Source organism: Pollutimonas subterranea, from assembly GCF_002849655.1.
Taxonomy (GTDB): Bacteria; Pseudomonadota; Gammaproteobacteria; order Burkholderiales; family Burkholderiaceae_B; genus Pollutimonas; species Pollutimonas subterranea.
The window spans coordinates 1-57282 of sequence record NZ_PDNW01000001.1 but is presented as its reverse complement, the minus strand read 5'-3'; the positions used below and the strand labels follow the sequence as shown (position 1 = coordinate 57282).

Annotated in this window: 55 protein-coding genes (1 of these 55 only partly in view); 31 read left to right on the top strand and 24 right to left on the bottom strand. The window is 59.2% G+C overall.

Going from position 1 to position 57282, the window contains the following annotated elements:
- The 9 genes from CR159_RS00270 to CR159_RS00230 form a co-directional block, all read left to right on the top strand.
- A protein-coding gene (locus CR159_RS00270; protein ID WP_102072004.1) for a polysaccharide biosynthesis protein crosses the window boundary here: on the top strand, window positions 1–352 show its 3' end. The gene continues 1688 nt to the left of window position 1, outside the view; the window shows 352 of its 2040 coding nt (coding positions 1689–2040); its start codon lies beyond the left edge, outside the window; it ends in the stop codon at window positions 350–352.
- A 1116-nt stretch (window positions 353–1468) separates the two neighbouring features.
- Window positions 1469–2527, top strand: coding sequence for a methionine ABC transporter ATP-binding protein (locus CR159_RS00265; RefSeq protein ID WP_102072003.1), 1059 nt, complete (start codon window positions 1469–1471; stop codon window positions 2525–2527).
- On the top strand, window positions 2508–3161 hold the full coding sequence (locus tag CR159_RS00260) for a methionine ABC transporter permease (protein ID WP_102072002.1): 654 nt from the start codon (window positions 2508–2510) through the stop codon (window positions 3159–3161). The genes CR159_RS00265 and CR159_RS00260 overlap by 20 nt, the downstream gene beginning before the upstream one ends.
- A gap of 48 nt (window positions 3162–3209) precedes the next feature.
- Window positions 3210–4010, top strand: a complete 801-nt coding sequence (locus tag CR159_RS00255; protein WP_102072001.1) for a MetQ/NlpA family ABC transporter substrate-binding protein — start codon at window positions 3210–3212, stop codon at window positions 4008–4010.
- A 161-nt stretch (window positions 4011–4171) separates the two neighbouring features.
- Window positions 4172–4840 carry a DUF2946 family protein gene (locus CR159_RS00250; RefSeq protein ID WP_102072000.1) on the top strand — a complete coding sequence of 223 codons (669 nt, stop codon included), beginning with the start codon at window positions 4172–4174 and terminating at the stop codon, window positions 4838–4840.
- Window positions 4841–4880: 40 nt separating this feature from the next.
- A complete protein-coding gene (locus tag CR159_RS00245) occupies window positions 4881–5504 on the top strand; it encodes an NUDIX hydrolase (RefSeq protein ID WP_102071999.1) in 624 nt (207 codons plus the stop codon).
- On the top strand, window positions 5482–6222 hold the full coding sequence (gene aat, locus CR159_RS00240) for a leucyl/phenylalanyl-tRNA--protein transferase (RefSeq protein WP_102071998.1): 741 nt from the start codon (window positions 5482–5484) through the stop codon (window positions 6220–6222). Before CR159_RS00245 ends, aat begins: the two co-directional genes overlap by 23 nt.
- A gap of 40 nt (window positions 6223–6262) precedes the next feature.
- Entirely contained in the window at window positions 6263–6991 is a 729-nt protein-coding gene (locus CR159_RS00235; protein ID WP_102071997.1) for an arginyltransferase, read from the top strand.
- Window positions 6992–6997: 6 nt separating this feature from the next.
- Window positions 6998–8065 (top strand): quinone-dependent dihydroorotate dehydrogenase, encoded by a 1068-nt coding sequence (locus CR159_RS00230; RefSeq protein ID WP_102071996.1) that lies wholly within the window; start codon window positions 6998–7000, stop codon window positions 8063–8065.
- 114 nt (window positions 8066–8179) lie between these two features.
- Here CR159_RS00230 and phaP read toward each other — a convergent pair whose 3' ends face one another.
- Window positions 8180–8767 (bottom strand): TIGR01841 family phasin, encoded by a 588-nt coding sequence (gene phaP, locus CR159_RS00225; protein WP_102071995.1) that lies wholly within the window; start codon window positions 8765–8767, stop codon window positions 8180–8182.
- Window positions 8768–9134: 367 nt separating this feature from the next.
- Here phaP and CR159_RS00220 point away from each other — a divergent pair, with 367 nt between their 5' ends.
- A complete protein-coding gene (locus tag CR159_RS00220; RefSeq protein WP_199173185.1) occupies window positions 9135–10115 on the top strand; it encodes a tripartite tricarboxylate transporter substrate binding protein BugD in 981 nt (326 codons plus the stop codon).
- Window positions 10116–10174: 59 nt separating this feature from the next.
- Here CR159_RS00220 and CR159_RS00215 read toward each other — a convergent pair whose 3' ends face one another.
- The 3 genes from CR159_RS00215 to CR159_RS00205 all read right to left on the bottom strand — a co-directional run bounded on the left by CR159_RS00215 (window position 10175) and on the right by CR159_RS00205 (window position 12671).
- Window positions 10175–10981 (bottom strand): IclR family transcriptional regulator, encoded by an 807-nt coding sequence (locus CR159_RS00215; RefSeq protein WP_102071994.1) that lies wholly within the window; start codon window positions 10979–10981, stop codon window positions 10175–10177.
- Window positions 10982–11043: 62 nt separating this feature from the next.
- Window positions 11044–11856: a competence/damage-inducible protein A gene (locus CR159_RS00210; protein WP_439650477.1), complete on the bottom strand. Its 813-nt coding sequence runs from the start codon at window positions 11854–11856 to the stop codon at window positions 11044–11046.
- Window positions 11853–12671, bottom strand: coding sequence for an EI24 domain-containing protein (locus tag CR159_RS00205; RefSeq protein ID WP_102071993.1), 819 nt, complete (start codon window positions 12669–12671; stop codon window positions 11853–11855). Before CR159_RS00205 ends, CR159_RS00210 begins: the two co-directional genes overlap by 4 nt.
- Before the next feature lie 60 nt (window positions 12672–12731).
- On the opposite strand from CR159_RS00205, the gene CR159_RS00200 reads away from it, so the two are divergent.
- Window positions 12732–13127 carry a thioredoxin family protein gene (locus CR159_RS00200; protein ID WP_102071992.1) on the top strand — a complete coding sequence of 132 codons (396 nt, stop codon included), beginning with the start codon at window positions 12732–12734 and terminating at the stop codon, window positions 13125–13127.
- On the opposite strand, the gene CR159_RS00195 is transcribed toward CR159_RS00200, so the two are convergent.
- From CR159_RS00195 to CR159_RS00185, 3 genes are all read right to left on the bottom strand, one after another.
- Entirely contained in the window at window positions 13107–14480 is a 1374-nt protein-coding gene (locus CR159_RS00195; RefSeq protein WP_102071991.1) for a DEAD/DEAH box helicase, read from the bottom strand. The two genes, CR159_RS00200 and CR159_RS00195, sit on opposite strands and share 21 nt — an antisense overlap.
- Before the next feature lie 167 nt (window positions 14481–14647).
- Window positions 14648–14995 (bottom strand): AzlD domain-containing protein, encoded by a 348-nt coding sequence (locus CR159_RS00190; protein ID WP_102071990.1) that lies wholly within the window; start codon window positions 14993–14995, stop codon window positions 14648–14650.
- On the bottom strand, window positions 14992–15702 hold the full coding sequence (locus tag CR159_RS00185) for an AzlC family ABC transporter permease (protein WP_102072407.1): 711 nt from the start codon (window positions 15700–15702) through the stop codon (window positions 14992–14994). Before CR159_RS00185 ends, CR159_RS00190 begins: the two co-directional genes overlap by 4 nt.
- A gap of 118 nt (window positions 15703–15820) precedes the next feature.
- Between CR159_RS00185 and CR159_RS00180 the strand changes: the two genes are divergently transcribed.
- From CR159_RS00180 to CR159_RS00165, 4 genes are all read left to right on the top strand, one after another.
- Window positions 15821–16741, top strand: a complete 921-nt coding sequence (locus CR159_RS00180; RefSeq protein WP_102071989.1) for a branched-chain amino acid transaminase — start codon at window positions 15821–15823, stop codon at window positions 16739–16741.
- 43 nt (window positions 16742–16784) lie between these two features.
- Window positions 16785–16997, top strand: a complete 213-nt coding sequence (locus CR159_RS00175) for a zinc-finger domain-containing protein (RefSeq protein ID WP_102071988.1) — start codon at window positions 16785–16787, stop codon at window positions 16995–16997.
- Window positions 16998–17068: 71 nt separating this feature from the next.
- The gene (locus CR159_RS00170; RefSeq protein ID WP_102072406.1) at window positions 17069–17491 is read left to right on the top strand and encodes a YybH family protein; all 423 of its coding nucleotides are present in this window, start codon (window positions 17069–17071) and stop codon (window positions 17489–17491) included.
- Window positions 17492–17500: 9 nt separating this feature from the next.
- Window positions 17501–18592 (top strand): YheT family hydrolase, encoded by a 1092-nt coding sequence (locus CR159_RS00165; RefSeq protein WP_102071987.1) that lies wholly within the window; start codon window positions 17501–17503, stop codon window positions 18590–18592.
- Window positions 18593–18613: 21 nt separating this feature from the next.
- On the opposite strand, the gene CR159_RS00160 is transcribed toward CR159_RS00165, so the two are convergent.
- The 4 genes from CR159_RS00160 to CR159_RS00145 all read right to left on the bottom strand — a co-directional run bounded on the left by CR159_RS00160 (window position 18614) and on the right by CR159_RS00145 (window position 22156).
- Window positions 18614–20122 (bottom strand): beta-barrel assembly-enhancing protease, encoded by a 1509-nt coding sequence (locus CR159_RS00160; RefSeq protein ID WP_233208110.1) that lies wholly within the window; start codon window positions 20120–20122, stop codon window positions 18614–18616.
- Between the two features lie 16 nt (window positions 20123–20138).
- Window positions 20139–21002 (bottom strand): cytochrome c oxidase assembly protein, encoded by an 864-nt coding sequence (locus CR159_RS00155; protein ID WP_102071986.1) that lies wholly within the window; start codon window positions 21000–21002, stop codon window positions 20139–20141.
- A gap of 28 nt (window positions 21003–21030) precedes the next feature.
- A complete protein-coding gene (locus tag CR159_RS00150; RefSeq protein ID WP_102071985.1) occupies window positions 21031–21366 on the bottom strand; it encodes a hypothetical protein in 336 nt (111 codons plus the stop codon).
- Window positions 21367–21718: 352 nt separating this feature from the next.
- On the bottom strand, window positions 21719–22156 hold the full coding sequence (locus tag CR159_RS00145; RefSeq protein ID WP_102071984.1) for an NINE protein: 438 nt from the start codon (window positions 22154–22156) through the stop codon (window positions 21719–21721).
- 64 nt (window positions 22157–22220) lie between these two features.
- Between CR159_RS00145 and CR159_RS00140 the strand changes: the two genes are divergently transcribed.
- From CR159_RS00140 to ruvA, 6 genes are read left to right on the top strand one after another with little or no spacing between them, the layout of a single operon-like run.
- A complete protein-coding gene (locus CR159_RS00140) occupies window positions 22221–23390 on the top strand; it encodes an FAD-dependent monooxygenase (RefSeq protein ID WP_102071983.1) in 1170 nt (389 codons plus the stop codon).
- A 40-nt stretch (window positions 23391–23430) separates the two neighbouring features.
- Entirely contained in the window at window positions 23431–24447 is a 1017-nt protein-coding gene (dusB, locus tag CR159_RS00135; RefSeq protein ID WP_102071982.1) for a tRNA dihydrouridine synthase DusB, read from the top strand.
- 31 nt (window positions 24448–24478) lie between these two features.
- Complete coding sequence (locus CR159_RS00130; RefSeq protein WP_102071981.1) at window positions 24479–24718, top strand: helix-turn-helix domain-containing protein; 240 nt, start codon at window positions 24479–24481, stop codon at window positions 24716–24718.
- A gap of 25 nt (window positions 24719–24743) precedes the next feature.
- Window positions 24744–26336, top strand: a complete 1593-nt coding sequence (gene purH, locus CR159_RS00125; protein WP_102071980.1) for a bifunctional phosphoribosylaminoimidazolecarboxamide formyltransferase/IMP cyclohydrolase — start codon at window positions 24744–24746, stop codon at window positions 26334–26336.
- Window positions 26336–26881 carry a crossover junction endodeoxyribonuclease RuvC gene (gene ruvC, locus CR159_RS00120; protein WP_102071979.1) on the top strand — a complete coding sequence of 182 codons (546 nt, stop codon included), beginning with the start codon at window positions 26336–26338 and terminating at the stop codon, window positions 26879–26881. The genes purH and ruvC overlap by 1 nt, the downstream gene beginning before the upstream one ends.
- Window positions 26882–26910: 29 nt before the next feature.
- On the top strand, window positions 26911–27486 hold the full coding sequence (gene ruvA, locus CR159_RS00115) for a Holliday junction branch migration protein RuvA (protein ID WP_102071978.1): 576 nt from the start codon (window positions 26911–26913) through the stop codon (window positions 27484–27486).
- A 46-nt stretch (window positions 27487–27532) separates the two neighbouring features.
- On the opposite strand, the gene CR159_RS00110 is transcribed toward ruvA, so the two are convergent.
- Window positions 27533–28501 (bottom strand): threo-3-hydroxy-L-aspartate ammonia-lyase, encoded by a 969-nt coding sequence (locus CR159_RS00110; protein WP_102071977.1) that lies wholly within the window; start codon window positions 28499–28501, stop codon window positions 27533–27535.
- A gap of 130 nt (window positions 28502–28631) precedes the next feature.
- On the opposite strand from CR159_RS00110, the gene ruvB reads away from it, so the two are divergent.
- Window positions 28632–29696: a Holliday junction branch migration DNA helicase RuvB gene (gene ruvB / locus CR159_RS00105; protein WP_102071976.1), complete on the top strand. Its 1065-nt coding sequence runs from the start codon at window positions 28632–28634 to the stop codon at window positions 29694–29696.
- 283 nt (window positions 29697–29979) lie between these two features.
- On the opposite strand, the gene recQ is transcribed toward ruvB, so the two are convergent.
- The 3 genes from recQ to CR159_RS00090 all read right to left on the bottom strand — a co-directional run bounded on the left by recQ (window position 29980) and on the right by CR159_RS00090 (window position 34797).
- Window positions 29980–31797, bottom strand: coding sequence for a DNA helicase RecQ (recQ, locus tag CR159_RS00100; RefSeq protein WP_102071975.1), 1818 nt, complete (start codon window positions 31795–31797; stop codon window positions 29980–29982).
- 1 nt (window position 31798) lies between these two features.
- Window positions 31799–32911 (bottom strand): fimbria/pilus outer membrane usher protein, encoded by a 1113-nt coding sequence (locus CR159_RS00095; RefSeq protein WP_102071974.1) that lies wholly within the window; start codon window positions 32909–32911, stop codon window positions 31799–31801.
- A gap of 95 nt (window positions 32912–33006) precedes the next feature.
- A complete protein-coding gene (locus tag CR159_RS00090) occupies window positions 33007–34797 on the bottom strand; it encodes a ClcB-like voltage-gated chloride channel protein (protein WP_102071973.1) in 1791 nt (596 codons plus the stop codon).
- Between the two features lie 106 nt (window positions 34798–34903).
- Between CR159_RS00090 and CR159_RS00085 the strand changes: the two genes are divergently transcribed.
- Together CR159_RS00085 and CR159_RS00080 are read left to right on the top strand one after the other, a co-directional pair.
- Complete coding sequence (locus CR159_RS00085) at window positions 34904–35605, top strand: response regulator (protein WP_102071972.1); 702 nt, start codon at window positions 34904–34906, stop codon at window positions 35603–35605.
- Between the two features lie 8 nt (window positions 35606–35613).
- Window positions 35614–37005, top strand: coding sequence for an ATP-binding protein (locus CR159_RS00080; RefSeq protein ID WP_233208141.1), 1392 nt, complete (start codon window positions 35614–35616; stop codon window positions 37003–37005).
- A gap of 4 nt (window positions 37006–37009) precedes the next feature.
- On the opposite strand, the gene CR159_RS00075 is transcribed toward CR159_RS00080, so the two are convergent.
- Both CR159_RS00075 and CR159_RS00070 read right to left on the bottom strand, forming a co-directional pair.
- Window positions 37010–38089 carry a cytochrome d ubiquinol oxidase subunit II gene (locus CR159_RS00075; protein ID WP_102071971.1) on the bottom strand — a complete coding sequence of 360 codons (1080 nt, stop codon included), beginning with the start codon at window positions 38087–38089 and terminating at the stop codon, window positions 37010–37012.
- A complete protein-coding gene (locus tag CR159_RS00070; RefSeq protein WP_102071970.1) occupies window positions 38086–39426 on the bottom strand; it encodes a cytochrome ubiquinol oxidase subunit I in 1341 nt (446 codons plus the stop codon). Before CR159_RS00070 ends, CR159_RS00075 begins: the two co-directional genes overlap by 4 nt.
- A gap of 110 nt (window positions 39427–39536) precedes the next feature.
- On the opposite strand from CR159_RS00070, the gene CR159_RS00065 reads away from it, so the two are divergent.
- The 4 genes from CR159_RS00065 (at window position 39537) to minE (ending at window position 43314) form a co-directional block, all read left to right on the top strand.
- Window positions 39537–41303 carry a glutamine--tRNA ligase/YqeY domain fusion protein gene (locus CR159_RS00065; protein ID WP_102071969.1) on the top strand — a complete coding sequence of 589 codons (1767 nt, stop codon included), beginning with the start codon at window positions 39537–39539 and terminating at the stop codon, window positions 41301–41303.
- Window positions 41304–41347: 44 nt separating this feature from the next.
- Complete coding sequence (gene minC / locus CR159_RS00060) at window positions 41348–42127, top strand: septum site-determining protein MinC (RefSeq protein ID WP_102071968.1); 780 nt, start codon at window positions 41348–41350, stop codon at window positions 42125–42127.
- Between the two features lie 109 nt (window positions 42128–42236).
- On the top strand, window positions 42237–43052 hold the full coding sequence (gene minD / locus CR159_RS00055; protein ID WP_102071967.1) for a septum site-determining protein MinD: 816 nt from the start codon (window positions 42237–42239) through the stop codon (window positions 43050–43052).
- A gap of 1 nt (window position 43053) precedes the next feature.
- The gene (minE, locus tag CR159_RS00050) at window positions 43054–43314 is read left to right on the top strand and encodes a cell division topological specificity factor MinE (protein ID WP_073103520.1); all 261 of its coding nucleotides are present in this window, start codon (window positions 43054–43056) and stop codon (window positions 43312–43314) included.
- A gap of 65 nt (window positions 43315–43379) precedes the next feature.
- Here the strand turns inward: minE and CR159_RS00045 are convergent, their stop codons facing one another.
- The 3 genes from CR159_RS00045 to ettA all read right to left on the bottom strand — a co-directional run bounded on the left by CR159_RS00045 (window position 43380) and on the right by ettA (window position 45953).
- A complete protein-coding gene (locus CR159_RS00045) occupies window positions 43380–43607 on the bottom strand; it encodes a YMGG-like glycine zipper-containing protein (protein WP_102071966.1) in 228 nt (75 codons plus the stop codon).
- Between the two features lie 112 nt (window positions 43608–43719).
- Complete coding sequence (locus CR159_RS00040; protein ID WP_233208109.1) at window positions 43720–44256, bottom strand: isochorismatase family protein; 537 nt, start codon at window positions 44254–44256, stop codon at window positions 43720–43722.
- Window positions 44257–44279: 23 nt separating this feature from the next.
- The gene (gene ettA, locus CR159_RS00035) at window positions 44280–45953 is read right to left on the bottom strand and encodes an energy-dependent translational throttle protein EttA (RefSeq protein WP_102072403.1); all 1674 of its coding nucleotides are present in this window, start codon (window positions 45951–45953) and stop codon (window positions 44280–44282) included.
- A 139-nt stretch (window positions 45954–46092) separates the two neighbouring features.
- Here ettA and CR159_RS00030 point away from each other — a divergent pair, with 139 nt between their 5' ends.
- The gene (locus CR159_RS00030; protein ID WP_102071964.1) at window positions 46093–46602 is read left to right on the top strand and encodes a hypothetical protein; all 510 of its coding nucleotides are present in this window, start codon (window positions 46093–46095) and stop codon (window positions 46600–46602) included.
- A 14-nt stretch (window positions 46603–46616) separates the two neighbouring features.
- Here the strand turns inward: CR159_RS00030 and CR159_RS00025 are convergent, their stop codons facing one another.
- A complete protein-coding gene (locus CR159_RS00025; RefSeq protein WP_102071963.1) occupies window positions 46617–47543 on the bottom strand; it encodes a glycosyltransferase family 2 protein in 927 nt (308 codons plus the stop codon).
- Window positions 47544–47716: 173 nt separating this feature from the next.
- Window positions 47717–47845 carry a hypothetical protein gene (locus CR159_RS22070; protein ID WP_255398710.1) on the bottom strand — a complete coding sequence of 43 codons (129 nt, stop codon included), beginning with the start codon at window positions 47843–47845 and terminating at the stop codon, window positions 47717–47719.
- A 219-nt stretch (window positions 47846–48064) separates the two neighbouring features.
- Between CR159_RS22070 and uvrA the strand changes: the two genes are divergently transcribed.
- Both uvrA and CR159_RS00015 read left to right on the top strand, forming a co-directional pair.
- Entirely contained in the window at window positions 48065–53788 is a 5724-nt protein-coding gene (gene uvrA / locus CR159_RS00020) for an excinuclease ABC subunit UvrA (RefSeq protein WP_102072402.1), read from the top strand.
- 11 nt (window positions 53789–53799) lie between these two features.
- Complete coding sequence (locus CR159_RS00015) at window positions 53800–54951, top strand: aminodeoxychorismate synthase component I (RefSeq protein ID WP_102071962.1); 1152 nt, start codon at window positions 53800–53802, stop codon at window positions 54949–54951.
- Between the two features lie 429 nt (window positions 54952–55380).
- Here CR159_RS00015 and CR159_RS00010 read toward each other — a convergent pair whose 3' ends face one another.
- Window positions 55381–56019, bottom strand: a complete 639-nt coding sequence (locus CR159_RS00010; protein ID WP_102071961.1) for an aminotransferase class IV — start codon at window positions 56017–56019, stop codon at window positions 55381–55383.
- Between the two features lie 15 nt (window positions 56020–56034).
- Window positions 56035–57111: a YkvI family membrane protein gene (locus tag CR159_RS00005; protein ID WP_102071960.1), complete on the bottom strand. Its 1077-nt coding sequence runs from the start codon at window positions 57109–57111 to the stop codon at window positions 56035–56037.
- Between the last annotated feature and the right edge of the window lie 171 nt (window positions 57112–57282).

The following is a 57282-nucleotide window of genomic DNA, read 5'->3' as shown; positions in this document are numbered from 1 at the left end:
CGAAAAGATGGTGCAGCTGTCAGGCCTGAGCGTACGCTCAGCCCGCAACCTGGATGGCGATATCGCGATCGAGTTTACGGGGCTGCGACCTGGCGAGAAATTGTATGAAGAATTGCTGATCGGTGACAATGTGACGCAGACTGAGCACCCGATGATTATGCGTGCGCAAGAGAAGCAGCTGGGCTGGGGTGTGCTGAAGATATCGCTCGCGGAGTTGTCGGCGGCAATCAAGAACGACAATTACTCGGAAGTACGGGAGTTGTTTTTTCGGCTGGTGGATGGGTATAAGCCGGAGGGCGGGATTGTGGATCTGATTCACGAGCGGCGCAGGCAGCCGGCGGAACGGGTCTGATACGTCATGCCGACAGCGATGTGGGACGTTGCCGGCCTTTAGTCTTTTAGATGTCGCGGGTCATTAATCTTTTAGACGTCGCGGGTGCGGCGCTGGGCCGAACCGGTCCCGCGGAGCCCGGTTCGGCGCCCTGCGCGCCGAACCAGCATCGCCCCGCTCGTCCGTCCCCTTCGGGACTCCCTTCGCGTGCGGCTTGCTGGAGGCTCCAAAGGACCGGATCGGCCCAGCGCCGCGCCCTCGACTGCATCAAGCTTGACTGTCCGGGTGTCTGTGACGAACTGGGTGCTTGGCATTCTTGCCATCGTTTAATCGAGTTGAAACAGCTGACACGCTCGCACTGTGCCGCCCGCCACCCGGGCGGCACAGTGCATTGGACCTGTGAAATTGGATCAAGTACCAAATCACTCGCAAGACCACATACCGGACCGCTCGCCAAATAACCATGCTCCGGTTTACCGAGGAGCGCGATTCGCAAACACCGGACGCGACCTAGCTGGAGCCGATTGAGCGTAGCGCTGAGGTGATAGCGAGATGGCACTAAGACAATACTGACATAGCACTGAAATAGCACGAAAATAGCGCAGGAGCCAGTGGCAATATCAGTCGCGAATGTCGAGAGCAGGTCCAACGGGACCGGCGCTCGACGGCCCCCAAACCTCTTCGGCCAGCCACCGCCGTGTCAGAAGAATGTCAAGCACACATCGCCCCAGCGCCGTCACGCGCATTCATTATGCAGTCGTTGGAACGATGGGGGAGGATGTTCGCGACTTTCGGGGCGCCCCAGCGGGCTGTCGGCGAAAGGAGCCCGAACGGGCGGATGAGCCAAGCCACGCTGGTTCGGCGCGGCGGCGCCGGATAGCGCCACGAGGAGCGGACATCCTTCCCATCGTGCCAGCGACGTCAGAAGCATGACCCATGACGACTATTAGCGATCCCCCTAACCCGTACACATCGTCGTCCGACGATATCCGCGTTCTATATAACCAATACATATATAAATGTATTAATAAATTCCTTAGATATAATAACGCCCGCCCTTACAATTCCTTAACTTTTACAGCATCCACGGCAGCAGAACCGTCTTTGCAACGGACTGCTGCCCTTTTGTTTTCCCCCATGATAGAAATAAAAGCAGTATCCCAGCGCTTCGGTGGACCCTCCGGGCCCGTCGACGCCATACGCGACGTCACCCTGACGATACGCAAGGGCGAAGTGTTCGGCATTATCGGGCGCAGCGGCGCCGGCAAAAGCACACTGGTGCGAACGCTGAACCTGTTGAACCGCCCTACTTCCGGCCATATCGTCCTGGACGGCCAGGACATGACTTCCCTGAAACCGGAAGCCTTGCGCAATGCACGCCGTCAGATCGGCATGATTTTCCAGCACTTCAACCTGCTTTCGTCACGAACCGTGTATGGCAATATTGCATTGCCTCTCGAGCTGGCCGGCGTCGCCAAGACAGAGATTGATCGCAAAGTGCGCGAACTGCTGGAGCTCGTCGACCTCAGTGCCTTGTCTGACCGCTATCCGGCGCAGATCAGCGGTGGACAGAAGCAGCGTGTCGGCATTGCACGGGCCTTGGCCAACGATCCAAAAGTCCTGCTCTCGGACGAAGCGACGTCGGCACTGGATCCTGAAACGACCAAGTCCATTCTTGAACTGTTGAAGAAGATCAACCGGGAACTGGGTTTGACCATCGTGCTCATCACGCACCAGATGGAAGTGATCAAGCTGATCTGCGATCGCATGGCGGTCATGGAAGCGGGTGAACTCATCGAACACGGATCCGTGCTGGATATCTTTCGCGCGCCCCAGCACCCTGTAACGCGGGCGATGATAGGCGATGTCATTTCGCAGGATTTACCCAAAGGCGTCTTGCAGCGCGTGCGTGCGCGCCTGGCACAGACTCGCGACGGCGACGGTCAGGATCACTTGCTGCGCCTGGCCTTTACCGGTACCGGCGTCGAGGACCCCTTGCTGTCGGATGTCGTGCGCCGCTTCGGCCTGGACTTCAACATCCTGCACGGCCAGATCGACGAGATCCAGGAGCAGGCGTTCGGCTCTCTGGCAATACTGGCCAGGGGTACCGACGATCAAATTGAACAGGCGAAGGCATTCATGCGTTCGCGCGGAGTAACGGTAGAGGAGCTGAATCATGTCATCACAGCTGATTGACCTGTTTATAAAGTCATTTCTTGAAACGGTGCTGATGGTGGGGGTGTCAGGGGTCGTGGGGTCGCTGGTGGGCGTGCCACTGGGCATCCTGCTGCATTTGACAGATCGGAACGGTGTACTGCCGGCACTTAGCCTGAACCGGACCGTGGGTATTGTGGTCAATGCCGTGCGCTCGACACCGTTCATCATTTTGCTGGTGGCCATTATTCCGCTGACCCGCTTTTTCGTCGGCACATCCATCGGCACAGCGGCTGCCATCGTGCCGCTGACGATAGCAGCCGCCCCATTTGTCGCACGGCTGGTGGAGACCGCCCTGCGCGAAGTGGACCGCGGCCTGGTCGAAGCGGCGCAAGCGATGGGCGCAAGCACTTGGCAGATCGTCTACAAAGTGCTGGTACCGGAAGCCTTCCCCGGCATTATCGCCGGCCTCACCATCACGCTGGTCAGCCTGGTCGGCTACTCCGCCATGGCGGGCGCCGTCGGCGGCGGCGGCTTGGGCGACCTGGGCATCCGTTATGGCTATCAACGCTTCCTGCCCGAGGTAATGCTGTTGGTTGTGTTCATCCTGATCGTTTTTGTTCAATTAGTGCAGACCCTGGGCGATATCCTGGTCCGCCGTTTAAGTCATCGCTAGGCCTATGGCGCCTTTGCGCATCCACAACTGTTTCTCAAGAGGAAAAAAATGAAACGTCGTCAATTACTGCAGTTGGTCGCCGGACTGGGGATCGTAATGAGCCTGACCGCCACCCCGGCGATGTCACAGGACAAGACCTACAAGGTCGGCGTCACAGCGGGCCCGCACGCACAGATCATGGAGTTCGTGAAAGGCCTGGCCGCTAAAGACGGCCTGAAGATCGAAGTGATCGAATTCAGCGACTATGTGCAGCCCAACGCGGCCCTGGCCGCGGGCGACCTGGACGCCAACAGCTTCCAGCACGAACCTTACCTGGATGCGCAGATCAAGGATCGCGGATATAAGATGGCCAATGTAGGCTATACCATCACCTTTCCCATGGGCATCTATTCCAAAAAGGTCAAGACCCTGGACGAGTTGAAGAACGGCGCACGCGTAGGTGTACCGAACGACCCGACCAATGGAGGGCGTGCCCTGCTCGTCTTGCAGTCGCAAGGTCTTCTGAAGTTGAAAGCTGACGCAGGCTTGAAGGCGACCCCCCTGGACATCGCCGAGAACCCCAAAAAGCTGGATATTATTGAACTTGATGCCGCACAACTGCCCCGGTCGCTGTCAGACCTCGACGCCGCAGCCGTCAACGGCAACTACGCGGCATCGGCGGGCTTGAATCCCGTGACGGACGCCATCGCCATGGAAGATGCAAAAGGTCCTTACGCCAACCTCATCGCCGTACGCGTCGAAGACAAGGACCAGGCCTGGGTCGCCAAGCTGGTAAAGGCGTACCACTCTCCGGAAACCAAGGAATTCGTAACTTCCACGTTCAAGAACTCAGTCATCACCGCCTGGTAAGCTGAACGGCTATCACACCGCCCTGCTGCGCCATAACCTGCCTTGCATGCGATGCCGGGCAGGTTTTTTTATTGGAGCCGCCTATACCATGCCCGGCATCTATTTGAGTCCGTCCAGTAGTACTATCTTTGGCACGTATGATGCTTGGGTAAAATTTGATCATGGACGATAACGTAATTGCCGCAATGGCACGCTGGCCCAATGTACCGGACGTGTACGGCTGGCTTTCGCTCACAGCCGGGGGGCTGTGGCGCCTGCACCCGCGAGGCGATGCCTGCCAGTCCTCGCGTGGCTCCGCTGACACAGCCCCGCAGGCCGACGATAAGGCCGCAGCCGGTGAGTCCATTACCAGCCCCCAGATCATTCGATTCATCGACCGCAACTATAACCACGACGATCAGGGTCGATGGTTTTTCCAGAACGGTCCACAGAGAGTCTACGTTAGGCTGGATGCCGCCCCCTATATCCTGCGCACCCACGTAAAGACCAGCAGCGATGCCGTTTTCCTCGTTACCCATACAGGGCTGGAAGTGGCGATCCAGGAGTGGTGGCTGGATGACGGCGGCAGGCTTTATGCCCGCACCGAGCACGGGCCTGGCCTGGTTGCAGGCCGCGACCTGCCGGCTGTGCTCGATGCCTTGTACACGACTGAAGGCGTGAGCCTCCTGAACGCCCTGGAGGCTGATACAGGTTCGGCAAAGGCCCTGTCATTGCGCGCCCTGGGCGAATCGAATGCCGCAGCAGCACCGGCGGTTCCGTTTCAAACTTGCCCGGCGGCGGACATCCCGACAAGGCTTGGGTTCGCGGCTAATCCTCGCCCCGAACAATGAAGGCGCCACGTCCCGACCACGCTTTGGGTAGAATCAAACCATGACATCGCAAGCTTCCAGTTTTTACTTCCCGGCCCCTCGTGCGCAAAAATTCTGCAGCCAGTGTGGCACTGTCCTCAACCAGCTCATCCCACCCGACGACAACCGACTTCGAGATGTCTGCCAGCACTGCGGTGCAGTGCATTACCAGAACCCGCGCAATGTGGTCGGAGTATTGCCGGTTTGGCAAGACAAGATCCTGCTTTGCCGCCGCGCCATCGAACCGCGTTACGACAAATGGACGCTACCCGCCGGGTTTATGGAGCTTGGCGAAACAACTGCGCAGGGCGCCATGCGCGAAACACAGGAAGAAGCCGGCGCGCAAATCGAGCTGGGTCCCCTGTATACGGTGATCGATGTTCCGCATGCGGAACAAGTGCATTTCTTTTACCTGGCCAAAGTCTTGAGCGAAGACCTTTTCCCCGGCCCTGAGAGTCTGGAGGCCGCATTCTTTGCCCTGGACGATATCCCGTGGGGCGAGCTGGCTTTCCGCACCATCATCACTACGCTGGAACACTATCTTGTCGACGTGAAGACAGGCATATTTCCGATGCACCACTACGATATACCCCTGCCCGCTCCAGGCAGTACCACTTCGCGACATGGCAAGATTAATCTGGATTGACGAGCAAACGCCACTGCCGTCGCCGGACCATGCCCCTGCGGACGGACTGCTGGCGGCCGGCGGAAGCCTCACCCTGGCACGACTGACAGAAGCTTATGGCAAAGGCATCTTTCCATGGTTCAACGAGGGCGAGCCGGTCTTGTGGTGGAGCCCGGATCCTCGCATGGTGTTGGCCTGCGAGAACTTCAAGGTGTCCCATTCCCTGGCCAAGAAATTGCGGCAGATAGCCGGGAATGAGCGCACGCCTAGCGCCCGAATACGGATAACCACCGACACTGCCTTCGCGCGTGTCATTGCGGCCTGCGCTGCACCGAGAGCCACACAGCCGGGAACCTGGATCTCACCCGCCATGCAGTCGGCCTATCTGGCCTGGCATTACGCCGGCACCGCGCACAGCATTGAAACGTGGATAGATGGACAGCTTGCGGGCGGAGCCTATGGCATCAACCTGGGAGGCTTCTTCTTTGGCGAGTCCATGTTCAGCCGAGCCTCCGACGCCAGCAAACTGGCATTGGCTTACCTGGTCAGGTTTCTGCAGGCTCGCGGCATTCGCCATATCGACTGCCAGCAGCAAACCAGCCATCTGGCAAGCCTGGGCGCCATGCCGATGAGCCGGCGGAATTTTTTGGCTTTGCTGGACAGCGTCGTACACGATGCAGCGCCGCCGTGGAGCCCCGGTGAAATACTGCAGTCGGGCGCGCTTGCAAGCATCGGATAAATGACGCCATAATGACTGTATAGCCTTACCGAGTCCAGTTATGAGCCATCCGACCGAACTGACATTCAAAGCCCTGCAATTCTACTCCACGGCTATTTATCCCTGCAGCTATCTCCCCGGACTCGATGCCCGTTCCCAAGTTGCCGCGCCCACGCACCTCATCGACGCCTCCACTTATTCGGGGCTGGTCGAACAAGGCTTCCGCCGTAGTGGCCTGTTCACGTATCGTCCGCATTGCGACAGCTGCCGTGCATGCCTGCCCATACGGATAGACACCCACCGTTTCCGGCCCAACCGCAGTCAGCGTAAAGCCTGGAAAAGGCACGACAGCCTGCAGACCCGCATCATGCCTCTGCAGTGGGACACCGAGCATTTCCAACTGTATGACCGCTATCAGCACGGTCGTCACCCTGGCGCCGGCATGGACGAAGACAGCCAGACCCAATACAAGCAGTTTTTGCTGACAAGCCGTGTGGATTCGCGTCTGGTCGAATTCCGGCTGCCCGATGGCACGCTGCAAATGGTGTCGGTCGTGGACACCCTGGAAACCGGGTTGTCGTCGGTATATACCTTCTACGATCCCGAGGTTCAAGGCAGCCTTGGCACTTATGGCATATTGTGGCAAATCGACCAATGCCGCGCCATGGGGCTGCCGTGGCTGTATCTGGGATACTGGATCCAGGAAAGCCGTAAAATGGCGTACAAGTCACAGTACACTCCCTACCAGATCCTGCAGAATGGAGCCTGGACCGAGCCTCCCACGCCATAAGCCCTAATGTCATTTTTATTCAATACTTACCCTTTGGCGCGCGCCGCACTTTTCTCCCTGGATGCCGAAGCCGCGCACGACGTCACCCTAACGTCATTGCAGAAAGCCTACGACTGCAGGTTCACCCGCAACCTGCTCGGCACCCGTCCACTCCGGCCCTGTACGCTCATGGGCATGTCCTTGCGTAATCCAGTCGGCCTGGCAGCGGGCCTGGACAAGAATGGCGCGCATATCGACGCACTGGGTCATCTCGGTTTCGGGTTCGTGGAAGTGGGTACGGTTACGCCGAAGCCGCAAGACGGCAATCCCACGCCTCGCATGTTCCGCTTGCCCCGGGCCCAAGCACTGATCAACAGGCTCGGGTTCAACAATCAGGGCCTCGGCACGTTCATCACCAATGTGCAAAACAGCCAATGGCGCAGTACAGGCGGCATCCTGGGGCTGAACATCGGCAAGAATGCGACAACACCGATCGAACACGCCGTGGATGATTACCTGCTGGGCCTGGAAGGCGTGTACCCGCACGCCGATTACGTCACGGTCAATATTTCGTCGCCCAATACACAGAACCTGCGTGCCTTGCAGGGCCAGGATGAACTTGCCGGTTTGCTCCTGCCATTGCAGGAGAAGCGCAAGGCGCTGGCCGACCAGCACGGGCGCCGCGTTCCCATGGTGGTAAAAATCGCACCCGACCTCAGCATCCAGCAAATAGACGTCATTGCCGACTTGCTTCCCCGCTACGATATCGACGGCGTAATTGCCACCAATACCACCTTGTCGCGCGCGGCTGTTTTGGGCCTGCCCCATGCCGCCGAGGCCGGCGGCCTGTCGGGCCCACCGGTGCATGAGTTGTCGCTACGGGTTATTTCCCGGCTTCGGCAGCAACTCGGCACGTCCTTTGCCATTATCGGCGTCGGCGGTATTTTGTCGGGCCAGCAGGCAAGGGAAAAAATCCTCGCAGGAGCCAATGCCGTACAGTTGTACACCGGCCTGATATACCGGGGTCCGGCCCTGATCGCGGAATGCGTGCAAGCCGCGGGCGAACTCGTCGACACGGCGCGGAATACCGCTTAGACGTCAATACAGGCATCAAAAAGAAGAGCCCCGAAGAATTGCTTCTTCGGGGCTCTTCTACTGGCCCAGCCAGGCTAGACCAGGCTAGACCAGGCTTAGCGAGCTCGCCTTTACTTAGGCAGCGGAGCGACGGGCACGGGCAGCACCCGACTTGGCGGCGTCAGCGGCCTCTGCGGCGTCCGCGGCAGCCTTGAAGGTTGCGTTGGTTGCTGCGGTGATGTTCGATTCTGCAGCGTCAGCGGCTTGGCGAGTGGCCTTGGCAACCGAATCATAAGCACTGTTCACTGTGTTCAGCGAAGACTTGAGCAGTGCCACGGCGCCTTCGGAACCCGTAGGAGCGTTCTTGGCGATCTGGTCGATTGCTGCGGAAACCTGTTGTTGTCCTTGGGCAATCTGCTCTTCGGTCAACTTGGACAGATCAACTTGCACGCCTGAGAAGATGTCATACACATGCTTGCTGTAGGCCAACGCCTTTTCAGCATTCGGCTGGAAAGCCGACGTGAAGCTCAATGCTTCCTGAGCATCTTTAACTTCGACCGCTTGCTGCGATTTTTGCGCAACTTCGTCCATGGTTGCCTTGATGACCTTGAGGTTCAAGTCGACCAGCTTTTCAAAGCCGCTGAAGAAAGTGCCCTGGATAGCCAGAAAATTGTCGAGAGTGGCTTTTTGATTGGCCAAAACTTGTTGAGGGATCGCGCTCATTGTGTTTCCTTTATAAGTAAGCCGCCGGTTATGCCGCGCGGTTTGAATGGTTGAACTGAAGTTCAAGCGTAAGAATAAAGAAGGTTAAGCAAATCACCTGCAACTGTGAAAACCTTCCATGCTGCAATGCACAAAACAAATTCTACCTGATTCAACCGTGATGTCAACAATTAAATGTTGCGTTGCAACATTGCGGAAAATCAAGAATTCACGCATTTCGGACCGAATGGATTAGGATATAAGGGCTATACCTAAGCGACAAACCAGACGATTTCCCATAGCATTCAGGCAGCGTAATGACACTGTTAGCAGCTAACTGTATTAAAAATCTACACTTTTACTTTGCCGAATGGCAAAGGGAGACTAAATGACGTATCGCACCATGAAGTTAAGCTCCGCATTGATTGTGGGTACCATGCTTGCCGCCGGAGCCGCCCACGCGGCCGACTATCCCGACCACAGCATCAATATGGTCGTCCCTTTCTCGGCTGGCGGACCTACTGACAACGTAGCGCGTTCGCTGGCCGAGGCCATGCGGCCTACGCTGGGCCAGACCATTGTGGTCGAAAACAAAGCGGGAGCAGGCGGAACGATTGGTACTTCGCAGATAGCGCGTGCCAAACCCGATGGCTATAGCATTTTGCTGATGCACATCGGCTTCTCGACAGCTCCGTCGCTGTATAAAAATCCCAACTACGACGCTAAAACCAGCTTCCAGCCCATAGGCCTCGTTGTCGACGTTCCGATGACGATCATCGCGCGCTCAGACTTCCCTGCCAATAACATCAAGGAACTGATCGAATACATCAAGGCCAATAAAGACAAAGTGTCATTGGCCAACGCCGGCATCGGCGCTGCCAGCCATCTTTGCGGCACCATGTTCTCGCAAGCCATCGGCGTCGATCTGCTGACCGTCCCTTACAAGGGCACTGGGCCGGCCATGAACGACCTGCTCGGCAAGCAAGTCGATCTCCTGTGCGATCAAACCACCAATACCACTCAGCACATCAAGGCCGGCACAGTCAAAGCCTACGCCGTCACCAGCAAAGAGCGCGTTTCCACACTTCCCAACCTGCCAACCATGCAGGAATCAGGCTTCAAGGATTTTGAAGTGGGCATCTGGCACGGCATGTGGGCTCCCGCAGGGACACCAAAACCCGTTACCGACAAGCTCATCAGCGCGCTGCAGGCCGGCATGGCAACTCCCGACTTCCAGAAACGCATGGCTGCCCTCGGCGCAACCGTCCTGACCTCGGAAGCCAATCCCGAAGCCCTGACCAAGAAAGTCGAACAGCAAGTTCCCCAATGGGCTGACTTGTTCAAGAAAGTCGGCGTACAAGCACAATAAGCAACATATATCAGGCCCGCAACGCGGCTGCGGGCCTGTATACCGCCAGGCCTGGGCCGCTACGAAACTTCGTAGCCCAGGGCCTCGGATATCTTGGCCGCAGTACTCAGCAATATGGGTATCCACTCATCGCGCATGCGTTCCGCCGGGGCGGAAATTGACAAGCCGGCCTGCAATTTTCCAGTATCGTCATACACACCCGCGGCGATGCACCGAACACCCAGCTCAAGCTCTTCATTATCGCGCGAATAGCCATGACGGCGCACCAACGCCAGATCCCGTTCAAGCAAATCAGTTTGTGTAATGCTGTTGCGCGTCGTGCCGGCCAGCCCTGTACGCATCGCATAGGCCTTTACCTGCCTGGGGTCGCTTACCGACAGGAACAATTTTCCCGTAGACGTCAGATGCAACGGTGCACGGCCACCTATGGCGCGCACCACCTGCATGCCGGAGCGCTCGCTCCATGCACGTTCGATGTACACGATTTCATCGCCCTGCTGCAAAGACAGATTTACAGTCTGACCAGTGATCTTGTGCAACTCGCGCATGGGCTCGACGGCCACTTCACGCACGTTCAACCGACCCTTGACCAAAGAACCAAGCTCCAGCAAGCGCATGCCGAGCTGATACAGGCCGCTGTCTACCCGCTCGACATAACGCCCAACCACCAAGTCGTTCAGGATTCGATGCGTGGTGGAAGTATGCAGGCCCGTCGTGGCGGCAAGGTCTTTCAGGGGCATGGGATGAGCATGTCCGGCGAGTACATCAAGCAGACGCATGGCTCGCTCCAACACCTGTATGGTTATGGGCGAATCACTCATGGACGATGCGCTGTGCGAAGAAATGGGAAGCATGGTTCGAGTCATAGTCACGTTATGCCGCAATGCAACAATTCCATAATATGAAACAAAGAGCCGATCCGCAAGTTTTATTTTTCTGGCGGAGTAAGCTGACCACCTTGCCGTACGACCTCCGCCCGCAGGAACGCAAGTGCCTCGGCAGCGGCTTCCGGCTCGCCTTTGACGCCAAGATCGATATGAGGATGACCGGTATCGCCCATGCTGGGCAAGCTGAACGCCTTGACCCCCGGCCACTTCAGTTCGAGCTCTTCCAGTGCCGGCGTTATGCGGGACTCGGGTAAGCGAAAGGCCAGAAAAGAGTGCTCCACGCGCGTCGTGGCGTGGTGAAACGATGCGTACCGGGTATCGAGCGTCCACTCCATCATGGGCCATGCCATGACGGGAAAGCCAGGCATGAAGGTGTGATTGGCAATGAAGAAACCCGGGATCTTGTTGTACGGGTTGGGCACGATTTCGGCCCCTGTGGGAAATACACCCATCTGCAGGCGCTGTTGGTTCTCGGGCAAGGACATATCGCCGCTGCCCTGGCCACGCCGTTCGTTCTCGGCGCAACGCTCGGCAATCAGGCGCGCAGCTTCGGGATGCAGGACCAGTTCCAGGCCAAGAGCCTGTGCTGCAGCCTGACGGGTTTGGTCATCCGGCGTGGCCCCTATGCCTCCACAACAAAAGACAATGTCCGGCGTAGCAAAGCTGCGCGCCAGCGTGGTCGCAATCACGTCACGCTCGTCCGAGATGAATTCCGCCCCCGACAGCTGCATGCCGCGTTGAGACAATAGTTCGACAAGCTTGGAAAAGTGCTTGTCCTGGCGCCTTCCGGAAAGTATTTCGTCGCCGATAATGATCAGGCGCACCTTGGGTATTGCCGTTATAAGCATGGTCATGGTCGTGTCCGTTTAAGCTCTACTTGATCGATGATGGTCTGGTCACGCAACTGCCGCAACGACTCCAGACTGAAATGTGCGAACACCAATGCCGAGAATACCGGCAGGATGAGCCAGGCGGGAGGAAACAGATTGATCAGCGCAAGGCCCAACCCGATCAGCCATAGCTGGCGGTTATGCCGCTTCCAGATCAGCCGGCGCTCTTGATGGCTTGCATGTTCGACAATGGCATCCACGCGCAACATGCGGGTGAAGGCAAACGCCCATAATATTACCGGCAGAACAAGAGGCAAGGGAGGGATCAGCCACAAGGGCATGGTTACCAGCCATGCCAGGACGAACAGTGTTCCCACCCATATTGCATTCCAGGCGCCTACCGCCGTGCTGTATTTTCCCTGTCGCGATATCCCTTGATATTCGCGCTTTTCAAGATGGCGCAAGACAATAGGCATGACGAAGACCGCGGCAATGACCAAGCCCAGTATCCCGGACATCGGCAAGAGTATGGCCACGGCAAGCAGAGGGACCAGGTATAGCTTCAGGGAGAACAGGCCCAGTGCCAACATCCATTCATCGACTTGATTGATGATTTCCCAATTGGCGGCTTCGGCGTTGAGCCAGGCGGTCAGTGGAGCCCAGAAAGCCCAAAGCAATATAATGGCACCTAACAGGGCGATAATGAAAGGCAGGAACAATGCCGCGAGCATCTTCGGGTGGCATTGTGAAACCAGCGCCCGCTTGAACGCCACACCCACGGCCGCCAAGCCTGTTACGGCCGGTCGTGAGCCACGAACTGCCAAATTAGTATTATTCATTGAAGAAATCTTGAATTGATGACACGACTATCATAGTCAAACCGGATGCCATTTGTCTCTATGTCAGTGCTCGACCCTAAATTTGATGCGCTTGCGCTGAACGCCCGCCTGCAACTGGACCAGGGGCTGACCGTTGCCTGTTATTGCGCCGGATGGTGCGACACCTGCACCCAATACCGGCCTGGCTTCGACGAGCTGGCCGCACTATGGCCGCAACACACGTTTGTATGGGTCGATATTGAAGAGAGCCCGGAACTGCTGGATGATGACGACGTCGAAAACTTTCCGACCATCCTCATTCAGGATCCCCAAAAAGGAAACCTTTTCTACGGCACGATGTTGCCGCATATTGCCCATCTCGAGCGCCTGATCAGTCATCTGGACGAGGCCTCGCCGGCTATTGAAGGTGGGCCGGCCTCGCTGCGCACCTTGTTATTACCGCCCGCCGCCCAGTAGCACGCCTACCGACCGCTTGCTTGTGCTGACTTGTGGTGGCTTGCCCGCGTCTGTAGCGACGCTGGATGGGGAAGGCACGTAAGGCTTGCTGAAGAAGTCATCTACCGGCTTGTGCGATGTAGAACCCGACGAATAAGACCGACGCTCGCGGCTACTTGCCGGCGCCGGCCTGGCGGCAACGGGCACACTGAGCTGGCCGCGCGGTATCTTGAACTTGATGAGCTTTTCAATATCGAGCAGGAAACGCTCTTCGTCGGGCGCATAGAAGGCGATAGCTTCACCGGATGCCCCTGCCCGGCCGGTACGGCCGATACGATGCACGTAATCTTCGGCATTGTAGGGAAGATCGTAGTTGATCACGCAGGGCACGCCCGCCACGTCGAGTCCACGAGCCGCGACATCGGTGGCGACCAGGACTTCCAGTTCGCCGGCCTTGAACGCCTCGAGCGCTTTCATGCGGTCGATCTGGCTTTTGTCGCCGTGTATGGACTCGGCCTTGACGCCGTCACGAACGAGTTCGCGAGCCAGGCGGCCAGTGCCGATTTTAGTATTGGAGAATACGATGACTTGGTTGAACCCGCGCGATTTGACCAAATGCACCACCGCCGCGCGCTTCTCGCTGCCAGGCATTGCATAGGCGATCTGCGTAACGTTTTCAGCCGTGGCGTTTCTTGCGGCCACTTCGATCTCGGCGGGATTCTTCAGGTAGGTGCGGCCCAGTTTTCGTATTTCATTACTGAACGTCGCCGAGAACAACAGCCCTTGGCGATTGGCCGGAAGCAAGCGCATGATACGGTCGAGATCGGGCAGGAAGCCCATGTCGAGCATGCGATCGGCTTCGTCCAGCACCAGGATTCCGACCTGGCTCAGATTGACCGTTTTCTGTTCCACGTGGTCAAGCAGTCGACCCGGCGTGGCGATAAGCACTTCACACCCACGTCGCAGCGCGTCGCGCTGGGGGCCGATATCGACGCCGCCGAACACTACCGTAGAGCGCAGCGGTGTTGACTTGCTGTACTCGATAACACTGTCGGAAACCTGGTCGGCCAGCTCACGCGTCGGGGTAAGGATAAGCGCGCGCACAGGGTGGCGCGCTGGAGACGCGCTGGTATTGGCAAATTGCATCAGTCGATGCAAGATGGGCAATGTGAACGCTGCAGTCTTTCCCGTGCCGGTTTGAGCGGCGCCCATGACGTCTCGCCCATCCATGACTATGGGTATCGCTTGCGCCTGAATAGGCGTAGGAATGGTATATCCGGTTGCGGCGACCGCCAAGAGTATGCTGGGATGCAGGCCGAAATCGGAAAAAGTGACGGCAGGAGTATCGACGTGAGTGTTTGTAGTGTCTGTCATTGAAAGTGGTTGCGCCCCACGCAGGAATAGCCCACGTAAAGCATTTATAACGCGGTAATTTTAACTCAGCCGGGCTGCGGATCAGTGTTTAGGGCTGGGCGGCGACCATGCAATGCCATAAAAAGGGGATAGTGTCGCTAAAAGCATACGCTTTGTTACGATAAGGTTTAAAGCGGAAGATCAGACAGCAAGCGCAATATCCAGTACGCGATCATGCCTCCAACGATCACCAGCAGCGTGCTGCGCGTGCGCCAATACAAGGCCACCGCCGCCACTGCGGCCAGTACCTTGATGTCGAATACATAACCGGTGTCGGCATGCCAGGGAAGCAATTCCGGCACAACGATACCGATCAGCGCCGCGGTGGGCGCGTAACGCAAAGCCCGCCGCACGCCATCAGAGAGAGGAAAATAGTCGCCAAACAGGAAGTATCCGGCTCGGGTCACGAAACTGCAGACCGCCAGAAGCGCAATTGCGCCCAGCACATACAAGTCAAAATGCAGATCGCCGATCATGACGCTTTTGCCTTTTCGGTCAAGCGCTCGGTGACAACACCGGCCACCACCCCGCCTATGACCGCCGCCGCCAAACCCAACCGCAAAGGCAGGGGTTGGCCTATCCAGGCAATCAGCCCGGCGGCCAAGAGGCACATCACCATGGGCCGTGTCTGAATCAGGGGCACAACGATTGCCATCAGCGCCAGCACCGCCGCGAACTCCAGCGACCATGACGCCGGCACCATCGCACCGAGGTATATGCCAAGCAGTGAACAAGCATTCCAGGCAAACCAGCCCGGAACAATGAGGCCGAGGAAATACCACAATTGCTCGGCACTGCCGCGCTCCCTGCTCTCTCCATAGCGTCCCATGAAAAGTACAAAGGACACATCGGTCGAGAAAAATCCCAGGCCCATCCGTTTGCGCCAGGGCAAGTGCCGAAAGAATGGCTGAAGCGCTGCGCCAAAAATGATAAAACGGATGTTGACCACCAGTCCGGCGGCAAATATCAGCCACAGCGGCGCGGCGGACTCCATTAGCGGTAGTGAGGTCAGCTGGGCTGATCCGGCATACACCACCAAGGTCATGAGTGTTGCCATGCCTTCCGTGAGGCCCGACTTGACCAAGGCAATGCCGGTCACGAAACCCCAGGTGCCGGTGGCGATAAGGGCGGGAACGGCGTCGCGTGTCCCGGCTTTGAAGTTACGCCATTTAGGGGAATTCAGCCATCCCGGAACCACTCGGATCTGTGCCACCACGCTTACCTTATGCAACCTTTCGGAAAGTCGGTATTGTAAGGCTGCAGCCCTTGGTACAATCAAGCCTCATCTTTGGGAGAGCCTAATGTCCATGTCTGATCGCGACGGTTTCATCTGGTATGACGGCAAGCTCGTGCCCTGGCGCGACGCTACAACCCACGTGCTTACGCATTCCCTGCATTACGGACTGGCTGTTTTCGAAGGTGTGCGCGCCTACAACACTGACATAGGCACGGCCATCTTCCGGCTGCAGGATCACACCCGGCGACTATTCAATTCGGCCCATATCTACCAGATGGAGATGCCTTACGACCAGGACGCCATCAACGCGGCGCAGCTGGAAGTCGTTCGCAGCAATAAGCTCGAATCCTGCTATATACGTCCGTTGGTGTTCTACGGCTCCGAAAAAATGGGCGTTTCGCCCAAAGGCGCCAAGGTCCATATCGCCATTGCGGCGTGGCCATGGGGCGCCTATCTGGGCGATGAGGCCCTGAAACACGGCATACGGGTAAAGATCTCGTCTTATGCGCGCCAGCACGTCAATGTCACCATGCCCCGCGCCAAGGTGGCCAGCACATACGCCAACTCCATCATTGCCAACGCCGAGGCACTCGATCATGGTTACGACGAGGCCATACTTCTTGATACCGATGGTTTTGTCGCCGAAGGCTCGGGCGAAAACATTTTCATCGTCAAGGACGGTGTGCTGTGCGAGCCCGAAATCGCTTCTGCACTGACGGGCATAACGCGTTCAACCATCCATGCGCTGGCCTCCGACCTGGGCATCCCCATACAAACCAAGCGCCTTACGCGCGACGACCTGTATATTGCCGACGAAGCCTTTTTCACGGGAACTGCGGCCGAAGTCACACCCATACGCGAGGTCGACCGGCGAGTCATCGGCTCGGGTGTCCGTGGCCCTATCACTGAAAAGTTGCAGCATGCGTTTTTCGAGCTGGTCAATGGCAAGAATCCCAACTATCACCACTGGCTCAGTAAAGTATAAAACCCGCCTGGCTGTACCAGGCCCCATCACTCTAGGACACACCATGAGCAGCGCCCCCTCCCACGTCATTCCGCACAACGAAACCATATTCGTCGAAGCCAAAGACCTGCCGGTCTATTGTCCGCGCCCGGATGCTCCCCTATGGAGCATGCATCCACGGGTCTTCATCGAGGTGGTCAAGACGGGCAAGGCAATCTGCCCTTACTGCGGCACGGCATACGAACTGAAAGAAGGCGAAAAGGCCCACGCACACTAGGGTGCTGTCTGGCACTACTCCATGGGCTCATGCCATTGCCGGCCGCCCGCCACATTACGGTTCGCATTTTTATGTTTACTACCCCGCAAGAAGCTGAACACGCCTTCTACGAGGCGCTTCAGAAAGCCGACCTGGCATTGATGATGCGCGTCTGGGCCGACGACGAAGAGATCGTCTGCGTACATCCGGGCGGCATGCGTGTCATTGGCCTGGACGCAATCCAGAGCGCGTGGCAACAAATATTCAGCAGCGGCGCCATGACCATAACTCCCTTGCGGCCCATGGTCCTCACGACGGTCATGAGTTCCGTCCATGTGCTGGTGGAGCAGGTCTCGGTCAAGACATCCGAAGGCGACAAGACAGCCAATTGCTACACGACCAACGTTTTCCACAAAGGCCGCACCGGATGGAAAATGGTACTTCATCACGCATCGCATGCTCCGCAGAATATCGACATGTTCGGCCTGCAGGACCATCCGGACACCTTGCACTGAAGGCGGTACGTGACAGCACAGATCGATACCTCTCCCTGTCCGACTCCCGGCTGGCTGCCCGGCGGTCACCTGCAGACGCTTTATGGCGCCCTCGTGGCCCGCTATCACCATATTTCGTTTGTGCGCGAACGCCTCACCACGCCGGATGGCGATTTTCTGGACCTGGATTGGACGGGACCGGGGCTTTTTACCGACAAGCTGGCTAATGGCACGGTGTCCAAGCCAGATGTTCGGCTGGCGAAGACCGCGGCCAGGCGCTGGATGCAGGACGAAGACTGGCTCAGTTTACCCAGCGCAGTCGACACACCTGCACTGGTACTTTTCCACGGCCTGGAAGGAAGCAGTCACAGCCATTACGCCCAAGCCATCACCCAGCATTTCCGCGCTCGCGGATGGATAGTCGTTATCGCCCATTTTCGCGGCTGCTCGGGCTTTCCGAATCGAATGGCGCGTTCCTATTTTTCCGGCGATTCCGAAGATATCCGATTCATCCTTGACACGCTGCGGCAGCGCCTGCCCAACGCCCGGTGGCATGCGGCGGGTGTCTCGCTTGGCGGTAATGCCATGCTAAAATATATCGGTGAGCAAGGCGAAGCCTTATCGTGGCTCGCCGCAAGTGTTGCCATCTCGGTACCCCTGGATCTGGTTGCCTGCGGCAACTGCCTTTCCGAGACGCGCTTGGGCAGGCATTTGTATTCGCGGCATTTCCTGATCACCATGAGAACCAAGATCATGGAAAAAGCCAAGCGGTTTCCCGGGAATATCGATGCGTTGCGCCTAAGCCAGGTCAAAACCCTGCGCGAATTCGACGACCTGTATACCGCGCCCATGCACGGCTACAAGAATGCGCTCGATTACTGGACCAGGGCCTCCAGCAAGCCGCACCTGAAAACCATCGGCGTACCGACACTGATCGTGAATGCGCGCAACGACCCCTTCATTCCTGAGCCTTCGCTACCCGGTTCGCATGATTGCTCATCAAGCGTGGTGTTGCAGCAGCCCGCCGAAGGCGGTCATGTGGGATTCGTTACAGGCAGTTTTCCGGGACATCTCGGATGGCTACCCGGACGAATGGCGCGCTTCTTCGAAAGCGGCACATAAGTACCGCCCCTGATCTCGCCCCTACGACTTGAATCGTTCGAGCAGTGCTCGGTCTGCTTTCAATCGTTCTTTAAGGGTTCGGATCTGCACATCGAGTTCCGACTGGACATAGAAGTCCGTGGTCATGCTGCGCGCCTGCTGCAGCTGCTCCACGGCAGTCGGCAGCGCCCCGGTAAGATCGTAATAGGCTGCCATTGTGCGCCGGGCGGCAACCTTTTCCCCTAGGCGCTCCTGGCTTTGCGCCAGCAACTGGTGCAGGCGGGGAACATCGGGCCATTGCTTGATTCTTTGCTGAAGAAACGACACGGCGACGGAGTCTTGACCCGTCTTCTGTAATGCTTCGATCCGGCTCAGGGCAATGCCCTGACTATCGGGCCAGCGCCGCCATGCATCATCGGCAAGGGTCAACGCCCCGGCTGTATTCCTCTGCGCCACGGCAAGGGAAACGGCAAGCCCCGCAACTTCAGGTGAGTTTCCGCCGTCTTTCTGGGCATTGCGCAAGGCTTGTTCAGCCCGGGCGAGGTCCTTTTTCTGGAGCGCGACATACGCCAGGCCATACCATGCGGCGGACTGTTCCAGTCCGGTTGCCCGCTGTGCATCAAGTTGCAATTTCTCGACAGCCATACGCTGTGCCTGGCTGTTTCGTGCCTGCACAACACGCAGCTTGGCGCGGATGTACCAGAATGAGTCGCTGCTCGTTGGGTTGGCCAGCGGCATGTCGCTGACACGATTCTCGATATCGGACATGCGCTGGATGGATAGCGGGTGCGTACTGGCATAGTCGCCGCCGCCCTTGCCTTCGTTAAGCCGTGCCGAGTTCGACAATAAATTGAACATGCTCACCATGCCGCGCGGATCGTAGCCCCCCTTGCGCATCATTTCGAACCCCGCGCGGTCAGCTTCCTGTTCTGCTTGTCGCGAAAAGCCAAGCTGCCTGTCGACGGCCGCCGCCTGCCCGAACGCGGCGATACCCATGGCCAGGTCGCCGCTGCCCGAAAGCGCGGCCAAAAGCGCGGCCGCCACGGCTGCCATCATGACGCCACTGCTTTGCGATTGTTGCGTCATGCCGCGCGCAATATGGCGTTGTGCAACGTGGCCGATCTCGTGCGCAATGACCGAGGCGACTTCAGACTCATTTTGCGCCGATACCAGCAGTCCGCTATTGATGCCGATGTATCCCCCTGGCAAGGCGAACGCATTGATTTGCGGGTCTCGTACCCCGAAGACCGTAATAGGCTGCCCCGGGCTGACCGGCGCATGCGCCGCCAGGTTCCGGCCCATTGCAGTAAGGTACTGGCTGATGTCGGGGTCCCCGATGTAGTCGGGATCGCGACGCCCCTGCTCCATGATGGCGTCGCCCAGCGTACGCTCCAGCGAAGGCGGCAATTCGGCGGACGACGCAGACCCCATGCTGGGCAACCCCATCGGCTGGGCATGTACGGGAACCGACCAGCACAGCAGCGAAAGCAGGCCCGCGCACAGAAACGTGGCGCATGGAGTAGTTCGCAGGGCGGGTCGGGAAACAGTCATGGCATGGAAACTGCTATCACGATGCCGGCGACACGGCAGACTGCCGCGCTCGCAAGACATCTTGTTTGTTGGGTAAGCGATTCCTGCCGGAAAGCCGCATAAGCGTGGCAAGGGCAAACAACAGGCCGAACACCTCGACAAATCCCGCCAGCACCCACATGGTAAGACCGCCTATAGCCTGATCGGTCAGGGCCGTCATACCCGGTATGGCCCGTCCGCACAGGTCGAAAATGGGGTAAAGATCGTATTCGGTGAATGTGATGATGGCGCCCACGACCATCTGGGGAACCATGGTCAGGACGGGAGAAATGATTCGCCCGCCCGGCGACAACACCGCCGGAGGGCTTGGCCGCCGATCGAGAATGAGGTTCCAGTACATGAACCCGCTTATGACGACCGACCAATTCATGAATCGATACAGGCGCCAGTCGAGCATGGAGTAGAACTGTACGGTAGGGATCAGGAACCCGAGCACCAGGACCACAAACAGCACCGGCACGAAGATTTTGTTGGTAAGGACGGCAATAAGCATGCGCCCCGGCCTGCTGACACGGAAGTCGCGCAGGCGCAGGCGCCATGACTTGGGCAGGCCCGCGCGCATCACTTGGCCGGGATAAGCGCCCATGATGAATAGCGGCCCAAGGTGATGCAATACCAGATGCTGGAGCCGGTGTATGAAGAACATGCGCTCGGCGTAGTAGTCGACGCGCGTGTGCATCGACAGATAGAGCAGCACCATGCCGATCCAGAAGAAGGCCTGGCGAGTCGCCGTGACTTTATGGACGCGCGTTCCGCGTATGAATGCCCAGCTTCCCACGAAAAACATCAGCAACAACGCGGGAGAGAGCTCCCAGGGTGTAAGCCAATCGATAACAGTCATGGGTAAGAATCCGGTAAGCGCGACCCTGCTAGTTTAATGCAATGTGACGACGATCGCCCCACTGCACGCGTTGCACGCCCGGGTAGGCACTGATCTGGCGTGCTTGCGACATGAGCACGGAACGCAGTTCCGGCGGGCAATTTACCGTAACGCACGCCGTAGCCATACCCTGCTGCGGCGCATGATCGACCAGCAAGTTGGCAACGCTCAGGCCGGCTGCCTCGAAGTCTTGATAGATCTGCTTGCGTACATCGGCCAGAATATGGCGCGGGCACACTACGGTCAAACGCGAGACTGAGCTGGGGACGCGAACTGGCGCAGTCTGGACGCCTGCACGGCGTAGAAATAAATTGAAAAGGCGCATAGACCCTCCGCAGTCAGTGTGCTGCAAGACAGCACATAAACCTGCCGCGACGCGCGCAACAGGTTGTTTTTTGAATTGACGGGAGTTCGAATACGCGAAGTATCTTCAAACCACCACGCCCATGGAAAACCAGGGCGTGGCTAAAGCTGTGCTGAATTTAAGCTGCTTCTGCCTGGACGCGCCTGGAAATGAAATAGCCGATACTAGATCGACTGCTACTATCGCCGGGGTCGGAATTCACCGCACAGCTCCTATAAATTGAACACATAGCATTGTAGCCGCTTGGCCCGGTTCGGACAAGCCTTAAAGCCTGGAATTTCAAGGCATTGGGACAGCAAACAACGGCGTGTGCCTACAACACATAGCCATCCAGCCAGCCCATGGCGGTGTACACATGGACGACGATCAGTGCGATGCCGAACATCAGCACGCTACCGCCCACGAACGTGGTAACGATGGCGGCAATGACCGCATTCCAGCCGGTGCGCGTGGCAATGCCGGAACCTGGATTGTATTTCGCGTCGAATTTTTCATCGGCCATGAGCGCGAAGACCAGCGCCTCGATGAACCCGGCGGCAATGGGCACAATCAGTATGAGAAAAGGAGGACTATCCCACCACACGGGATAAAGCCGGGTCAACCCCAGCATAACAAGGGCAAATGCCGTAAGCAGCCATGCGCCTCGTCTTCCCATATACCACCAATGCGCGCCCACGACGCCCAACAGGAAGGCTAGCCACGCAGCAAGCACCTTGCTGCGATGCCGGACAGGAGTGTTAAATTGCTTCATATAGAACCCCGGTCACAGAAACGTAAAAAAACTTGTGCACATTGTAGTTGAGCATGGAACACGCATGGACTCCCCCACATACGACATCGCCATAAGCGGAGCAGGCCCCGTGGGCAGCGCACTGGCTCTCATTCTGGCCAGCAAGTCGCCCGATCCCACTCGCATTGCGCTTCTGGGGCGTCACATGACCCAGCCCGACGACACGACTGGCGGTTCGCCCACGCGCCCGCCGGACCCGCGAACGCTGGCGCTGAATCACGGCAGTCGTGTATTGCTGGAGCAACTGGGCGCGTGGCCGGAACAGTCCGCCAACATCGATGCCGTGCATGTTTCCCAGCAAGGGCGGCTCGGGCGAACGCTTATCGACCACCAGGAACTCGGCGTCCCGCGCCTTGGCAGCGTCGTTGCCTACGACGCGCTGCTGGGCAGCCTGCACGGCGCCTTGCGCGCCAGCGGCGTAACGCTCATCGATGCGTCGCCGCCGGGCCATGTCGACGGCGCGCGGGTCAGGTTTAAGATTGGCGACAAGCACATCAGCAGCGCGCTTGCGGTTCAGTCTGACGGTTCCAGGCCGCGCGGAGTCCAACGTCACTACAACCAGCATGCCGTCCTGGCCACCGTGCGCGCCGTCCGGCCCAAGCCGGGATGGGCCTTCGAACGATTCACGGCGCAAGGACCGCTGGCCGCCTTGCCGCAGCCGCAGGGCAAGGACCTGTACGGCATCGTATGGTGCTGTTCTCCTATCCAAGCCGAAACGCTCATGGCGCAATCCGACGAAGCCTTCAGTGCCGTCCTGCACGAAACGTTCGGGGACCGCTTGGGTCGGTTTCAATGCATCGGCGAGCGGCACGTATTTCCCTTGTCGCTGCACGCCGGCCCGTCACTGGTGAATGTGCGCACGATCGCCATTGGCAACGCGGCCCAGACCCTGCATCCGGTCGCCGGGCAGGGTCTGAACCTGGGGTTGCGCGACGCGGCTCAATTAGGCCAGGCCCTGGCACCTTGGCTGGCCCGACCGCAAGGCGACGCGACCCACCTGCTGGATCAGTTTGCCCGCAACCGGCGTCCCGACCGCTGGCTGACGGCAGGAATCACTGATTTCCTGCCCCGCGTCTTCACCACCGGCAACCCATTGGTGGAACATGCCTGCGGTCTGGCCCTATTGACTCTGGACCTTGTGCCTCCACTGCGCAACTCACTGGCGCGCCAGCTATTGCAAGGGCTACGTACCTGAGCCTTAAGCCAGGAAATCCGTTCGGGTTTAAAATCCCCCGATGTTCATCGGCCCGTGGTCTCTTCCCAATCCGGTTTTCGTCGCTCCCATGGCCGGCGTAACCGACCGCCCCTACCGCAAGCTCTGCAAAATGCTGGGAGCGGGCTACGCCGTGTCTGAAATGGCGGCCAGCAACCCGAAGCTCTGGGATAGCGTCAAAACATCACGGCGCCTGGATCACGAAGGGGAAATAGATCCCATCGCCGTCCAGATCGCCGGCTCAGACCCCAACATGATGGCTGAGGCCGCCGTGTTCAACATCAACAAGGGCGCCCGCATCATCGACATCAACATGGGCTGCCCAGTCAAGAAAGTATGCAATGTGGCGTCAGGTTCAGCGCTGTTGCGCGACGAAGACCGCATAGCAAGGATATTGGATGCAGTAGTGACGGCCTGTCGGCCGATGAATGTACCCGTCACCCTGAAGACCCGCACCGGCTGGGACCGCGCATCGCGCAATGCGGTCAGGGTCGGGCGACTGGCGCAAGATATTGGTATTGCCGCGCTGACCCTGCACGGCCGTACCCGCTGCGACATGTACCTGGGCCAGGCCGAGTACGATACGATACGGGACGTAAAACAGGCGCTCACAATTCCTGTCATTGCCAATGGGGATATCGATAGTCCCGATAAAGCAAAATACGTACTAGAGTATACGGGTGCCGATGCCATCATGGTGGGGCGGGCCGCCCAGGGCAGGCCCTGGATTTTCCGGGAAATCAGCCATTACCTGATGACGGGGCAATACTTGCCGCCGCCAACGTATGGCGAGCTGCGGGATTGCCTGCTGGATCACCTGGAAGACCACTATCGGTTTTACGGCGAATATACGGGCGTGCGATCGGCGCGCAAGCATATTGGCTGGTACCTGTCCACGATGCCGGACTCCGCAGACTGGCTGCCTGGCATCAATGAAATTGGCAACACGCGCGACCAAACCCTGGCGCTCCAGCGCTGGTTTGATCGCCATCCACCCAACGAGCCCATAAAGGCTCAGACGGCCCAGGCGCAAGCCTGAAGCACGTCGCACACTATCAATAGCAAGGATCATGAGCAACACAAACCCCCTAGAGCAATCCGTGCGCGATCGGCTTGAACGCTATTTCACGGACCTGGGCGACTCGGAGCCGCGCGACATGCTGGCCATGGTCGTCAACTGCGTCGAACGTCCCGTGCTGCAGGTTGCACTGGAGAAATCCCGCGGAAATCAATCCAAGGCCGCCGAGATGCTGGGCATCACGCGAAGTACCCTGCGCAAGAAACTGCTCGCCCATAATCTGCAACCCTAATCTTCTTTAATTCCTGAATCCAACCATGAAAATCCAGACAGCCCTACTCTCGGTTTCCGACAAGACCGGTATTGTTGAATTTGCCCAGGCTTTGACCCAGCGGGGCGTGCGCCTGCTGTCGACCGGAGGCACGGCCAAACTGCTGGCGCAGGCTGGTCTGGCCGTGACCGAGGTCGCCGCGCATACCGGCTCCCCGGAAATCCTCGATGGGCGCGTCAAGACCTTGCATCCCAAGATACATGGTGGGCTGCTGGCACGTCGCGACAGTGCGGCACATCTGGCGACCCTGGAAGACCATGGAATCGACCGCATCGACATGCTGGTCGTCAATTTGTACCCATTTCGCGAAACCGTCGCCAAACTGGACTGCACCTTTGCCGACGCCGTCGAGAACATCGATATCGGTGGGCCGGCCATGCTGCGTGCGGCTGCAAAGAATCACGGCACACCCGAGGGCGGCGTTACTGTCGTGATCGACCCCGCCGATTACCAGCGCGTCCTTGCCGACATGGACGGCCCTCATGGGCACCCTTCTTATGGCTTGCGCCTGGAATTGGCGACCAAAACCTACGCACACACCGCCGCCTACGACGGCGCCATTGCGGCCTACCTGAGCAGCCTTTCGGTGGCGGAACCGGTACAAGACCAGGCCCCGGAACGCAGCACATGGCCGCGTACGCTTACGGTCCAGCTCAAGCAGCAGCAAGTCCTGCGCTACGGCGAGAATCCGCATCAGGCCGCCGCCTTTTACGTGGACCAGCCCATCGGCGCCGGGCTGCTCGGCAGCTATCACCAGTTGCAGGGCAAGGAACTTTCCTACAACAATATCGCCGACGCGGATGCCGCATGGGAATGTGTACGCAGCTTTGAAAGCACCGCCTGCGTGATCGTCAAACACGCCAATCCCTGCGGCGTTGCCCTGGGCGATAGCCCCTTGCATGCGTACCAGCAAGCCTTCAAGACCGATCCCACATCCGCGTTTGGCGGCATTATTGCCTTCAACCGTCCGGTGGACGGGCCGACTGCTCAAGCCATCAGTACACAGTTCGTGGAAGTGTTGCTGGCGCCTGAATACTCCAGCGAAGCCCTGGCCATCTTTGCCGCCAAGAAAAACGTGCGTGTATTGCAAGTGCCTCTGGGAGATGCCCAGAATGCCTTCGACATCAAGCGTGTCGGTGGCGGATGGCTGGTGCAGAATCCCGATTGCCTTCAGGTCCCACAAGACGAATTCAAGCTGGTCACGGCGGTCGCCCCCAGCGAACAACAAATGAAGGACCTGATGTTCGCCTGGAAGGTAGCCAAGTACGTCAAGTCCAATGCCATCGTTTTCGTGGGCAACGGCATGACGCTGGGCGTAGGCGCGGGCCAAATGAGCCGAATCGATTCCGCCCGAATTGCTTCCATCAAGGCCGAGAACGCCGGCCTGGTGCTGGCCGGCTCGGTAGTCGCCTCGGACGCATTCTTTCCGTTTCGCGATGGCCTCGATGTCGTGGCCGACGCTGGCGCCACGTGCGTCATCCAGCCCGGCGGCAGCATGCGCGACGACGAAGTGATCGCCGCAGCCAATGAACGGGGTATTGCCATGGTCCTGACCGGCGCGCGGCACTTCCGCCACTGATGCGCATACTCGGAATCGATCCAGGGTTGCGGCGTACCGGCTTTGGCGTCATCGACGTCCTGGGTTCGCGCCTGCACTACGTGGCCAGCGGCACCATTATCGTGCCGCCTGACCAGCCTCTGGCCCAACGCCTGAAGGTCATACTGGACAACATCCGCGAAGTGGTACAAAGCACCCAGCCTACGGTGTCGGCGCTGGAAAAGGTGTTCGTCAACACCAACCCGGCGTCCACCTTGTTGCTGGGGCAGGCTCGCGGTGCAGCCATGTGCGCGCTGGCCGACAGCGACCTGGACGTGTACGAATACACAGCGCTGCAAGTAAAGAAATCGGTCGTCGGAAATGGGCATGCCGCCAAGGAGCAGGTACAGAAAATGGTCCAGCATTTGCTGGCCTTGAGCGGCCTGCCCGCAGCCGATTCGGCCGACGCCCTGGCTTGCGCCATTTGCCATGCGCATTTCAATCCGCTGACCCAGCGCCTCAAGGAAACCGGGCAGCTCACCGCGAGCCATACCGCCCGGGTACGCGGCGGGCGGCTGGTCAGCTAATCTGTAAAATTTGTAAAGAGGACGGCTCCATGATCGGAAGAATTACCGGCACGCTGCTGGAAAAGACCCCTCCCGTCGTTTGTATCGACGTGGGCGGCGTGGGCTATGAAATCGATGTACCCATGAGTACCCTGTACAACCTGCCGGAAAATGGCGCCAAGGTCACCTTGCACACACATCTGGCGGTACGGGAAGACGCCCATACGCTATACGGCTTCTCCACTGCCGGGGAACGCAGCGCATTTCGCTTGCTTATCAAGGTAAGCGGCATCGGGGCGCGCACCGCGCTGGCGGTGTTATCCGGCATGACCGTGGAAGAGCTGGCCAGCGCAATCACGCAACAGGAAAGCGGTCGCCTTACGCGCGTTCCAGGTATCGGCAAGAAGACAGCCGAACGCTTGTTGCTCGAATTACGCGGCAAGCTGGGCGCAGACCTTGGCCATACACCCGGTTCGCACTCGGCTGGCCGGGACGACATTCTCAATGCCTTGCTGTCGCTGGGCTATTCCACCAGCGAATCGCAAGCGGCCCTGAAGAACCTTCCCGAAGACCTGGAGGTTGCCGAGGGAATTCGATTTGCCCTGAAATCATTGGCCCGCGGCTGACGGGGCACCCGCCGCAGAAGAACGTGGACAGCGCCCCGCCAGCGGGTCAAACCGTTTGCAGAAACCCTGCATAAGCCGCCAGATCGACATTGCCGCCACTCAGCACTACGCCTATGCGCTGGCCCCGGACCGGCACGATCTCGTTCAGTACGGCTGCCGCGCCCAGGCAGCCTGTAGGCTCCACCACCATTTTCATGCGTTCAGCAAAAAACCGCATGGCTTGTATCAATTGCGAGTCGTCGACGGTAAGAATGTCGCGTGCATATTCCTTAATGATGGGGAAAGTAAGCGTGCCCAGGCCGGCGGTAAGCGCCCCGTCGGCAATGGAGCTGGGCGGAGCGATGGTCACGATCTGACCGCTGCGGAACGATTGCTGGCCATCGCTGCCGGCCTCTGGCTCCACACCATACACGGCGCATTCCGGCGCGAGCGCATGGGCCGATAGCAAGGACCCCGACAGCAAACCGCCGCCGCCCAACGGTACAAACAGCGAATCCAGGCCGCCTACGTCTTCAAGGAGCTCCTGAACCGCGGTGCCCTGGCCCGCGATAACATCGGGATGATCATAGGGTGGGATCAGGGTCAGGCCTTGCTCATTGACCAGCGAAAGTGCAATTTGTTCACGGTTTTCAGTGTAGCGGTCGTAGCTGACAACGCGGGCGCCATACCCGATAGTGGCCGCTACCTTTGCGGCGGGCGCGTCATGTGGCATCACGATGGTGGCCGAGACGTTCAGCAGTTGGGAGGCCAGCGCAATTGCCTGCGCATGGTTGCCGGACGAAAATGCCACGACGCCCGCCCTGCGCTGCTCATCCGATAGCCTGGCCACGGCGTTGTAGCCGCCACGGAACTTGAACGCGCCGATGCGCTGGAAGTTTTCGCACTTGAAGAACACCTCTGCCCCCAGGCGCTTGTTCAGTGTCTGTGAGACTAGAACCGGGCTACGGTGTACCACCTGGCTGAGAAGCTGGCTGGCAGCGGCGACATCGTCATAAGTGGGTAGTGTGGAATTCATTGAAATACGCTCGGCTCAAGAAAATACGATAACCGCGACAGCCGGAATTATGCTGCAATCGGCGTAGGTCTGCGCAACGGTTGCGGAGTAGAGTACGATAAGCACTGTAAATATAATCAGCAACAATCCCATGGCCATTCATTCCGACTCACTGTCCAGCATTGCAGCAATCGAGCGCATTGTCGCGCCGCAAAGCGCCTCTCCCAACGAAGATTCGGTCGAACGCGCCTTGCGGCCGCGCGCACTCAGCGAATACATCGGACAGCATCGGGTGCGCGAACAGCTTGAAATCTTCATTGCGGCCGCCAGGAATCGCGGCGAGGCCCTCGACCATGTATTGCTGTTCGGCCCGCCCGGCTTGGGCAAGACTACCCTGGCCCATATCGTGGCGCATGAAATGGGCGTGCAACTACGACAAACGTCGGGTCCGGTGCTCGAGCGACCCGGCGACCTTGCCGCCCTGCTCACCAACCTCGAAAAAAATGACGTCCTGTTCATCGACGAAATCCACCGCCTGTCGCCGGTAGTGGAAGAAATCCTGTATCCGGCCCTGGAAGACTTCCAGATCGACATCCTCATCGGTGAAGGACCTGCGGCACGCAGCGTAAAAATCGATCTGCAGCCCTTCACCCTGGTAGGGGCGACGACACGCGCGGGCATGCTGACCAATCCGCTGCGCGACCGGTTCGGTATTGTGTCCCGCCTGGAGTTCTATAGTGCCGAGGATCTCACCCATATCGTCAAGCGCAGCGCACAACTCTTGAACGCACAAACCACGCCCGACGGCGCCGCCGAAATAGCGCGCCGTGCACGCGGCACACCGCGCATTGCCAACCGCCTGCTGCGCCGCGTGCGCGACTATGCCGAGGTCAAGGCCGACGGCCGTATCGATGTAGCCGTGGCTGGCGCGGCACTGGCCATGCTGGAAGTCGACCCACAGGGCCTGGACCTCATGGACCGCAAGCTGCTGGAAGCGATCATCCACAAATTCGACGGCGGGCCGGTCGGGGTAGACAGCCTGGCCGCCGCCATCGGCGAAGAACGCGACACCATCGAAGACGTGATCGAGCCTTTCCTGATACAGCACGGCTACCTGCAACGCACTCCCAGGGGCCGCATGGCCACACAAAACACCTGGAAGCACCTGGGTCTTGCACCGCCCAAACCCGCCGGAACACCCGACTTGTTTTCCTGACTTGAATCACCGGCGACAAAGTGCACGTTTGATTTGAAGCCGGAATCAGGCCGTAAGGCCGGCAAGTTTCCTATTGCGCAGTTGTACGGGGTGGGCGGGGGCAGTCCGGCGAGTAGGCGTGCGCCGCGTGCTGCCGAAGGGAAGCCGGGAGGTGTCGTCGGCCGCTGTCTGACCGGAGCGAAGCGCAGGGAGTTCGGCCGACGCCCGGCTGGACGAGGCAGACGCGGAAATAAGCACGCCGTGCCGGACTGCCGTCACCCACCCCGGGCAACGTCATCAAAAACTAGCCCCGTACACACCGCAACAACTCTTCCCCATAGGCATCGCGCTTGCGCACGCCCACGCCGCTGATGCCACCGAGGTCGTCCAGCGTTTGCGGGCACGACAACGCAATTTCCCGCAAGGTGGCGTCATGAAAGATGACGTAGGCCGGCACGCCATGGCTGCGCGCCACTTCCGAGCGCCATGTCCGGAGATGCTCGAAACGCTGCTGGGCTTCTCCGGGCAGGACAATGGCTTCCTTGCTTTTGCTTGCGCCCGTGCTGCGCGAACTGCGCGCTTTCTTTTCCGGCTCGCGACGAAACATCAAGGTGCGTTCGCCCTTGAGCACTGCACGGCTAGCATCCGTGAGCGCCAGGGTACCGTATCCCTCATGGTCGACAGCCAGGAGGCTTTGGGCCAGCAATTGCCTTAGTACACCGCGCCACGCCTGTTCCGACAAGTCAGCGCCTATTCCGTAAACAGTCATCGTTTCATGCTGGTATTGCTGGATTCTGTCTGTAGACTTGCCACGCAGGATATCGATCAGATGGCCGGCGCCAAAACGCTGACCCCGTTCACGCCATAAACGATAGACCGCCGACAGAATCTTCTGGGCGGCAATCGTACCGTCCCACGCCTGGGGCGGCTCCAGGCAGGTGTCGCAATTGCCACAAGGCTCTATGGTCTGTTCGAAATAGGCCAGCAACCGCTGGCGCCGGCACGTGACGGTTTCACACAGGCCCAGCATGGCATCAAGCTGCGCTCCCAGGCGACGCCTGAATGCGTCGTCGCCGGCCGATTCATTGATCATGCGGCGCTGTTGGACCACATCTTGCAGCCCATAAGCCAACCATGCGGTTGCCGGCTGCCCATCGCGTCCTGCTCGGCCTGTTTCCTGATAATAGCCTTCCACCGATTTGGGCAAATCTATGTGCGCAACAAACCGTACGTCCGGTTTGTTCACTCCCATGCCAAATGCAATAGTGGCCACCATGACCATGCCTTCTTCACGCAAGAAACGCGCTTGATTCGCAGCACGCACGGCAGGATTCAATCCCGCATGGTAAGGAAGCGCATCGATTCCGTTCTGGCACAGGAATTCGGCGGTCTCCTCCACGCGGGCGCGGGAAAGGCAATACACGATTCCGCAATCGCCCGTGTGCTCGGCCTGGATAAAGGCCAGCAATTGCCGCCTGACTTCGTTCTTTTCAATGATGCGGTAACGGATATTGGGCCGATCGAAACTGGCGACGAAATGCGGCGCATCGTCCAGAGCCAGGCGCTCGGCGATTTCACGCCGCGTAACGGTGGTTGCTGTCGCCGTCAGAGCCAGTCGCGGCACATTTGGCCATCGCTCATGCAGCAGCGACAAGCCCAGATATTCGGGCCGGAAATCGTGCCCCCACTGCGATACACAATGCGCCTCATCGATGGCAAACAGTGAAATCCGCCCGCCGGACAAGAGTTCCAGGCACCGGTCTGTCAGCAGCCTTTCCGGCGCGACGTACAACAAGTCCAATTCGCCGGCCAGGAACGCTTGCTCCACGTCGCGCGAGGTACGCCAGTCTTGCGAAGAGTTCAGGAAAGCCGCCCTCACGCCCAGCTCGAGCAAGGCGTCGACCTGGTCTTGCATGAGTGCAATCAGGGGCGAAATCACGATGCCGGTTCCCGGACGAACCAGCGCCGGAATCTGATAGCAAAGAGATTTCCCGCCACCGGTCGGCATGAGCACCAAGGCGTCACCACCCTGTACGACATGGTCGATGATAGCCTGCTGGTCGCCACGAAAAGAGTCGTAACCAAAAATTTGCTGTAGCGTTTCGAGGGACGAGGTGTGCATGCTAATTGATAGGAACTGAAAAACGAATGCCTACATCATAGTCGCCAGTGACAAGCTGGCGCTCTGCCTTGAGGCCGATGCGAAGATTAGGGCTGTACCAGAACTGTTGCGTAAGCCCAAAGCTGCGTTGCGTATCTCCGACGGAAGGACGCGAACTTTCATACATCCCTGCTACGTCTCCCCAGCGCCCCAAGGGTACGCTGGCTGATACCTGCTGCCGGACGCCACCGACCGATATGCCGTCGGCGTAGCGACTAAGGTCGGCGAAGCCGGTGGTGTGGCGCTCGCTCAGCCAGGATAGCTGCAGGGTATCGAGCACATCGACCTCGTAGGCCGCCTGATATCGCCAGCCTTGATGCATGCCGTAGCTGGCCTTGGCAACGCCGGCGCTCCAGGCGCCCCAGCCGTCGGTGGCGTAACGCCCTCCTACGCCCGTGGTAATCAAATCGGGCGCCGTCTCCAGCTGGGACTCCAGCGTGACCTGCGGATTGACCTGATAACGCAAAACCGTGTTGCTTGCCGTCGGGCCATAGTTCAGGTCGCCTTGAGGCTGGCTGGAATAATCCAAAGCGCCCACCGATACGGCATACTGCCACCGCTGGCTATCAGAGCCCGCCTGGGACGATTGCGACACGCTGATGCCGCCCATCCGCGCCGTGTTGCCCCAGGCCGGCACCTCGATTTCGTTATTGCCCAGGCTCACGCCCAGTCCCTGTTCTCCGGTATAGCGCCAGTTGCTGGCCCCGAATGTCCATGGACCCTGGGACGGTGTCGACAACCATCTGGCCCGCAAGCGCGGCGCGCGCTGCCGTCCCAGCGAGCCGAGCAAGCCCGGCGAGGCCCTCGAAACTTTGGTTCGATGCCACTTCTGAAAATCGGTCTCGCCCCAGAAATAATCGTAGGGAATATCCGGAATCTCGAGCGCATCGGCAGAATCCATTGCGTCCAATATGGGTACGCCTGACATCGGCCCGGCATCGGCCGGATCGGACAAGGGGCGTGGCGGATCAACCGATACCTCAGGCACCGCATACAACTGTATGGGCGCCAGGTCGCGCAGCGTAGGGCCGGATCGCGCTCCGGCGCTATCGGTCCAGGTGGAAGCTGCCAACATGCACCACGTGGCTATGCAGGTCAATCGCTGTATCGTTGGAAAAAACGTCATGTAAACCAGGGAAATCGTTGTCTCGGTAAATTCGGAGCGTGAGCTCAGTTACGTGGGCGGCGTATGGGTCCAAACGCCAACATGGCCTCGCCGCCGGCATCCAAGGATCGCTTGATGGCGCTATATTTTTCCAGCACCGATGACTTGTAGACCACGCCAAGCAGCGTGGGTTGCTCGCCGCGGCTGACCACGGGCAGGCGCTCGCCCTGGAACTGCACGAAGATATCCTGGGCTTCGTCCAGTGTCATGCCGGGATGCAGCGTCTTGACGAAATCGCGGCGCAACACCTCGCCGGCCAGCCTCGCGTGTATGTCGCTTTGGCCCAGCAATAAGCTGGTCAGATCCTGCTGGGCGATGACGCCCTGGAAAATATTTTCCTCGTCGACCACATACAGATACCTGACGGGATAGTCCAGGAACATCTGCAGCGCCTCGCTGACCGGCGACGTCGTCACGACGACGGTCGTAGCCGGGCGCAACAGTTCGTCGAGCATCGTGCTGCGCAGTTGTTGGCGCAACACAGCATCGCGTTCGCGCACAACCGTTACATCATACATGGCGACCTCGGCCACTGCACGCGATACGAAATACGCAATCACGCAGGCGAGCATCAGGGGCAGGACCAATTGATAGCTCAGGGTCATCTCGAATATCATCAATATAGCCATGAGCGGAGCACTGGTCGCCGCCCCCAGGAAACTCCCCATGCCAACCAATGTATACATGTATATCTCGGTCGTCATGCCCGGCCAGGCCAGCTCCATTAGCTTCCCGAACAGTGTCCCGATGGCCCCGCCCACAAAAAGAGCGGGCGTGAATACCCCCCCTACCGCCCCCGAGCCCACGGTCAGCGCTGTGGCCAGCACCTTGCAAATCAGAATCAGGACAACGGCATGCCAGGTCCAGGATGTGTGCAGCAAGGAAGACACCACGCTGTAGCCATTGCCCGCCACTTCAGGCAGCATCATCAGCAACGCGCCCAGCAAGGCGCCGCCCAGGGCCAGGCGTATGGGCAGCGGCAGCCCGGTACTTTTGAATCGATTGCGCGCGACATCCAGGAACTTCAGGAACATGGGAGCGGCCAGACCGGCCACCCCGCCCAGCAGTACGAAGGGAAGCACTTCAATGCCGGGAACTTCCGGCATATCGGCCATGGCGTATGTAGTTTGATAATGCCCGGTCATGCGCATGACGACGTTCGCGGAGGCCGCCGCCACAAGCAGCGGGCCGAAGCTCTGCATGGTCATCGTGCCCAGTACGATTTCAGCCACGAACAATGCGCCTGCGATGGGCGCACCATAAGCGGACGCCACGCCCGCCGCCGCGCCACACGCCACCAGCAGGCGCAAGCGGGACGTGCCGAAAGACGTGAACCGGCCTATTGCCGATGCGCCGAGCGCCGCCATATGCACCATGGCGCCTTCGCGTCCGATGGAGCCGCCCGACGCCACCGTGAATAACGATGAAAGCGAGCGCAACAGGCCTTGCCGTATCGACAACCGGCCATCTCCGAGGGCCACCGCTTCCATATAGTCGGAGTGCGCTCCGGCGCCCATTTTTGATGCCAGCCACAACAAGATACCTGCCACCAGCCCGCCGACGGCAGGAAACAGCAAGCGCCCATACGATGGGAGACTCTGTGTGACGCCCACAATAGAGCCGCTACGGCCGGCGACCAGGTTCTGTATAAGGTGCATGCCCTCGTGAAACAGGATGGTGCTGAATGCACCCAGGACCCCGGTCAATGCGGCCCAGCACAACATAGCGGGCAAATCCGATAGCCACGAATAGCCGGCGAGGCGCTTGCGCATGGAATGTATGGGGTGCCCTATCATTTGTTTCCCGTGTAAATAAACATGAAGCCATGCATCGGCGCCGACACCTATTTCAGTCGATTTCCGGCGCTTGCCAGACGCCAGGCCAAGGGGCACACTTTGGCCTATGGAAAATCCCCTAGTAAAAGTACTGGTCGTTGACGACGATCCCGCCTTGCGCCAACTGCTTGCCGACTATCTTAACCGTCATAGTTACGACACGCTGCTTGCGCCCGACGCCAGCGACCTGGCTGCCCGCATTCAACGGTATTCACCCGACCTGATCGTACTCGACCGCATGATGCCGGACGGCGATGGGGCGGAAGCCTGCCGCCGCCTGCGGCAGCAGGGTGAGGACATCCCCGTTATTTTACTCACTGGACGCGACGAGACCGTGGACCGCGTCATCGGCCTGGAGGCCGGGGCTGACGATTACCTGGGCAAGCCTTTTGACCCGCGCGAACTCCTGGCGCGCATCGAGGCGGTATTACGTCGAAAAAAAGGCGCATCGGCACTCACCAAGGACAAGCCGGTAGTGTTTGGTCCATTCGTCTTCGACCCTTCTACCCGGCAACTCAGCAAGGAAGACGCCATCATCAAGCTGACCGGAGGTGAAGTCAATTTGCTGGAGGCCTTGATCAATAACCCCGGAAAGCCCTTGTCCAGGGATCGCCTGCTGGCCCTGGCACGTGACGATGACGAAGGCGAACGCAATGACCGGGCCATCGACATTGCGGTGCTGCGCCTGCGTCGCGCCATCGAGGACGATCCCAAGCAGCCGCGCTGGATACAGACCGTCTGGGGAGTCGGCTACCGGTTTTCGCCGTGACTCGCACGATGACGCTGCGTTCATTGTTGCCTCGGTCGCTGCGCACGCGCATGGTTCTGCTTACGCTGGGGACCATATTATTGGTCCAGGCTGCCACCTTTGCCACCGTATCCCACTATCGCAAGCAGTTCACCGAAGAGGTTGCCGTCGAATTCACGGCCACGACCATACGCACCCTGCGGGCCGCACTGGCGGAAATTCCTGCAGAGCAGCGGCCGGGTTTCGTACGTACTGCCTCGCAAAACCAATGGCATCTGTGGTCGCGCAGCCTGCCTTCGGACGCCAGCCTCGAAGAACGGCGCCCCGCGCGGGAGAATCGGCACGACCACCGCCCGCCTCCCAATGACATCAGGAACAACCTGCGCACATTTGTCCAGGCGCTGAACAGGCGGCTAAGCGACGACACGCGTGTCGCGCTTTCGCGCGGACCAGAGCCGCGCCTGTACATATCGATGTTGCCTGATGCGGACCTGGACGAATCCCGGCGCAACCGGGAATGGATGGTCATTCCGCTGGACCGGATCGCGCCGCCCGTGGCAACGCCGTTGATCGCCGTATGGCTGACCGGCATGGGAGTGTTCCTGCTATTGGCAGCGGCATTTTCCTGGCACATTACCCGTCCCCTGACCCGGCTGGCCAAGGCGGCGGATCAACTTGCCGCCGGCCAGCCCCAGCGCGTCACACCGTCCGGGCCCAGCGAGACACGGGTTCTCGGCGAACGTTTCAATGCCATGCTCGACACCCTGGAACAATCCGCGGCGGTACAGCGAACGTTGCTCGCCGGCTTGCCCCACGACCTGAAAGGACCGCTGTCGCGCATGTGGCTACGCATCGAAATGATGGAGGACGCCACCTTCAAAGAGGGCATGCTCAAGGACGTTCAGGACATGCAGCGCATGGTGAACCAGTTCATCGGCTTCGTGCGCGGCTCCGACCCGGGCTCCTACCAGTTCGCCGCCCTGGACGTGAACACCTGGCTTGAAGAGCAGGTTGCGGCATGGGAAAGCACAGGCAGCCCCGTGACGCTGGTCCGCTCCAGCGCGCAGCCGTTGACTCTTGAAGCCGATCGGCTGGCAATGGGCCGGTTGCTCGACAACCTGATCACCAATGCACTGAACCATGGAAAGGCGCCGGTGGAAGTCGCTCTGGACGCCACGAAGGACGATGCGATCATTACCGTTTCCGACCACGGCCCGGGAATCTCGGCCGAACGGCGGGAAGAAGCATTACGCCCGTTCTCGCGGCTGGATGAGGCCCGCACGCTCACCGGTTCGGTGGGACTGGGGTTGGCATTGGCCGACGCGATCGTCAAGGCACACCACGGCACGCTGGACCTGGGCCAGGCTCCCTCGGGCGGGCTGCAAGTCACTATCACTCTTCCACGCCTGAAGGTGCTCTGAGGCATCACACAACGATGTTGCCGCCGCCAGCGCGCTGATCCTTGAATTCGGGAGGTGTGGGCGCTATGGATAAACCGAACATTCGCCAATAGACCCACAGATTGAAGATCAGGGCGACGGGCAAGGCCACCACCGTGGCGGCGAGAACCAGCCGTAGCGAATCAACCGATGCCGCGGCATCCCAGATGGTTATATCGTCCAGCACCAGGTAAGGAAAAAAGCTGTAGCCGAGCCCGCCCAAGGTAATGAGGAATACCATAAGGGTCATGACAAACGGCAGGGCTGTCGTGCGGTAACTGCTGTTGATCATCCGTTGAAAGCACATTTCGATGGAGACAAAACAGATCAGCACACTGAACCACATGGCCACCACGATGGACCAGTGCGGGCCGTCGCTCCATTTCAGGAAAATGCCGGCATTTCCGAAAGCAAGCACCACCGAGACACCAACTGCTCCTGCTGCCGCCCAACGAACGGCGCGCCGCCCCCACATCACCGCCCTGGCGCGCAGCTCCCCTCCCACGCGCATGATCAGCCAGGCCGAGCCCAGCAGGCAATAGGCCGCAACCGCTGATAAGCCCACGAACAGCGAGAACCATAGATAGCCGACGTCGTCCTGATACGTGACCACGACTTGGGCCAGCAGGAAGCCATGCGCCAGCGCGGTGATAAGGGAACCCAATGCGAAGCCGAACAGCCAGCGGGACTGCAGCTCTACCGGCGAGCGCAAACGCAGTTCGAAAGCCACCGAGCGCAACAGCACACCCAGCGCAAGAATGCACAACGGCAGGTAAAGCTCACCCATGACGCTTCCCCAGGCGTGAGGGAACGCCGCGACGAAGAGACCCATGCCCAGGAACAGCCAGAATTCATTCGCGTCGCGCCAGGGACTGAGCAATGAAAGCATGCGCGGGCGCAAGTCGGATGGCGCGAACAAAGCCAGGCAACCTACGCCGATATCGAATCCGTCCAGTACCGTTCCGGCCACGATAATGGCAAACAACAAGGCCATGAAAACCAGTGGCATCCAGAACGCCGGATCGTGGGCGTTCACCCCAAGCGCCGTAGCAAGCGTAGCAATCATGCGCGCCCCCTGCGCCGGGCGATGGGAACGACACCATATCGCGCAATATGCCGCAGAAGCTGGAAGAAGCCCGCCAGCAGCGCGGCGTAAAGCACCAGGTAGGCAATATACCCGCCCAGCAATGCGTCGAAATGGATACTTCCCGCGATCTCGCTTACCGTAATGGTGCCCGTGACGGCATAGGGGAAAGAGCCAAAGAGCAAATAGGCAAGACCGGTCAACAACAGCATCCAGCCCGAAAATGTCATGCCGGCAAGGACATGCCGCCATCCGCGCGACAAGGCGCCCGGGTCGTAGTGAACACGATGCGCGCGCCACAGGGTGATCGAGGCAACAAGCGCCATGATCACGCCTATCAGGAATGCCAGCCTGAACGACCAGAAGGTCAGGCCCACCGGTGGCGCCATCCCTGCGAACCGGTCCAATCCCCTGAGGTTGCCGCTGTCATCACGCTGCAGCCAGTGACTACCGGCATTGCGCCATGTCCAGTCCATGCGATTGACCGCCGCCTGCTCGTCCGGCATCGCGAACAAGATCAAATCAGCCTGCGGGCCGCTGCGCCAGTAGGCGGCCGCAGCAGCTGCCTTGGCAGGCTGGTATTGCGCGGTCATACGGCCCGCCCCCACCACCGCCAGTCCTTGAAGCACTACCGCAACACAGGCGATAGAGGCGGCAGTTCTGAACACGAGGCGTTCACTTTCGTTGACCGGCCGGCGCAGGGCTTGTGCGGCACCTACGCCCAGCATCAGGAAGCCCACCGTGAGTGCGCTGGAAAAAAGGAAAATAGCCGCATACCAGGGCAAGGCGGGATTAAGCAGCACCGCCCACCAGTCCACCACCTGATATTGCCCTTCCGTCCAGCTGACGCCTGAGGGCGTATGCATCCACGACAACAATACCAATAGCCAGAAGCATGAAACCAGCACACCCACGGCGACCATGAATACCAGCAAGGCATGTACCTTGTCGGAAACGTAGCGTTGTCCGAAAAGCATGGCGCCCAGGAAACAGGATTTGAAAATGAAGGTGGACAGGATAGCGGCGGCTAGCAACGGGCCAGCCACGTCGCCAATCTTGTCCATGAGCGTCGGCCAAAGACTTCCGAACTGGATCAGTACCGGCATGCCGGAGGCAAGGCTCAGGACAAAGGCCAGCGCAAACACACGCACCCAGAAGCGATACGCCTCGGTCCATGGCGATTTGCCGGCCCCGAGCGAGCGTATTTTGAAATACAGCAGCACCCATGCCAGTCCCAGTTCTATGACAAGGAACAGCACCATAAAGCCCAGGCTCGAAAAGAACTGGATTTGCGATAACCACAAGGTCGAGTACGTCATAATGTGCGCTAGTTTAGAGCCAGTTCGCGATTTCTGCCGTGGCGCGCAGGCAATTAAGCCTGAACGTGGCAAAATGCTTACTTCGCCCGCCATTTCACTGCTTATCCCGTATGACTTCTGTACCGAGCCCTGCTCCCCTCTCGAATTTCCTGCGCACCATCATCGACAACGACCTTGCCAAGGGCCGCTATGCCGGCAAGCGCTGGGCAGGCAAGCCCGGGCCAGCGTCGGTGCAGCAGCAAGGCAGCGTCGACACCGCTCAAATCCGTACGCGTTTTCCGCCCGAGCCCAACGGCTACCTGCATATCGGACATGCCAAGGCAATTTGCCTGAATTTCGGGCTGGCCCGCGATTACCACGGTGCCTGCCATTTGCGCTTCGACGACACGAACCCCGAAAAAGAAGAAGAAGAATACGTCAACGCCATTATCGACATGGTGCAGTGGCTGGGCTTCGACTGGACGTACGGCGAGGAATCCAACTGCTACTTTGCCAGCGACTACTTTGGCTACATGTACCTGTTCGCACAAGAGCTGGTGCGAGCCGGACACGCCTATGTCGATGAGCAAAACGCCGAGCAAATACGCGCCATGCGCGGAACGCTTACCGAGAAAGGCAAAGACTCGCCATGGCGCAACCGTCCCGCCGAGGAATCGCTTGCGCTCCTCGAGGAAATGCGCCAGGGCAAGCATCCTGACGGCAGCCTGGCGCTGCGCGCCAAGATCGACATGGGCTCGCCCAATATGAATATGCGCGACCCGGTCATGTATCGGATCCGACACGCGGCGCATCACCGCAGCGGCAACGAGTGGTGCATATATCCCATGTACGCGTGGGCGCATCCCGTCGAGGACGCGCTGGAAGGCATTACGCACAGCGTCTGCACACTGGAATTCGAAGACCAGCGACCTTTTTACGACTGGATACTCAATCACCTTGCCGAACTGGGCCAGCTCTCCCTGCCATTGCCACGGCAATACGAGTTCGCACGCCTGAACCTCAGTTATGTCGTCACCAGCAAGCGCAAGCTGCTGCAGTTGGTACGGGAAGGCCGCGTGAACGGCTGGGACGATCCGCGCATGCCTACGCTGGCCGGCTTGCGTCGACGCGGCTACACGCCTGAATCCATACGTCTTTTTTGTGAACGTCTGGGCGTATCCAAGGCCGACTCGCGCATCGACTATAGCGTCCTGGAACAAGCCTTGCGCGACGATCTGGACCCCAAGGCCATGCGCACGGTTGCGGTCATCGATCCCGTCAAGCTGGTCATTACCAATTACCCGGAAGGCCAGACCGAGCTGTGCCACGCGCCCCGCACCCCCCATGACTCCGCGGCCGGTTCCCGCGAATTCCCCTTCACGCGCGAACTATGGATAGAACGCGATGACTTCAAGGAAGATCCGCCCAAGAAGTATTTCCGGCTATTTCCGGGAAATACGGTACGCCTGAAGTACGGCTATATCGTCAAATGCACGGGCTGCGTCAAGAATGAACACGGAGACGTAATAGAAGTCCAGGCCGAATACCTTCCGGAAACGAAAAGCGGCACACCAGGCTCCGACTCCGTCAAAGTGAAAGGCAATATCACCTGGGTCAGCGCAGCACATGCAGTAGCGGCCGAAATCCGCATGTACGACCGGCTGTTCAGCGATCCGCATCCTGATGCGGGCGATAAAGACTTTCTCGCTGCCTTGAACCCCGAATCGTGCCAGGTCGTACAGGGCTGGCTCGAACCCGGCACACAGGCAGCGCCGGGCGCTACCTGGCAATTTGAGCGGCTAGGCTACTTCGTGGCAGACCGTCATGAGTCCACGCCAGAAAAACCCGTCATCAATCGCGCCGTCACGCTCAAGGATTCCTGGGTGCAAAAAACTTGACGCGCCGACAGATAACCCACTTCTTACTTATGAAAACTTGATCCGTGAGCGACTCAACTTCAAACCGCAAGGGCAAACTGGCCCTGGACTTCAAAAGCGCCACGCTCTACGCCTTGCGCGTGGTCCTGCATAGCCACGATACGACCGAGCTCATCGCGGCCCTTGCACAGCGCATGCGTGACGCGGGCTCGTTCTTCGAGAACGAGCCGGTCGTCATCGACACGAACCAGATTGACGAGCCCATAGACTGGGCCGCATTGATCCAGGCGCTCAGTGAACACCGCCTGCATCCGGTCGGCGTCGTGGCGCAAGGCCCCAACCTCGAAGCCGCACAGCGCTGCGGCCTGGTGACGGTCGACCTGGCCAATCCGGCGCCCCGCCCCGCCAGTACGCCCGTCGCCGATAAAGACGTACCGGTGGTCGCGCCCCCCGTGGCCGATGAAGTGCCCGCCAATCTGCCGACCGAACCGGCGACACCCGAGGTGGCTCCCGCCGCCATGGTCATTAACCGGCAGCTTCGATCGGGCCAGAGAATTTACGCGCGCAACACCGACCTTATCGTTATTGGTGTCGTAAGCCAGGGTGCGGAAATTATTGCCGACGGCAACATCCACGTCTATGGCCCCCTCCGGGGCAAGGCGATGGCAGGCGCCCGGGGCGACACGAGCGCCCGAATATTCACCACTCAGCTCGACCCCGAATTGCTGGCCATTGCGGGTGTTTATCGCGTCATCGAAACCCGGCTCGATCCAAGCCTGCTCAACCAGCCCACCATTGTGCAGCTCGATGACGATCAATTGAAGATTACGGCACTGGGCAAGTAAGATATCTTTTGTTGCCAAGCCAAGCACAAATAGGAGCAAGATCGGGCACTATGTGACGATTTTGCTATACGATTACGTGATTTACCCAAACTAAAGGAATTCAATCGTCATGGCGCGAATTGTTGTGGTGACTTCCGGCAAAGGCGGGGTGGGCAAAACAACCACCAGTGCCAGCTTCTCTTCCGGACTGGCGATGCGGGGCCATAAAACAGTGGTTATCGACTTCGACGTGGGCTTGCGCAACCTCGACCTCATCATGGGTTGCGAGCGCCGCGTCGTTTACGATTTCGTAAATGTCATCCAAGGGGAAGCCACGCTTAACCAGGCGCTTATCCGTGACAAGCAACTTGAAAACCTGTTTATTCTGCCCGCATCCCAAACCCGTGACAAAGACGCGCTGAGCAAGGAAGGTGTCGAAAAGGCCCTCAAAGACCTCGCCGGCATGGGCTTTGAATACATCGTATGTGATTCACCCGCCGGTATCGAGACCGGGGCCTTGATGGCATCGTATTTCGCCGACGACGCGCTCGTAGTGACCAATCCGGAGGTTTCCTCGGTACGCGACTCCGATCGCATCCTGGGGATACTGTCCGCCAAGTCGCGGCGTGCCGAAAAAGGCGAGGATCCCATCAAAGAATATCTGCTGCTTACCCGATACAGTCCCAAGCGCGTCGCCGATGGTGAAATGCTGTCGCTTAAAGACATCGAAGACATCCTGCGCATCAAGCTGTTGGGTGTGGTTCCCGAATCCGAATCGGTGCTGCAGGCATCCAACCAAGGCGTTCCGGCCATCCACATACGCGATAGCGATGTATCGGCCGCTTACCAAGACATCGTGGCGCGCTATCTGGGCGAAGAAAAACCTCTGCGTTTCGTCGATTACGAAAAACCAGGCCTGTTCAAGCGCCTCTTCGGAGGAAAATAATATGTCCTTTCTGTCTTTCCTGCTCGGTGAAAAAAAGACTTCTGCCAGCGTCGCCAAAGACCGCTTGCAGCTCATCCTCATCAACGAACGTGGCGATGGCATCACTCCCGATTATCTGCCCCGCTTGCAGAAAGAACTGGTCGAGGTAATCTCGCGCTACGTCAAGATCAATCCTGAAGACATCAAGGTAAATCTTGACCGCCAGGATTCGCTCGAAATCCTTGAGGTCAAAATCGAGATGCCCCAACCCGAAACGCGCTAAGCAGAAAAAGCGTAAAGGTAAAAAAAAGCCGGCTCTTGATGAGCCGGCTTTTTACAGAAGCAATCTTATCGATTTTTGCCGACTTGGTCGCCGATGACGCCACCGATGGCCGCACCGCCCACCGTACCCAGCACACCACCGTTGGACAGTACTGCACCGCCCACCGCTCCAACACCCGCGCCAGTTGCTGCACTTTTTTGGCGGCTACTCATGCCGTCCCATGTGGAACAGCCAGCCATGGTGAAAGCCAGTACACCTACCGCGCCGAGCTTTGTGAAGGACGATAATTTCATATTCAATCTCCAGACATTACAAGCAATGCTTTACGTTACTCCAGTTTTCGCTGAACCGGCACCCCTGAAAGAACTACGTGGTTAACAGGCGAAACAGTTGTATCAGGAATACTTAACCGGCCTTAATGAGAGCGAGCACTTCTTTGAACTGCGGATGGTCCGGGGTTTCCAGCCATTCGAACATCGCCATCTCGGACGTGATTTGTTCGAGTCCATAATGGGACCAGCGCAGGCTTGCAGCCCGCTGGTCGTGCAGGTGGCGCGAGCCCACGCAATCGATGACAAGAATGGGCTGCAAGCCAATGCGGGCGAGCCCCAAGCCGGTTTGTAACACGCACACATGGGCCTCGGTGCCGATTAGCAACACGTTAGTGCGACCCGTAGGCAGATCGGGGCGAAAGTGCGATTCGCGCGTAGCGTCGAAATGGGTCTTGTGAATGACATGATCGACCCAGCGCCTAAGCACCGGGTCGGTCGCGCCTATTTTGCCGGCGCAATGCTCGGTGGCAATCACGGGAACGCCCAATAGTTGCGCTGCACGCGCCAGGCGCTCGGCGCACGCCAGCACCCGTTCGCGATCATGGATGGCCGGCAGCAAGGCCGATTGCATATCGACCAACAGAACCATTGAATCGTGGGTGCTCAGCATGGGCATTTCTCCGTTTTATAAGCCTATTTGAGTGCCTTATAGCGCAAGCGCTTGGGCTTGGCGCCCTCTTCACCGAGGCGGCGCTTTTTATCGGCCTCGTACTCCTGATAGTTGCCATCAAAGAATACCACCTCTGATTCACCCTCGAATGACAGAATATGCGTGGCAATACGGTCGAGAAACCACCGGTCATGGCTGATGACCATTACGCTGCCCGGGAATTCCAGCAGGGCGTCTTCCAGCGCCCGCAGGGTTTCAACGTCCAGATCGTTGGACGGCTCATCCAGCAACAGGACGTTTCCGCCGGCAATCAGTGTCTTGGCCAGGTGCAGGCGTCCGCGCTCGCCGCCGGACAGCTTGCCCACCAGCTTGTTCTGGTCGCCGCCCTTGAAATTGAAGCGTCCGAGGTAGGCACGCGAAGCCATCTCGAACCGGCCCACGGTAAGGATGTCGGCGCCATCGGATACGGCATCGAACACGGTCTTGTCGTCCGGCAAGGATTCGCGTGACTGGTCCACGAATGCCAGCTTGACGGACTTGCCGACATTGACAGACCCGGAGTCAGGCTGGTCCTGTCCGGCAATCATGCGGAAAAGGGTGGATTTACCGGCACCGTTGGGGCCGATGACGCCCACGATTGCGCCAGGCGGGACCTTGAAGCTGAGATTATCGATCAGTAAGCGATCTCCGAATGCCTTGCTGACATTCTCGAATTCAATCACCTCGTTGCCCAGGCGTTCGGACACAGGGATGAAGATTTCCTGTGTTTCGTTGCGCTTCTGATACTCATGGGAAGAAAGTTCTTCGAAGCGTGCGAGGCGAGCCTTGGCCTTGGCTTGCCGCCCCTTGGGGTTTTGCCGGACCCATTCCAGCTCTTTCTTGATGGTGCGCTGGCGGGCCGACTCGGACGATTCCTCTTGTTTCAGGCGATCATCCTTTTGCTCTAGCCACGAACTGTAGTTGCCTTTCCAGGGTATGCCGTAGCCCCGGTCGAGCTCGAGTATCCATTCGGCCGCGTTGTCCAGGAAATAGCGGTCATGCGTTACGCCCACGACGGTACCAGGGAACTTGCGCAGGAATTGTTCCAGCCACTCCACGCTTTCCGCGTCCAGGTGGTTGGTGGGCTCGTCCAGCAGCAACATGTCGGGCTTGGACAAAAGCAGGCGGCACAAGGCCACGCGACGTTTTTCGCCGCCCGAGAGCTTGCCGATCACGGCGTCCCAGGGAGCAAGCCGCAAGGCATCCGCAGCAATTTCCATTTGAAGCTCGATGTCGTCGGCGCCACTGGAGGCAGCCGCTGAAATGATGGCTTCCAGTTCGGCTTGCTCGTTCGCCAGCTTGTCGAAATCGGCGTCTGGCTCGGAATAGGCGGTGTAGACCTCTTCGAGACGTTTTCTGGCCGAAAAGAGTTCACCCAGGCCTTCCTCGACCGATTCGCGCACCGTGTGTTCCGCGTTGAGCAACGGTTCTTGCGGCAGATAACCAATCTTGAGTCCGGCCATGGGAATAGCCTCGCCCTCGATCTCCTGATCCAGGCCTGCCATGATCTTCAGCAGGGTTGATTTGCCCGAGCCGTTCAGGCCCAGCACGCCGATTTTGGCGCCGGGGAAAAACGACAAGGAGATGTCGCGCAGAATCTGACGTTTTGGCGGCACGATCTTGCCGACCCGGTTCATCGAATATACGTATTGAGCCATAACCTGAAAAGCCATGAAAGGATAAAGCACCAATTGTAGGCCGGGCGCGGGAATAAAGTATTGGCGGAAAAATACAACTCCGGCTCACATCCGCCGCGCTTGCCTTAAAATAAGTGATTCACTCACGATCCCGAGCACAATGTCTACCACTCAAGAATCGCCACTGGTCTTTACGGCCGACGAACTCGACCTCATCGGCCGTACTGCCGACGCGCTAAGTGCCTATATGGGCAAGCCGGTACTGGCCGAGGTCATTGATGCTGACGAAACTGGCTTTGAATGGGCGCTGTTTGCTGTGCCGCTCGATGTCGACGACAAGACAGACGATCTTGTCCTCGTTCAGGTGGGCGGCCCCGGCGCCAGAATTATCGGCAACCAGGGCGGGCTGACCATCGCAGACGGCGACGTATTCGAATGCGAATACCTTTGGGCAATCCAGTTGTCCGACCTCGAAGGTGTCCGGTTCATCAAGGTCGACCAGGAAGGCGAGGAGATCGCGTGGTCCGAGAACCTTCGCGACGTCCTGCCGTTCGTCATGGCCGACGAGCCGGTCAGCGACGACATCGACGACCTTGAAGACGACGAGCCGGATGACGATGACGACATCTTCGACCCTCACGAAGAGGCGACGCCACGCACCCTGCACTGAAGCAGGTCGCCGGATCAGGTTCGGGCGCGATCCCGCATGTATAGCAAAGCGCCTACCGGCCACATCAGGCCGACCAGCACCCGCGATCCCAGGCCACGCAAGCTGCGGTCAAGCGGCAACGGCTGATCGATATGCTTCAGGTGCAGGGCGAAGCGAGTATAACGCGCGGCTGCCATCAGGAAAGTCTGAGGCTGGTAGCGAAACCAGGGCAGACATTCCACGATCGTATCGTGCGCCAGCAGCCACAGACCCAGCGCGTGCTGCTGGCTTTCCCGGCCCTGCCTGGAGAGCGAATCGCCGCTGTCGTGGTAGACCCTGAACACCTGGTTCACAAAGCGCGTCTGGTAGCCGGCGCGGGCAATCGCACGCCACACCAGGCTTTCCGGCACAAAGCCAGCAATCTCTTCCGGAAAAGGAAACTGCAAAAGAACATCGGTGCGCAGGCAACCGAATTTCTCGCCCTTTATGTGATATTTGAAGGTCATGTCGAGCACGGTGGCGTCGAACACATCACTGGGGAACATGTCCCCCACGACATGTCCGTCCGGTCGCGCACACAGGCCTGTAATGGCCACGAACCTGGATCTTTCACCTGCAGGTATCCCAGCCCAGGCACCCGCCATGGCATACAGCGCGTTCGTGTCGAGGCTGTCGTCGCTATCGACAGCGACCACAAGTTCGCCATTCGCCTTCTTCACGCCCCGGTTGAAAGCCGTCTTCTTGTGCTGGTTCTTTTGCCATACATAATGAATGGGGAAGCTGGCCTCTTGTTGCCAAGCCATGACCATCGTGCGGGTATTGTCGGTCGAGCCATCGTCGACGATTACCCACTCGAAGTCTTGGAACGATTGCTCGCGCAGGGAAAGATACACTCTTTCCAACGTATGACCCCGGTTATACGTGGGCGTGATTACCGTGAACAGGTGACGCCAGGTTTGCATTGTCTCTTTCTATCTATCTTTGGTATTGAGCCGATGATAGGCGAAAAAAAAACCGCAGATATTGAATCTGCGGTTTCCTTGCCATACTTACATTCCGTCATAGTTTGTGCAACAAATACGGCTTTCGCTACAAAAACCCTAAACGATGCACCACGGCGGCATGCGCAAGAGGCTTAGGCGCGTTTGACCTTTTCGAGCATCTTGAAGACGCCTTTAGGTGCGCGGATGAAAAGGCGCTTGAAGGCCTTGCCCAAGCACTTGCGTTCCAGGGTGTTGCGACGCGTACGTTTGATTTCTGCCATGATGATCTCCGATCTTTACATGCATAGGCGCGCAAAGACGCGGGCCCTAAATTTGGTTAACTCGCCATTCTAACCTAGAAATCGACTTCCACCAAAAAAGTGCCCCCACGCTGCGCCTACGGCTTGCTGCCCCCCGAGGGGGCGCTTTTTATCTTGGGGCGGCCCGGCGATAAAAAAGTGGCCCCGCCGCGCCGGAAAAAGAACGATTATCATATTGTCATGAGCTCAAACATACGCATCTTCGGCGCGCGCCAGAACAATCTCAAGAATCTTGACGTTTCCATCAATACCGGCGAATTGCTGGTGCTGACAGGCGTCTCAGGGTCGGGGAAAAGCTCCCTGGCGTTCGACACGCTGTATGCCGAAGGGCAGCGCCGGTATGTGGAAACGTTCTCGCCCTATGCCCGGCAGTTCCTGGACCGCATGGATAAGCCCCAAGTGGACCGGATCGAAGGCATATTGCCGGCGATCGCCATCGACCAGGTCAATCCGGTGCGCAATTCCCGCAGCACCGTGGGCACGATGACCGAACTCAATGATCATCTCAAGCTGTTGTATGCGCGCCTGGGCCGGCTGTATTGCCAGTGCTGCGGAACTCAAGTCCTGCGCGACAATCCCGAATCCATCCAGCAGCAATTGGCCGTGCGCACCCAGCCTGCCGATCCGCGCCTGGTCATCACCTTTCCCATCGTCGTACCGGCGAATTTCACCGAAGAAGAGGTGCGCGGCTTTCTGGACCAGCAAGGCTACACACGCATTCATCACGAAGAAACCCGCCTGCAGGCGCCGCCTGCTCAAAAAACCAAAGGGAAAAGCAAGCGCACGGCCAAGGCTGAAAAGCTCAGGGTGTTGTATGTCATCCAGGATCGTTTCCGCTACGGCACGGCGGAACCCCAGAGGGTCATGGAGGCGCTGGACGCTGCACTGAAACAGGGCGATGGCCACATCACCGTTTACGCGGCGGGCGAGTCCGCCGACGAGGAAACCGCCTGGCGCTTCAGCAACAGGCTGCATTGCGCCCATTGCGATGTTGAATATTCATCGCCCTTGCCCAGCACTTTTTCCTTCAACTCGCCCTTGGGTGCGTGCGAATCGTGCCGAGGCTTCGGCCGCGTCATGGGTATCGACTACGGGCTTGTCGTACCGGATCAAAAGAAAACCTTGCGTGGCGGGGCGATCAAGCCATGGCAAACGGCCAGCTACAAAGAATGCCAGACCGAGATGGAACAGTATGCGCCCGCAGCGGGCGTCCGGCTGGACGTCCCATGGGAAGCGCTGGATGAGCATGAAAGACGTTGGGTGATCGACGGGACGCCCGACTGGCGCGGCGGACAGAACGCCTGGAAAACCCAGTGGTATGGCGCTCAACGCTTTTTCGACTGGCTCGAATCCCGTGCCTACAAGATGCATGTGCGCGTACTGCTGTCCAAATACAGAAGCTATACCCCATGCCCATCTTGCGGCGGCGCGCGACTGAAACCCGATGCCACGCTCTGGCGCCTGGGCAACGACACCGCGCATGACGATGACAAGGGCTATCCCCGGTTCATGCCGGTGCATGCCAGCTGGAGCCGCGAAACACTCAACACCCTGCCCGGCCTGGGCATCCATGACCTGATGCGTTTGCCGATCGAGCGGGTGCGCGATCACTTCTTCGACATCAGCTTCGGGGCCAGTATCGACGCGGCCATCGATCTCTTGCTGGATGAGGTGCGAACGCGCCTGAAATTCCTGTGCGACGTCGGGCTGGGATACCTGTCGCTGGATCGTCAAAGCCGCACGCTGTCGGGCGGCGAAGTCCAACGCATCAATTTGACCACGGCACTGGGCACCTCGCTGGTCAACACCCTTTTCGTACTCGATGAGCCGTCCATCGGCTTGCACCCCCGCGACATGCACCGCGTCGTGGAGGTCATGCACCGGCTGCGCGCCAACGGCAATACGCTGGTTGTGGTCGAGCACGATCCCCAGGTCATGATAGCGGCCGACCGCATCATGGATATCGGTCCGGGCCCCGGCGAGCGCGGCGGGCAGATCGTCTTCGACGGCACTCCCCAGGAATTGCGCAATGCCGACACACTGACCGGGCGTTATCTGGGCGGACGCCTGCGGGTGGAGGCACCGCGGCCCATGCCGGTGGCACCCGGTACACCCCGGCTGCTGCTGGAAGGCGCCAACGCCAATAACCTCAGAAATGTTTCGGTTTCCATTCCGCTGGGAAGACTCGTGTGCGTAACCGGCGTATCCGGGTCGGGCAAGTCCACCTTGATCCAGGATGTGCTGTATCCGGCCATCCTCAAGCAAAAAGGCAGGCCTACCGAAGCGCCAGGAGAGCATCAGCATCTGCTCGGTGTGGAGCAACTGGCCGATGTGGTCATGGTGGATCAGACGCCTATCGGAAAGACGGCGCGCTCCAATCCAGCCAGTTACGTGGGCGCCTTTGATCCCATCCGCAAGCTGTTTGCGCAAGCGCCCCTGTCGAGGGAGCGCGGCTATACGGCGGGCACATTCAGCTTCAACACCGGAGACGGCCGCTGCCCCACTTGCGGCGGCACCGGATTCGAACACGTCGAAATGCAGTTCCTGTCCGATGTGTATCTGCGTTGCCCGGATTGCGACGGCAAACGATTCCGCCCGGAAATCCTGGAAGTCAAGGTCGAACACCTGGGACGCAGCGCATCCATCGACCAGGTGCTGGCGATGACGATCAGTGAAGCGCTGTCGTTCTTCAGCGGACTGCGCGATGTGCAATGGGGGTTGGCCCCCCTGGCCGATGTTGGGCTGGAGTATGTACAGTTGGGACAACCCGTGCCGACGCTGTCGGGCGGCGAAGCGCAGCGGCTGAAGCTGGCCGGCCATCTGGCGGCGGCAACGCGTAGCGGTATTTCCTCGGCCAAGGTCGCCAAGAAAGGCAGCCTTTTCCTGTTTGACGAGCCGACGACAGGTTTGCACTTCGATGACGTGGCCCGACTGATGCGCGCGTTTCGCAAGCTACTGGGCGCCGGCCATTCCCTGCTTATCATCGAACATAATCTCGATGTCATCAGGGCCGCGGACTGGCTGATCGACCTGGGTCCGGAGGGCGGCGACGCCGGCGGCATGGTGGTGGGCGTGGGCACGCCAGACGATCTTATGCAGAACAAGGCTTCGCATACAGGCCAGGCGCTGGTCGATTACACCAGCGCCATCGTCTACGAAGACAAGTCCCACCAGGCACGCTTGCTGGCAGAACCGGTAAAGCAATATGGCAGCGAAAACGGCACTCCCTTGCAGACACTTGTCAGGCAGAAGCGGGGTCAGGCGCAAAGCATCGATATCGTCAATGCCCGCGAGCATAATCTCAAGGGGATCAACGTCAGCATTCCCCACGATACATTCACCGTGATTACCGGAGTTTCCGGTTCCGGTAAGTCAACGCTGGCCTTCGATATTCTGTTCAATGAAGGACAGCGCCGCTACCTGGAATCACTGAACGCCTACGCGCGCGCCATCGTTCAGCCGGCGGGCAAGCCGGATGTCGACGCCATCTACGGTATTCCGCCCACCGTCGCCATCGAGCAGCGCACCAGCCGGGGTGGCCGAAAATCCACCGTGGCCACCATGACGGAAATCCACCATTTCCTGCGCCTACTCTACGTAAAGCTGGGCACGCAAATGTGTCCGACCTGCGATGTCGCCGTCGAGCCGCAGAAGGCCGAGCAGATCGTCGCCCAGCTTATGCGTGATTACAAGGGACAGCACATAGGGGTGCTGTCGCCGCTGGTCACCGCGCGCAAAGGCTATTACACCGATCTGGCGAAATGGGCGGGCACGAAAGGCTACTCGCACCTGCGGGTGGACGGCGAATTTATCTCCGTAGCGCCTTGGCCCCGACTCGATCGCTACAAGGAACACAGTATCGAACTGCCCATTGCCGACTTGCTGGTCGATGCCAACCATGAACCGGCGCTGCGAGAAGCCATACGCAGCGCGCTGGAGCATGGCCAGGGCAGCCTGAGCATACTCGCCGGCCTGACCGACGGTAACGCCGCCACCGTGGAGGAGCGCCGCCTGGACGGGCTCAGCGATGTGTCCCCGCAGCACCATTTCTCGGTCAAACGCGCCTGCCCCTGCTGCGGCACCAGCTTTCCCGAGCCTGATCCACGCATGTTCTCGTACAACTCCAAGCATGGCTGGTGCACCGCCTGTTTTGGAACCGGACTTCAGCTTTCCGGCTTTGATGCCGAGCAAACGGGTGAAGAGACCGCGTGGAATGCCTGGTATGAAGGCGCCACGGAAACGTGCAGCAGCTGTCACGGCGATCGCCTTAATCCCGTATCGCGCGCCTTCCGCTGGCGCGGGCGCTCCATTGCCGAACTGGCGGCCCTGCCGGTGTCGGATGCGCGTACCTTCTTTACAGGCTTGGTCAGCCAGGGCCGCGAGGTGGAAATCGCCCGCGATATCCTGGCTGAGATCCAGGGCCGCCTGGACTTCATGCAGGAAGTGGGCCTGAGCTATCTGGCACTGGATCGCGCTGCACCCACCTTATCCGGCGGCGAAGCGCAGCGGATACGGCTTGCTGCCCAACTGGGCTCGAACCTGCAGGGCGTCTGTTATGTGCTGGACGAACCCACCATAGGCCTGCATCCCCGCGATAACCAGATCCTGCTGAATGCACTGGCCGCACTGGAAGGCAATGGCAATACGCTGGTAGTCGTGGAACATGACGAAGACACCATACGGCGCGCCACACACGTTATCGACATAGGCCCCGGCGCCGGTGTGCGCGGCGGCATGGTGGTTGCGCAAGGCAGCGTACAGGACATCATCGACAGTCCCGCCTCGATCACCGGGCGCTATCTGAAAACACCCTTGCGCCATCCCTTGCAGGCACGCCGCCCCGTGGACAAGGACACCCCCATGATCACGGTCAGCCGGGCGCATTTGCATAACCTGCACAATGTGACGGCCAGCCTGCCTGTCGGCCGCCTCAGCGTGGTCACCGGCGTTTCGGGATCGGGTAAATCCACCCTCGCCCGGGACGTCTTGCTGGACAACCTGGCCCAGGCGGTTTCGCAACGGCGTGCACCCGCGTGGCACGGCTGCGTCGAGATCACCGGATGGGAACATATCGACCGCGTGCTCGAAGTGGACCAGACGCCCATAGGCAAGACACCGCGCTCCTGCCCGGCCACCTATATCGGCTTCTGGGATGATGTGCGCAAGCTTTTTGCAGAAACACGCGATGCCCGCATACGGGGCTGGTCTGCGGCGCGCTTCTCATTCAATACCGGCGAAGGACGATGCCCGGTGTGCGAAGGCCAGGGACTGCGCACCATAGAGATGAGCTTCCTGCCGGACGTCAAGGTGCTCTGCGACGCTTGCACCGGCGAGCGCTTCAACCGCGATACGCTCAATGTGACGTGGCGCGACAAGAACGCGGGCGAAGTTCTGAAAATGGAGGTCGACGAGGCCATTACCTATTTCGCCGCCCATTCCAAGATTTCCCGTCCCTTGCAATTGATGCAGGACGTGGGCCTGGGCTACCTGACGCTGGGCCAGCCCTCCCCCACCTTGTCGGGCGGCGAAGCGCAGCGCATCAAGCTGGTCACGGAACTGACCAAGGCAAGACTGACCGATGGCGTGATCAAGACCGGCCGGGCTTCGCGTATCCCGCATACCCTGTATGTGCTTGACGAGCCGACGGTAGGCCTTTCCATGGCCGACGTCGAGAAGCTCATCCATGTGTTGCACCGCCTGGTCGCCGCGGGCAATACCGTCGTGGTCATCGAACACAATCTGGACGTGATCGCTGAAGCCGACTGGATACTCGACCTCGGGCCGGAAGGCGGCAACGGTGGCGGACGCCTGGTTGCCGAAGGAACACCGGAGCATATCGTGAGCCTGAAGGACCAGTCCCATACGGGAGCGGTATTGGGACCTTTCCTGCACGCCTCCAGCTAGGGCAGGCCCTGATGCTTTGTCGTTTCGAAGACCGTCTGTCGGGGCGGGCGCTGGAGCTGCTCGATCTCAGTCACCGTATTCAGGCGTGCAGTGCGGACGAGCTGCCTGCAGCATTTGCCGACATCGAGGCCGCCCGGCGGCAAGGATACTGGGTGGCCCTGCTGCTGGATTACGAACTGGGCGAATGGCTGGAACCTGCCGTACTGGCACCGGTCGCGGCATCGACAGGAGCCGGGATGCGTCCTACGGATCCCGACCCAGCACCACGCCTTACCGCATTGGTTTATGGGCAGGCGGCGCGTGTGCCGGTATGGAGCGCCCCCGCCGCCTGTAGCACTGTAGGCCTGGATACCCATCCCCTGATCGAAAAGAATCAGTATCTGCGACAGGTGGAAGACATACGAGCCAGCATAGGCCGCGGCGAACTCTATCAAGCCAACTATACGTTTCCGATAAGGGTTGCCACGGCTACGCCGCACCGGGATCTATACCGGGCCATCGCTGCACGGCACCCCGCCGGCCATGCGGCCTATATTGAAGACGGTTCACGCACGATATTGTCGTTTTCGCCCGAGCTGTTCTTTGCCCGCAAGGGTGCGACGCTGACCGTGCGCCCCATGAAGGGAACAGCGCCGCGCCATGCCGATCCAGTGCTGGACCAACGGGCGGCCCAAGAGCTCTTGCGTAGCGAAAAAAACCGTGCCGAAAACCTGATGATCGTCGACCTGTTGCGCAACGACCTGGGACGGCTGGCTACGCCAGGTTCAGTCAAGGTCGACACGCTTTTTTCCCTGGAATGCTATCCATCGGTCTGGACGCTTACTTCCACCATCAGTGCGCAAGCGCCGGATAAAAGCCTGGAGGAATTATTGCGGGCGCTTTTCCCTTGCGGCTCAATCACCGGTGCGCCGAAAATCGCCGCCATGAAAAAAATCCGCAAACTGGAAGTCCACCCTCGCGGCATTTACTGCGGCAGTGTGGGCTGGCTGGCTCCAGACGGCGACTGCTCCCTGAATGTAGCCATACGGACCATTGTCATGCAGCATGACGGCTCAGGCAGGTTCGGCGTAGGAGGCGGCATTGTGTACGACTCAGATGCCGAGCTCGAGTGGCAAGAATGCCAGTGGAAAGCCCGCCTATTGCAGCTTGGCGGTTTCCCCTAGAGCATTTTCGGTTCAAGTGTTTACGGGACGTTGCTTTAGTGACGTTGTCCTGCTCTGATGACGTTGTCCGGGGTGGGTGTGGACTGGTCCAAGCTTCGCAGATGCAAAAAGGTGGGTGTCTCGGGGGCTGTGCAGGCGCCTCGCGCACGCCGTTTCGGTTAGTCCCATCGAGGAGGCAAGGCCGCGGCTGTCTGAGCCCGACGGGTGTCGGACCACCGGTCCGACCGGGGCGAGTTCCGCGGTCGCCTCGATGGGACTGACCGGAACGGGTACCCCTGGCAACGCCAAGGGGCGTAGCGCGCGAAGCCGAAACAGCGCCCGACACACCCGCCTTTCTAAAGAGCGAAAAGCCGCCCCCAACGCCTCCGCGCTGCAGCGGACCTTGTAAACACCTCGACCAAAAATGCTCTAGCGTTCTTTCACCCAGAGTCAAAGCGTGGCAGTCAGCCAGCCGCGCAATGCATTGGATACGCGAATGGCGGGCGACCTCAGGAACTGTTCCCGCGTGATGCGGGCTTCCCGGACCTGTCCGCTATCCAGCAAGCTGCGGCGCTGGACGCCTGGCAACAAGCCACAGTCCAGTGGCGGCGTAAGCCACGTACTGCTGTCCGCATCCAGAATGTAGATATTGCTGCGGCTCCCTTCACATACCTCGTCCCGCTCGTTGCAAAACACCACATCGAAATATGCGGGGTTGCGCGCCAGCCAGGCCTGGGCAGCCTCGTACCATGGCCTATGGGTGGTCTTGTGCCGCAACCACATCCGGTCAGCCTGCAGCGTCGTCGCGCTGAGATGCAGGCGTACGGGCTCGGACGTTGGAGGCAAGGGGTTGGACTCCAGCGAATAGTCGCCGTTCTGGCTCAGCAACACGCGCAGTCGATGGCTGCTGTCGGCGTCCAGCTTGCCGATGTGCGCCTGCGCGTCGCGCAGCAAACGATCGGCCGGCCAAGCGTGGCCCAATGCCGTGCAAGAGTCCTGCAAGCGCTGCCAATGGAGCGCCAGCAAGGGCGCGTGCCGGCCCACTTCTATCCTTATGGTTTCAATAAGCTGGATGCAAGGCTGGGACATGATTGCGGTCCCGCCTCAGGCAATGTCGTTCACGACGCCGGCCGCCATAGACCGGCCCCGGAACCAGTTGACGAGAACCGCAGCGATCAACAGCAAACCCAGGTAGCCCAGCAAGGGATAAACGCTGCCCACCAAGGTCGTAAAGCCGACGAAGCTGAGCACCAGGCCGATGGTGCAGGACGATAGGCTGAGTACGCGGAACCGGCCAGTTTCGGGACTGGAAAAACGTGCACTGAACGCAAAGAACATGCCCACCGCCGTGCTGTAGATCATGCATGTAATCGAGACCGTCATCAGTATGCCGACGACAGGCGAGAGCCGCGATGCCAGCATGAGCGTAGGCAATTCCGCGCCGTGCAACTGATTCAGGTTGGAAAACAGGCTGACGTTGAGCAGCAGGATCAATAGCCCCAAGCCGACGCCTCCCAGCGCTCCGCCTCGCGAGGTGGTCTTGATGTCGCGGCTGCGCCCCGAGATCACCGCCAGCATCGGGAAGCCAACGGCAATATTGAAGGAGGCGTAAAGTACTGCGCCCAGGGCCCAGTGCGGCGCCACCGTTTCCTGGCCCTGGCTCAGCGTCAACAACTGATCCAGATCAGCATTGCTGGTAAACAGCGAATACGTCGTAATGACCAGGACCAGCGCCATCAGCAAGGGCGTCGCGAGACTGACCAGATCGATGATCCGTTTCACGTTCAGGCACAAGGTCAGCACGACCAGGACCGTCATGAAAACACTGCCGACCACCGGAGAAAAACCAAACTGCTGCTTGAATAAAGACCCGGCTGCCGCCAGCATGGCCACGCCGACCCCAAACAGGAAAAAGGTGAGCAGAATGTCCATGACCGCTCCGGCGCGACGGCCGAACAACAAACACAACACGTCTTTGTGCGACTGTGCTTGCGATGTTGTGCTGATGCGCGCAATCTGCATACCCAGGAATGCGAACAGCAAGCCGGCGAGCACGGTGCCCGCAATGCTGGCCATGCCATAGCCGGTAAAGAACTGGAGAATTTCCTGACCGGAAGCGAATCCGCCGCCGATGATCACGCCCATGTAGGCAAAAGCAAGCTGTACCGCGTATTTATTCATATCAACGTGTGAACCATGATCCTGTAAGCCAGGCGCGATTGTACTAGCCCGGAAATTTCATTATTGTTGTAGAAACGGGTAGGCAATCCCGTGCCAAAGGCTTATGGTTACTGGTATTCGACGCCACAACCAAACGGGATTGCCTATGCCAAATCGTACCACTGAACATCT

Bases quoted from the DNA above. Each gene is read 5' to 3' on its own strand.
- ruvC (WP_102071979.1), top strand. From the start codon at position 26,336: ATGCGCATACTCGGAATCGATCCAGGGTTGCGGCGTACCGGCTTTGGC.
- CR159_RS00205 (WP_102071993.1), bottom strand. From the start codon at position 12,671: ATGAATAATACTAATTTGGCAGTTCGTGGCTCACGACCGGCCGTAACA.
- ruvB (WP_102071976.1), top strand. From the start codon at position 28,632: ATGGCCATTCATTCCGACTCACTGTCCAGCATTGCAGCAATCGAGCGC.
- aat (WP_102071998.1), top strand. From the start codon at position 5,482: ATGGCAAGATTAATCTGGATTGACGAGCAAACGCCACTGCCGTCGCCG.
- CR159_RS00215 (WP_102071994.1), bottom strand. From the start codon at position 10,981: ATGACTCGAACCATGCTTCCCATTTCTTCGCACAGCGCATCGTCCATG.
- purH (WP_102071980.1), top strand. From the start codon at position 24,744: ATGAAAATCCAGACAGCCCTACTCTCGGTTTCCGACAAGACCGGTATT.
- CR159_RS00180 (WP_102071989.1), top strand. From the start codon at position 15,821: ATGTCCATGTCTGATCGCGACGGTTTCATCTGGTATGACGGCAAGCTC.
- CR159_RS00170 (WP_102072406.1), top strand. From the start codon at position 17,069: ATGTTTACTACCCCGCAAGAAGCTGAACACGCCTTCTACGAGGCGCTT.
- CR159_RS00140 (WP_102071983.1), top strand. From the start codon at position 22,221: ATGGACTCCCCCACATACGACATCGCCATAAGCGGAGCAGGCCCCGTG.
- CR159_RS00040 (WP_233208109.1), bottom strand. From the start codon at position 44,256: ATGCTGAGCACCCACGATTCAATGGTTCTGTTGGTCGATATGCAATCG.
- CR159_RS00030 (WP_102071964.1), top strand. From the start codon at position 46,093: ATGTCTACCACTCAAGAATCGCCACTGGTCTTTACGGCCGACGAACTC.
- CR159_RS00195 (WP_102071991.1), bottom strand. From the start codon at position 14,480: ATGACAGACACTACAAACACTCACGTCGATACTCCTGCCGTCACTTTT.
- ettA (WP_102072403.1), bottom strand. From the start codon at position 45,953: ATGGCTCAATACGTATATTCGATGAACCGGGTCGGCAAGATCGTGCCG.
- minD (WP_102071967.1), top strand. From the start codon at position 42,237: ATGGCGCGAATTGTTGTGGTGACTTCCGGCAAAGGCGGGGTGGGCAAA.
- dusB (WP_102071982.1), top strand. From the start codon at position 23,431: ATGTTCATCGGCCCGTGGTCTCTTCCCAATCCGGTTTTCGTCGCTCCC.
- CR159_RS00110 (WP_102071977.1), bottom strand. From the start codon at position 28,501: ATGAATTCCACACTACCCACTTATGACGATGTCGCCGCTGCCAGCCAG.
- CR159_RS00015 (WP_102071962.1), top strand. From the start codon at position 53,800: ATGCTTTGTCGTTTCGAAGACCGTCTGTCGGGGCGGGCGCTGGAGCTG.
- ruvA (WP_102071978.1), top strand. From the start codon at position 26,911: ATGATCGGAAGAATTACCGGCACGCTGCTGGAAAAGACCCCTCCCGTC.
- CR159_RS00065 (WP_102071969.1), top strand. From the start codon at position 39,537: ATGACTTCTGTACCGAGCCCTGCTCCCCTCTCGAATTTCCTGCGCACC.
- CR159_RS00075 (WP_102071971.1), bottom strand. From the start codon at position 38,089: ATGATTGCTACGCTTGCTACGGCGCTTGGGGTGAACGCCCACGATCCG.
- CR159_RS00025 (WP_102071963.1), bottom strand. From the start codon at position 47,543: ATGCAAACCTGGCGTCACCTGTTCACGGTAATCACGCCCACGTATAAC.
- CR159_RS00150 (WP_102071985.1), bottom strand. From the start codon at position 21,366: ATGCGCCTTTTCAATTTATTTCTACGCCGTGCAGGCGTCCAGACTGCG.
- CR159_RS00260 (WP_102072002.1), top strand. From the start codon at position 2,508: ATGTCATCACAGCTGATTGACCTGTTTATAAAGTCATTTCTTGAAACG.
- CR159_RS00220 (WP_199173185.1), top strand. From the start codon at position 9,135: ATGACGTATCGCACCATGAAGTTAAGCTCCGCATTGATTGTGGGTACC.
- CR159_RS00160 (WP_233208110.1), bottom strand. From the start codon at position 20,122: ATGACTGTTTCCCGACCCGCCCTGCGAACTACTCCATGCGCCACGTTT.
- CR159_RS00145 (WP_102071984.1), bottom strand. From the start codon at position 22,156: ATGAAGCAATTTAACACTCCTGTCCGGCATCGCAGCAAGGTGCTTGCT.
- minE (WP_073103520.1), top strand. From the start codon at position 43,054: ATGTCCTTTCTGTCTTTCCTGCTCGGTGAAAAAAAGACTTCTGCCAGC.
- CR159_RS00045 (WP_102071966.1), bottom strand. From the start codon at position 43,607: ATGAAATTATCGTCCTTCACAAAGCTCGGCGCGGTAGGTGTACTGGCT.
- CR159_RS00265 (WP_102072003.1), top strand. From the start codon at position 1,469: ATGATAGAAATAAAAGCAGTATCCCAGCGCTTCGGTGGACCCTCCGGG.
- CR159_RS00210 (WP_439650477.1), bottom strand. From the start codon at position 11,856: ATGACCATGCTTATAACGGCAATACCCAAGGTGCGCCTGATCATTATC.
- uvrA (WP_102072402.1), top strand. From the start codon at position 48,065: ATGAGCTCAAACATACGCATCTTCGGCGCGCGCCAGAACAATCTCAAG.
- CR159_RS00250 (WP_102072000.1), top strand. From the start codon at position 4,172: ATGGACGATAACGTAATTGCCGCAATGGCACGCTGGCCCAATGTACCG.
- CR159_RS00095 (WP_102071974.1), bottom strand. From the start codon at position 32,911: ATGTTGGCAGCTTCCACCTGGACCGATAGCGCCGGAGCGCGATCCGGC.
- CR159_RS00200 (WP_102071992.1), top strand. From the start codon at position 12,732: ATGTCAGTGCTCGACCCTAAATTTGATGCGCTTGCGCTGAACGCCCGC.
- CR159_RS00175 (WP_102071988.1), top strand. From the start codon at position 16,785: ATGAGCAGCGCCCCCTCCCACGTCATTCCGCACAACGAAACCATATTC.
- CR159_RS00080 (WP_233208141.1), top strand. From the start codon at position 35,614: ATGACGCTGCGTTCATTGTTGCCTCGGTCGCTGCGCACGCGCATGGTT.
- CR159_RS00155 (WP_102071986.1), bottom strand. From the start codon at position 21,002: ATGACTGTTATCGATTGGCTTACACCCTGGGAGCTCTCTCCCGCGTTG.
- CR159_RS00190 (WP_102071990.1), bottom strand. From the start codon at position 14,995: ATGATCGGCGATCTGCATTTTGACTTGTATGTGCTGGGCGCAATTGCG.
- CR159_RS00235 (WP_102071997.1), top strand. From the start codon at position 6,263: ATGAGCCATCCGACCGAACTGACATTCAAAGCCCTGCAATTCTACTCC.
- CR159_RS00255 (WP_102072001.1), top strand. From the start codon at position 3,210: ATGAAACGTCGTCAATTACTGCAGTTGGTCGCCGGACTGGGGATCGTA.
- CR159_RS00130 (WP_102071981.1), top strand. From the start codon at position 24,479: ATGAGCAACACAAACCCCCTAGAGCAATCCGTGCGCGATCGGCTTGAA.
- CR159_RS00070 (WP_102071970.1), bottom strand. From the start codon at position 39,426: ATGACGTACTCGACCTTGTGGTTATCGCAAATCCAGTTCTTTTCGAGC.
- CR159_RS22070 (WP_255398710.1), bottom strand. From the start codon at position 47,845: ATGGCAGAAATCAAACGTACGCGTCGCAACACCCTGGAACGCAAGTGC.
- CR159_RS00230 (WP_102071996.1), top strand. From the start codon at position 6,998: ATGTCATTTTTATTCAATACTTACCCTTTGGCGCGCGCCGCACTTTTC.
- CR159_RS00245 (WP_102071999.1), top strand. From the start codon at position 4,881: ATGACATCGCAAGCTTCCAGTTTTTACTTCCCGGCCCCTCGTGCGCAA.
- CR159_RS00005 (WP_102071960.1), bottom strand. From the start codon at position 57,111: ATGAATAAATACGCGGTACAGCTTGCTTTTGCCTACATGGGCGTGATC.
- phaP (WP_102071995.1), bottom strand. From the start codon at position 8,767: ATGAGCGCGATCCCTCAACAAGTTTTGGCCAATCAAAAAGCCACTCTC.
- CR159_RS00010 (WP_102071961.1), bottom strand. From the start codon at position 56,019: ATGTCCCAGCCTTGCATCCAGCTTATTGAAACCATAAGGATAGAAGTG.
- CR159_RS00085 (WP_102071972.1), top strand. From the start codon at position 34,904: ATGGAAAATCCCCTAGTAAAAGTACTGGTCGTTGACGACGATCCCGCC.
- CR159_RS00090 (WP_102071973.1), bottom strand. From the start codon at position 34,797: ATGATAGGGCACCCCATACATTCCATGCGCAAGCGCCTCGCCGGCTAT.
- recQ (WP_102071975.1), bottom strand. From the start codon at position 31,797: ATGCACACCTCGTCCCTCGAAACGCTACAGCAAATTTTTGGTTACGAC.